This is a genomic window from Streptomyces sp. NPDC048441, assembly GCF_043200235.1.
In the GTDB taxonomy this organism is placed as follows: domain Bacteria; phylum Actinomycetota; class Actinomycetes; order Streptomycetales; family Streptomycetaceae; genus Streptomyces.
Genome location: NZ_JBICXM010000013.1, coordinates 92,440 through 148,499, shown reverse-complemented (window position 1 = coordinate 148,499; position 56,060 = coordinate 92,440). Strand labels below are relative to the sequence as shown.

At 68.3% G+C, this 56,060-nt stretch carries 53 protein-coding genes and 1 pseudogene (2 of these 54 only partly in view); 29 read left to right on the top strand and 25 right to left on the bottom strand.

The window, feature by feature from the left end; genetic code table 11:
- The 5 genes from ACGFSB_RS28910 to ACGFSB_RS28890 form a co-directional block, all read left to right on the top strand.
- On the top strand, window positions 1-806 hold the 3' portion of the coding sequence (locus tag ACGFSB_RS28910; RefSeq protein ID WP_393405267.1) for a carbohydrate ABC transporter permease. It extends 82 nt beyond the left edge of the window; the window shows 806 of its 888 coding nt (coding positions 83-888); the start codon falls outside the window, past its left edge; its stop codon occupies window positions 804-806.
- Between the two features lie 57 nt (window positions 807-863).
- Window positions 864-2,156, top strand: coding sequence for an alpha-L-fucosidase (locus ACGFSB_RS28905; RefSeq protein ID WP_393405264.1), 1,293 nt, complete (start codon window positions 864-866; stop codon window positions 2,154-2,156).
- A 60-nt stretch (window positions 2,157-2,216) separates the two neighbouring features.
- Window positions 2,217-3,653: a chondroitinase-B domain-containing protein gene (locus ACGFSB_RS28900; RefSeq protein WP_393405261.1), complete on the top strand. Its 1,437-nt coding sequence runs from the start codon at window positions 2,217-2,219 to the stop codon at window positions 3,651-3,653.
- Window positions 3,650-4,414 (top strand): sugar phosphate isomerase/epimerase family protein, encoded by a 765-nt coding sequence (locus tag ACGFSB_RS28895; RefSeq protein ID WP_393405258.1) that lies wholly within the window; start codon window positions 3,650-3,652, stop codon window positions 4,412-4,414. The genes ACGFSB_RS28900 and ACGFSB_RS28895 overlap by 4 nt, the downstream gene beginning before the upstream one ends.
- Before the next feature lie 70 nt (window positions 4,415-4,484).
- Window positions 4,485-5,147, top strand: a complete 663-nt coding sequence (locus ACGFSB_RS28890; protein ID WP_393405255.1) for an SGNH/GDSL hydrolase family protein — start codon at window positions 4,485-4,487, stop codon at window positions 5,145-5,147.
- Between the two features lie 7 nt (window positions 5,148-5,154).
- Here the strand turns inward: ACGFSB_RS28890 and ACGFSB_RS28885 are convergent, their stop codons facing one another.
- Together ACGFSB_RS28885 and ACGFSB_RS28880 are read right to left on the bottom strand one after the other, a co-directional pair.
- A complete protein-coding gene (locus ACGFSB_RS28885; protein ID WP_393405252.1) occupies window positions 5,155-6,222 on the bottom strand; it encodes a S1 family peptidase in 1,068 nt (355 codons plus the stop codon).
- 184 nt (window positions 6,223-6,406) lie between these two features.
- Window positions 6,407-7,009 (bottom strand): TetR/AcrR family transcriptional regulator, encoded by a 603-nt coding sequence (locus tag ACGFSB_RS28880; RefSeq protein ID WP_393405249.1) that lies wholly within the window; start codon window positions 7,007-7,009, stop codon window positions 6,407-6,409.
- Between the two features lie 74 nt (window positions 7,010-7,083).
- Here ACGFSB_RS28880 and ACGFSB_RS28875 point away from each other — a divergent pair, with 74 nt between their 5' ends.
- Window positions 7,084-7,923: a class I SAM-dependent methyltransferase gene (locus tag ACGFSB_RS28875; RefSeq protein ID WP_393405246.1), complete on the top strand. Its 840-nt coding sequence runs from the start codon at window positions 7,084-7,086 to the stop codon at window positions 7,921-7,923.
- 18 nt (window positions 7,924-7,941) lie between these two features.
- Here the strand turns inward: ACGFSB_RS28875 and ACGFSB_RS28870 are convergent, their stop codons facing one another.
- The 4 genes from ACGFSB_RS28870 to ACGFSB_RS28855 form a co-directional block, all read right to left on the bottom strand.
- Window positions 7,942-8,625 carry a GNAT family N-acetyltransferase gene (locus ACGFSB_RS28870; RefSeq protein WP_393405244.1) on the bottom strand — a complete coding sequence of 228 codons (684 nt, stop codon included), beginning with the start codon at window positions 8,623-8,625 and terminating at the stop codon, window positions 7,942-7,944.
- Window positions 8,622-9,485, bottom strand: coding sequence for a class I SAM-dependent methyltransferase (locus tag ACGFSB_RS28865; protein ID WP_393405242.1), 864 nt, complete (start codon window positions 9,483-9,485; stop codon window positions 8,622-8,624). The genes ACGFSB_RS28870 and ACGFSB_RS28865 overlap by 4 nt, the downstream gene beginning before the upstream one ends.
- A gap of 62 nt (window positions 9,486-9,547) precedes the next feature.
- Complete coding sequence (locus ACGFSB_RS28860) at window positions 9,548-10,849, bottom strand: MFS transporter (RefSeq protein ID WP_393405240.1); 1,302 nt, start codon at window positions 10,847-10,849, stop codon at window positions 9,548-9,550.
- A 45-nt stretch (window positions 10,850-10,894) separates the two neighbouring features.
- Window positions 10,895-11,563: a haloacid dehalogenase type II gene (locus ACGFSB_RS28855; RefSeq protein ID WP_393405237.1), complete on the bottom strand. Its 669-nt coding sequence runs from the start codon at window positions 11,561-11,563 to the stop codon at window positions 10,895-10,897.
- A 266-nt stretch (window positions 11,564-11,829) separates the two neighbouring features.
- On the opposite strand from ACGFSB_RS28855, the gene ACGFSB_RS28850 reads away from it, so the two are divergent.
- Window positions 11,830-13,326: a carotenoid oxygenase family protein gene (locus ACGFSB_RS28850; RefSeq protein ID WP_393405234.1), complete on the top strand. Its 1,497-nt coding sequence runs from the start codon at window positions 11,830-11,832 to the stop codon at window positions 13,324-13,326.
- 26 nt (window positions 13,327-13,352) lie between these two features.
- On the opposite strand, the gene ACGFSB_RS28845 is transcribed toward ACGFSB_RS28850, so the two are convergent.
- Both ACGFSB_RS28845 and ACGFSB_RS28840 read right to left on the bottom strand, forming a co-directional pair.
- Window positions 13,353-14,489 (bottom strand): LCP family protein, encoded by a 1,137-nt coding sequence (locus ACGFSB_RS28845; RefSeq protein ID WP_393405231.1) that lies wholly within the window; start codon window positions 14,487-14,489, stop codon window positions 13,353-13,355.
- Between the two features lie 29 nt (window positions 14,490-14,518).
- Complete coding sequence (locus ACGFSB_RS28840; RefSeq protein WP_393405228.1) at window positions 14,519-15,037, bottom strand: transglycosylase SLT domain-containing protein; 519 nt, start codon at window positions 15,035-15,037, stop codon at window positions 14,519-14,521.
- A gap of 405 nt (window positions 15,038-15,442) precedes the next feature.
- On the opposite strand from ACGFSB_RS28840, the gene thpR reads away from it, so the two are divergent.
- Complete coding sequence (thpR, locus tag ACGFSB_RS28835; RefSeq protein ID WP_393405225.1) at window positions 15,443-16,027, top strand: RNA 2',3'-cyclic phosphodiesterase; 585 nt, start codon at window positions 15,443-15,445, stop codon at window positions 16,025-16,027.
- 14 nt (window positions 16,028-16,041) lie between these two features.
- Here thpR and ACGFSB_RS28830 read toward each other — a convergent pair whose 3' ends face one another.
- From ACGFSB_RS28830 to ACGFSB_RS28810, 5 genes and pseudogenes are all read right to left on the bottom strand, one after another.
- A complete protein-coding gene (locus tag ACGFSB_RS28830) occupies window positions 16,042-16,230 on the bottom strand; it encodes a hypothetical protein (RefSeq protein WP_393405222.1) in 189 nt (62 codons plus the stop codon).
- 86 nt (window positions 16,231-16,316) lie between these two features.
- Entirely contained in the window at window positions 16,317-16,973 is a 657-nt protein-coding gene (locus ACGFSB_RS28825) for a maleylpyruvate isomerase N-terminal domain-containing protein (RefSeq protein ID WP_393405219.1), read from the bottom strand.
- Between the two features lie 59 nt (window positions 16,974-17,032).
- Window positions 17,033-17,635: a dihydrofolate reductase family protein gene (locus ACGFSB_RS28820; RefSeq protein WP_393405216.1), complete on the bottom strand. Its 603-nt coding sequence runs from the start codon at window positions 17,633-17,635 to the stop codon at window positions 17,033-17,035.
- Window positions 17,632-18,485 (bottom strand): annotated as a pseudogene (locus tag ACGFSB_RS28815) (metalloregulator ArsR/SmtB family transcription factor). Before ACGFSB_RS28815 ends, ACGFSB_RS28820 begins: the two are co-directional and overlap by 4 nt.
- A 129-nt stretch (window positions 18,486-18,614) precedes the next feature.
- On the bottom strand, window positions 18,615-20,369 hold the full coding sequence (locus ACGFSB_RS28810) for an alpha-L-fucosidase (protein ID WP_393405213.1): 1,755 nt from the start codon (window positions 20,367-20,369) through the stop codon (window positions 18,615-18,617).
- A gap of 224 nt (window positions 20,370-20,593) precedes the next feature.
- Here ACGFSB_RS28810 and ACGFSB_RS28805 point away from each other — a divergent pair, with 224 nt between their 5' ends.
- From ACGFSB_RS28805 to ACGFSB_RS28790, 4 genes are all read left to right on the top strand, one after another.
- Window positions 20,594-22,954, top strand: a complete 2,361-nt coding sequence (locus ACGFSB_RS28805; RefSeq protein WP_393405211.1) for an ATP-binding protein — start codon at window positions 20,594-20,596, stop codon at window positions 22,952-22,954.
- 101 nt (window positions 22,955-23,055) lie between these two features.
- On the top strand, window positions 23,056-23,658 hold the full coding sequence (locus ACGFSB_RS28800) for a HutD family protein (RefSeq protein ID WP_393405208.1): 603 nt from the start codon (window positions 23,056-23,058) through the stop codon (window positions 23,656-23,658).
- A 219-nt stretch (window positions 23,659-23,877) separates the two neighbouring features.
- The gene (locus tag ACGFSB_RS28795) at window positions 23,878-25,293 is read left to right on the top strand and encodes an MFS transporter (RefSeq protein WP_393405205.1); all 1,416 of its coding nucleotides are present in this window, start codon (window positions 23,878-23,880) and stop codon (window positions 25,291-25,293) included.
- On the top strand, window positions 25,290-26,513 hold the full coding sequence (locus tag ACGFSB_RS28790) for an FAD-dependent monooxygenase (RefSeq protein ID WP_393405203.1): 1,224 nt from the start codon (window positions 25,290-25,292) through the stop codon (window positions 26,511-26,513). The genes ACGFSB_RS28795 and ACGFSB_RS28790 overlap by 4 nt, the downstream gene beginning before the upstream one ends.
- A gap of 18 nt (window positions 26,514-26,531) precedes the next feature.
- On the opposite strand, the gene ACGFSB_RS28785 is transcribed toward ACGFSB_RS28790, so the two are convergent.
- Genes ACGFSB_RS28785 through ACGFSB_RS28775 form a run of 3 tightly spaced genes read right to left on the bottom strand, consistent with a single transcriptional unit; the run spans window position 26,532 to window position 30,705 of the window.
- A complete protein-coding gene (locus ACGFSB_RS28785) occupies window positions 26,532-27,197 on the bottom strand; it encodes a response regulator (RefSeq protein ID WP_393405200.1) in 666 nt (221 codons plus the stop codon).
- Entirely contained in the window at window positions 27,194-28,426 is a 1,233-nt protein-coding gene (locus ACGFSB_RS28780) for a sensor histidine kinase (RefSeq protein WP_393405197.1), read from the bottom strand. The genes ACGFSB_RS28785 and ACGFSB_RS28780 overlap by 4 nt, the downstream gene beginning before the upstream one ends.
- A complete protein-coding gene (locus ACGFSB_RS28775) occupies window positions 28,423-30,705 on the bottom strand; it encodes an MMPL family transporter (protein WP_393405194.1) in 2,283 nt (760 codons plus the stop codon). Before ACGFSB_RS28775 ends, ACGFSB_RS28780 begins: the two co-directional genes overlap by 4 nt.
- 328 nt (window positions 30,706-31,033) lie before the next feature.
- On the opposite strand from ACGFSB_RS28775, the gene ACGFSB_RS28770 reads away from it, so the two are divergent.
- From ACGFSB_RS28770 to ACGFSB_RS28740, 7 genes are all read left to right on the top strand, one after another.
- The gene (locus ACGFSB_RS28770) at window positions 31,034-32,533 is read left to right on the top strand and encodes a helix-turn-helix domain-containing protein (RefSeq protein ID WP_393405192.1); all 1,500 of its coding nucleotides are present in this window, start codon (window positions 31,034-31,036) and stop codon (window positions 32,531-32,533) included.
- 273 nt (window positions 32,534-32,806) lie between these two features.
- A complete protein-coding gene (locus ACGFSB_RS28765; RefSeq protein WP_393405190.1) occupies window positions 32,807-33,697 on the top strand; it encodes an ArsR/SmtB family transcription factor in 891 nt (296 codons plus the stop codon).
- A gap of 120 nt (window positions 33,698-33,817) precedes the next feature.
- Window positions 33,818-34,354: a hypothetical protein gene (locus ACGFSB_RS28760; protein ID WP_393405187.1), complete on the top strand. Its 537-nt coding sequence runs from the start codon at window positions 33,818-33,820 to the stop codon at window positions 34,352-34,354.
- A gap of 109 nt (window positions 34,355-34,463) precedes the next feature.
- A complete protein-coding gene (locus tag ACGFSB_RS28755) occupies window positions 34,464-35,522 on the top strand; it encodes a VWA domain-containing protein (RefSeq protein WP_393405185.1) in 1,059 nt (352 codons plus the stop codon).
- 88 nt (window positions 35,523-35,610) lie between these two features.
- Complete coding sequence (locus tag ACGFSB_RS28750; RefSeq protein ID WP_393405182.1) at window positions 35,611-36,921, top strand: low temperature requirement protein A; 1,311 nt, start codon at window positions 35,611-35,613, stop codon at window positions 36,919-36,921.
- A gap of 103 nt (window positions 36,922-37,024) precedes the next feature.
- The gene (locus ACGFSB_RS28745) at window positions 37,025-37,432 is read left to right on the top strand and encodes a hypothetical protein (RefSeq protein WP_393405179.1); all 408 of its coding nucleotides are present in this window, start codon (window positions 37,025-37,027) and stop codon (window positions 37,430-37,432) included.
- Window positions 37,433-37,547: 115 nt separating this feature from the next.
- The gene (locus tag ACGFSB_RS28740; RefSeq protein WP_393405176.1) at window positions 37,548-38,072 is read left to right on the top strand and encodes a hypothetical protein; all 525 of its coding nucleotides are present in this window, start codon (window positions 37,548-37,550) and stop codon (window positions 38,070-38,072) included.
- Window positions 38,073-38,161: 89 nt separating this feature from the next.
- Here ACGFSB_RS28740 and ACGFSB_RS28735 read toward each other — a convergent pair whose 3' ends face one another.
- Both ACGFSB_RS28735 and ACGFSB_RS28730 read right to left on the bottom strand, forming a co-directional pair.
- A complete protein-coding gene (locus tag ACGFSB_RS28735) occupies window positions 38,162-39,466 on the bottom strand; it encodes an MFS transporter (RefSeq protein WP_393405174.1) in 1,305 nt (434 codons plus the stop codon).
- Window positions 39,467-39,727: 261 nt separating this feature from the next.
- A complete protein-coding gene (locus ACGFSB_RS28730) occupies window positions 39,728-40,114 on the bottom strand; it encodes a winged helix-turn-helix transcriptional regulator (RefSeq protein ID WP_393405170.1) in 387 nt (128 codons plus the stop codon).
- 135 nt (window positions 40,115-40,249) lie between these two features.
- Between ACGFSB_RS28730 and ACGFSB_RS28725 the strand changes: the two genes are divergently transcribed.
- The 4 genes from ACGFSB_RS28725 (at window position 40,250) to ACGFSB_RS28710 (ending at window position 45,795) form a co-directional block, all read left to right on the top strand.
- Window positions 40,250-41,245, top strand: a complete 996-nt coding sequence (locus tag ACGFSB_RS28725; RefSeq protein ID WP_393405167.1) for an NAD(P)H-dependent flavin oxidoreductase — start codon at window positions 40,250-40,252, stop codon at window positions 41,243-41,245.
- A 65-nt stretch (window positions 41,246-41,310) separates the two neighbouring features.
- The gene (locus tag ACGFSB_RS28720) at window positions 41,311-41,733 is read left to right on the top strand and encodes an SgcJ/EcaC family oxidoreductase (RefSeq protein ID WP_393405164.1); all 423 of its coding nucleotides are present in this window, start codon (window positions 41,311-41,313) and stop codon (window positions 41,731-41,733) included.
- Between the two features lie 304 nt (window positions 41,734-42,037).
- Window positions 42,038-45,046, top strand: a complete 3,009-nt coding sequence (locus ACGFSB_RS28715; RefSeq protein WP_393405436.1) for a family 16 glycoside hydrolase — start codon at window positions 42,038-42,040, stop codon at window positions 45,044-45,046.
- Between the two features lie 122 nt (window positions 45,047-45,168).
- The gene (locus ACGFSB_RS28710; protein WP_393405162.1) at window positions 45,169-45,795 is read left to right on the top strand and encodes a maleylpyruvate isomerase family mycothiol-dependent enzyme; all 627 of its coding nucleotides are present in this window, start codon (window positions 45,169-45,171) and stop codon (window positions 45,793-45,795) included.
- A 174-nt stretch (window positions 45,796-45,969) separates the two neighbouring features.
- On the opposite strand, the gene ACGFSB_RS28705 is transcribed toward ACGFSB_RS28710, so the two are convergent.
- Window positions 45,970-46,323, bottom strand: a complete 354-nt coding sequence (locus tag ACGFSB_RS28705; protein ID WP_393405160.1) for a MerR family transcriptional regulator — start codon at window positions 46,321-46,323, stop codon at window positions 45,970-45,972.
- A gap of 70 nt (window positions 46,324-46,393) precedes the next feature.
- Here ACGFSB_RS28705 and ACGFSB_RS28700 point away from each other — a divergent pair, with 70 nt between their 5' ends.
- Window positions 46,394-47,308: an SDR family oxidoreductase gene (locus ACGFSB_RS28700; RefSeq protein ID WP_393405158.1), complete on the top strand. Its 915-nt coding sequence runs from the start codon at window positions 46,394-46,396 to the stop codon at window positions 47,306-47,308.
- 98 nt (window positions 47,309-47,406) lie between these two features.
- Here the strand turns inward: ACGFSB_RS28700 and ACGFSB_RS28695 are convergent, their stop codons facing one another.
- Window positions 47,407-48,300 (bottom strand): NADP-dependent oxidoreductase, encoded by an 894-nt coding sequence (locus ACGFSB_RS28695; protein ID WP_393405156.1) that lies wholly within the window; start codon window positions 48,298-48,300, stop codon window positions 47,407-47,409.
- Window positions 48,301-48,370: 70 nt separating this feature from the next.
- Here ACGFSB_RS28695 and ACGFSB_RS28690 point away from each other — a divergent pair, with 70 nt between their 5' ends.
- Window positions 48,371-48,949, top strand: coding sequence for a TetR/AcrR family transcriptional regulator (locus ACGFSB_RS28690; RefSeq protein WP_393405154.1), 579 nt, complete (start codon window positions 48,371-48,373; stop codon window positions 48,947-48,949).
- Between the two features lie 44 nt (window positions 48,950-48,993).
- On the opposite strand, the gene ACGFSB_RS28685 is transcribed toward ACGFSB_RS28690, so the two are convergent.
- The 3 genes from ACGFSB_RS28685 to ACGFSB_RS28675 form a co-directional block, all read right to left on the bottom strand.
- Complete coding sequence (locus ACGFSB_RS28685; RefSeq protein ID WP_393405152.1) at window positions 48,994-49,662, bottom strand: methyltransferase domain-containing protein; 669 nt, start codon at window positions 49,660-49,662, stop codon at window positions 48,994-48,996.
- A 117-nt stretch (window positions 49,663-49,779) separates the two neighbouring features.
- A complete protein-coding gene (locus ACGFSB_RS28680) occupies window positions 49,780-50,586 on the bottom strand; it encodes an alpha/beta fold hydrolase (protein ID WP_393405150.1) in 807 nt (268 codons plus the stop codon).
- A gap of 234 nt (window positions 50,587-50,820) precedes the next feature.
- The gene (locus ACGFSB_RS28675; protein ID WP_393405147.1) at window positions 50,821-51,174 is read right to left on the bottom strand and encodes a nuclear transport factor 2 family protein; all 354 of its coding nucleotides are present in this window, start codon (window positions 51,172-51,174) and stop codon (window positions 50,821-50,823) included.
- A gap of 60 nt (window positions 51,175-51,234) precedes the next feature.
- Here ACGFSB_RS28675 and ACGFSB_RS28670 point away from each other — a divergent pair, with 60 nt between their 5' ends.
- From ACGFSB_RS28670 to ACGFSB_RS28660, 3 genes are all read left to right on the top strand, one after another.
- Window positions 51,235-51,648: a MerR family transcriptional regulator gene (locus ACGFSB_RS28670; RefSeq protein ID WP_393405144.1), complete on the top strand. Its 414-nt coding sequence runs from the start codon at window positions 51,235-51,237 to the stop codon at window positions 51,646-51,648.
- 53 nt (window positions 51,649-51,701) lie between these two features.
- Window positions 51,702-52,580 carry an alpha/beta fold hydrolase gene (locus ACGFSB_RS28665; protein WP_393405142.1) on the top strand — a complete coding sequence of 293 codons (879 nt, stop codon included), beginning with the start codon at window positions 51,702-51,704 and terminating at the stop codon, window positions 52,578-52,580.
- An 83-nt stretch (window positions 52,581-52,663) separates the two neighbouring features.
- On the top strand, window positions 52,664-53,479 hold the full coding sequence (locus ACGFSB_RS28660) for a methyltransferase domain-containing protein (RefSeq protein WP_393405139.1): 816 nt from the start codon (window positions 52,664-52,666) through the stop codon (window positions 53,477-53,479).
- Between the two features lie 37 nt (window positions 53,480-53,516).
- Here the strand turns inward: ACGFSB_RS28660 and ACGFSB_RS28655 are convergent, their stop codons facing one another.
- The gene (locus ACGFSB_RS28655; RefSeq protein WP_393405136.1) at window positions 53,517-55,157 is read right to left on the bottom strand and encodes an MDR family MFS transporter; all 1,641 of its coding nucleotides are present in this window, start codon (window positions 55,155-55,157) and stop codon (window positions 53,517-53,519) included.
- Between the two features lie 116 nt (window positions 55,158-55,273).
- Window positions 55,274-55,909, bottom strand: coding sequence for a TetR/AcrR family transcriptional regulator (locus ACGFSB_RS28650; protein ID WP_393405434.1), 636 nt, complete (start codon window positions 55,907-55,909; stop codon window positions 55,274-55,276).
- Window positions 55,910-56,054: 145 nt separating this feature from the next.
- Between ACGFSB_RS28650 and ACGFSB_RS28645 the strand changes: the two genes are divergently transcribed.
- On the top strand, window positions 56,055-56,060 hold the start of the coding sequence (locus tag ACGFSB_RS28645; protein ID WP_393405134.1) for a DUF2470 domain-containing protein. It continues 714 nt past the right edge of the window; 6 of the gene's 720 nt are visible here — the first part of the coding sequence; it begins with the start codon at window positions 56,055-56,057; its stop codon lies beyond the right edge, outside the window.

The window sequence follows — 56,060 nt, the reverse complement described above, 5'->3', positions numbered from 1 at the left end:
TCCTCAAGGCCGTCACGTACCTCATCGTCCTGATCGTCTTCGCAGGGCCGCTGCTCGCCCTCCTCGTCAGCGCCTTCGGCAAGGTCAAGGATCCGACACAACTGAGCCCCATCCCCTCGGGCGCCACCCTGGACAACTTCAGGATCGCCTTCGACCAGGGCGTGTTGGGGTATCTGCTGAACTCGTTCTTCGTCGTCGGCTTCGGCCTGCTGCTCCAGGTTGCCGTCTCCGTCCTGGCCGGATACGCGCTGGCCCGGAAGGTCTTTCCCGGGATGACGCTGGTCCTCGTGGCGATCCTGGCCACGCTGATGCTGCCCGAGGAGATCCTGGCCCTGCCGCTGTCCCTGATCCTGGCCGATCTGCCGGTCGTCCACTTCAACCTCATCGGCACCCTCGCGGGAATGATCGTGCCGCTGGGCGCCTGGGGGTTCTCCATCCTGGTGATGACCGAGTTCATGAAGGACGTACCCAAGGAGCTCGAAGAGGCCGCCCGCATCGACGGCGCCGGTGATCTGCGCATCTTCGCCCAGATCATCCTGCCGATGTGCAAGCCGGCGCTCGGGGTCATCGGAGTCTTCGGCTTCACGATGATCTGGGATCAGTACCTGCTGCCCCTGCTCGTCGCCACCGACTCCTCCTCCTACACGCTCCCGCTGGCGCTGCGCACCCTGCGCATCGACCCCGCCGTCACTCCCGGAGTGGTCCTCGCGGCCGCTCTCCTCGCTCTGCTCCCCTCCGTGATCGTCTTCCTGTTCTTCCAGCGCTCCTTCGTGCACGGTCTTTCCTCCGGCGCGTTGAAGGGCTGACCCGCCGAATCACCGCCCGGCCCCCACCATCCCACCGACCGCAAGGAGCGACCCCCTTTGACCCCGACCGCCGCCCCGGACACGACCTGGTTCACCACCGACCGGTTCGGCATGTTCGTCCACTGGGGCCTGTACTCCCTTGCCGCCCGGCACGAGTGGGTCAAGAACCGGGAGAAGCAGTCCGACGAGCAGTACCAGGTCTACTTCGACCACTTCGACCCCGACCGCTATGACCCGGTCCAGTGGGCCAGGACGGCCAAAGCGGCCGGAATGCGGTACGTCGTCCTCACCACCAAGCACCACGACGGCTTCTGCCTGTGGGACAGCGCCCTCACCGACTACAAGGCCACCAAGACTCCGTACGGCCGTGACCTCGTCGAGCCGTTCGTCGAGGCCTGTCGCGCCGAAGGACTCAAGGTCGGCTTCTACTACTCGCTGATCGACTGGCACCACCCGTCCTTCCCCGTGGACGGCACCCATCCGCAGCGCGACGACGAGGAGTTCAAGGCAGCCACCGCGGACCGCGACATCCGCGACTACCAGCGCTATCTGCACGGCCAGGTCCGCGAGTTGCTGACGCACTTCGGACGGATCGACTACCTCTTCTTCGACTTCTCGTACGCGGGCCGCCACTGGTGGGGCGGCAAGGGTCCCGACGACTGGGACTCACCGGGGCTGCTCGAGATGATCCGCGAGCTCCAGCCGCACATCCTGGTCAACGACCGCACCGGCCTTCCCGGCGACTTCGTCACGCCCGAGCAGTACCAGCCCGCGGGGCCGATGACCAAGGACGGGCGGCCCGTGGTCTGGGAGGCCTGCCAGACGCTCAACGGCAGTTGGGGCTACGACCGCGACAACCTCGACCACAAGAGTGCCGACCTGCTGATCCGGATGCTCGTCGACGGCGTGTCCAAGGGCGGCAACCTGCTGCTCAACGTCGGCCCCACCGGCCGCGGCGACCTCGACCCGCGCGCGGTCGACGCCCTCGGCGACCTCGGCCGATGGACGGATCTGCACGAGCGGTCGGTCCGCGGCTGCGGCCCCTCCCCGTACACCGCCCCCTCAGACTGCCGCTACACCCAGCGCGGCGACCGGCTCTACGTGCACCTGTTCTCCTGGCCCCTGCGCCATCTGCACCTGCCGGGACTCGCAGGCCGGGTGCGCTACGCCCAACTCCTCAACGACGCTTCCGAGATCACCCGGATCGAGATCGCCCCCGGGCAGCCCGCGCTCAACACCGAGGTGGGCGGGCAGCCCGCCGGAACGCTCACCCTCCAACTCCCGGTCCAGCGGCCCGACACACCCGTACCCGTCATCGAGCTGTTCCTGGACACACCGGCCGGCGCCTGACGCCGTAACCGGCCCCTGGCCCCTCCATCCACTCCATCAGCAACCCCCCACGGAGACACCATGAAACGCCGTACTTTCCTCACCGGCACCGCATTGGGAGCGGCTCTCACCGCCGTGCCCATCGTCGCCCTGCGCACGGCAGGAGCGGCCGAGACCGAGGCCTCCGCCACGGTCAGTTCCCTGAAGGACCTGCAGAAGGCGATCGACAGCGCGGAGCCCGGTGCCCGGATCGTCCTGGCCGACGGCACCTACACCGTCCCCTCGGGCAGCTCCATCAGCGTCGCGGGCAAGAAGGGCACACAGGACGCACCCATCACCATCTCCTCCGCGTCCCGCGGCGGCGCAGTGCTCCGAGGCGAGCGCGGCTTCGCCTTCAGCAAGTCCAGCAACATCACGGTCAGCGGCTTCGCTTTCCGCCAGAGCACCACCCTGGAGATACCGGCGGACTGCTCGCGCATCCGGCTGACCCGCAACGACTTCCAGCATGCCGACGTCGAGGGCGTGCACTGGGTGATGGTGCGCGCCGACAACACCACGGTCGACCGCAACCACTTCCACGGCAAGAGCACGCTCGGCGTCTACCTCGGCATCGAAGGCTCGGGCGACACCGCCATGGCCCAGCACGTGCACATCCACAGAAACCACTTCTCCGACCACAGCTTCGCCGGTGCCAACGGAGGAGAGCCGATCCGCCTCGGCGTCAGCCCCCGAGCCCTGTCCGGTGCCCAGGCCGTCGTGGAGTACAACCTGTTCGAGCGATGCGACGGAGACCCCGAGGCCATCTCGGTGAAGTCCTCGGACAACACCGTCCGGTACAACACGATCCGCGACAGCCTGGGCGGCATCGTCCTGCGCCACGGCAACCGCACCCGAGTGGAGAGCAACTACCTGCTCGGCGGCAAGGAAGGAGTGCGCCTGTACGGCAACGACCATCTGATCGTCAACAACTTCCTGGCGGGCCTGTCCGGACGGGCGTTGGTGGTCGGCAGCGGCAGCACCCGCGACCACAACTCCGATGAGACGCCCGAGGAGCGGCGGGGCAATGACGCGTGCGACCGCGCGGTGATCGTGCACAACACCCTCTACGGCAACGCCGAATCGCTCGGGGGCGAGACCCGGGACTTCGAGCCCACGAAGGTGGTCATCGCCGACAACCTCCTGGTGGGCGAGTCCGGCAGCCTGGTCACGATGGGGAAGACCACCGGCTTCACCTGGCAGAGCAACATCCTGTGGGGCGGGGCATCCGACGGCAACATCCCCTCGGGCGGCTTCAAGCGGGTCGACCCGCTCCTGCGGAAGGAGTCCGACGGGGTGTACCGGCTTTCGGCGGGGAGCCCGGCGATCGGCAAGGCGACGCTGGGCAGCCCTGCCGTGGCCGACGACATCGACGGCCACCCGCGTGGCAGCACACGGGACATCGGTGCCGACGAGTACGCGACGGCGGCACCGCAGCGCCGTCCCCTCACGGCGGCGGACGTGGGCCCGAACGCGTCATGAGCGAGCCAAGGCTCGGGCTGTGCTCCGTGACCTTCCGGCAGCTGCCCGCCGCCGAGGTCGCGCGCCGCGCCTCGGCTGCGGGGCTCGAAGTCGTCGAGTGGGGTGCGGACGTACACGCGCCTCCTCAGGAGTTGGACACGGTCCGCGCGGTCCGTGACGCCTCTGACCGATACGGGCTCGCGTGCTGCTCGTACGGTTCGTACTTCCGCGCCGGTGCGGGCGAGTCGGCCGGTTTCCCTGCCCTCGCCCGCGCCGCGGTGCTCCTCGGGGCGCCGCGGATGCGGGTCTGGGCAGGCGGAGTCGGATCGCGTGCGGCCACGCCGTCCGAGCGTCACGGGACGGCGGTCCGGCTGCGGGAGGCTTCCCTCGCCGCGGCCGACCACGGCCTCGAACTCGCCCTGGAGTTCCATGCGGGGACCCTGACGGACACCGTCGCATCGACCCTCCGGCTGCTTGACGAGGTGGGTGCGCCCAATCTGCGCACGTACTGGCAGCCACCGCTCGACGCTCCTGACGCGGCGGCCCTTGCCGGGCTCGCCGAACTCGGCGACCGGGTCAGCGCGGTGCACGTCTTCTCGTGGTGGCCGGGCAACCGCAGATTGCCGCTGACAGATCGCCGAGACCTGTGGGCGGGCGTCTTCGACCTCCTCGACGAACAACACATGTGCCCCGACGCGCTCTTGGAGTTCGTGCCCGGCGACGACCCGGCACTACTGGCACGCGAGGCCGACACCCTGCGGCGTGCCGTGCCGTCCTGCTGAAAGGACCACAGACATGTCCACCGGACGTACGCACCGGACATGACATACGCACCAAGGAGACACTCAGGGCATGCACATCACGGCAGACGACAGACTCCTGTTCATCGGTGACTCCATCACCGACGCGGGCCGCGACCGCACGGATTCCGCCTCGCTCGGCAACGGGTACGTTCGTGAGATCGCGCAGACCCTGCGCCATCTCACGAACGTAGCGGGCGGCGCCTGTCCCGCGCCCGCTGTCATCAACAAGGGCGTCAACGGCCATCGCGTATACGACCTCGAATCACGCTGGACCACCGACGTCATCGCCCAGCGGCCCACCGTGGTCACGGTCAAGATCGGCATCAATGACACCTGGCGGCTCTACGACCGGGGACTGCCCAGCCCGGTCGCCGAGTTCGAGTCATGCCTCGACCGCATCCTCACCCACACCAGGCAGCATTCGTCCGCCGCCCGGCTGGTCGTCATCACCCCCTTCCTGCTCCCGGTCACCTCGGAGCAGGAAGGGTGGTACGAGGACTTGGTCCCCCGCACCGAAGCCGTTCTGCGCGCGGCGCGCGCCAACGGGGCTCAGTTGGTGCGCACGGACCTGCTCCTGCCCCGCGCCGCCGAGGAGAGCGGGGCAGTGGCGCTGGCCCCGGACGGGGTCCATCCGAGTCCGCGCGGCCACAAGCTGATCGCCGACGCCTGGCTCACCGCGGTCAACGGTGAGGAGCTCGGCGAGGAGCTCTAGGAGTACGTCAGTTGCCGTCGGCGCCGATTTCGGCGCCGACCGCCGCCAGTGCGGTGGTCACGGGCTGGAAGAACGTCTCACCGCCGGCGGTGCAGTCGCCGCTGCCGCCCGAAGTGAGGCCGATCGCGCTCCCGTCAGTGGTGAACAGCGAGCCCCCGCTGTCGCCCGGTTCGGCACAGACATCGGTCTGGATGAGCCCGGTGACGGTGCCTTCCGCGTAGTTCACCGTGGCGTTGAGCCCGGTGACCACGCCGTCCTGGAGGCCGGTGGTGCTGCCCATGCGGGACACTTCGAGCCCGACCGCCGCGTCGGCGGCCTGCGTGATCTCCGTCGTCTGGCCGTCACCCGTGTTGACCGCGCTCGGAGCGTCAGCGGCCGGATCGTCGTAGGTGACCAGTGCGAAGTCGCCGTCCCCCGGGAACGTCGCGGCCTTGACGGTGGCGATGGGCGTGCCGTTCTGCTCGGCCGACCAGTTCTCGGCGGCGACCCCGCAGTGCCCCGCGGTGAGGAAGCCGGGGCTTCCGTCCTCGGTCGTCACGTTGAAGCCGAGTGAGCAGCGTGCGCCGCCTCCGAAGATAGCGTCACCGCCTGCGGCGAAGGGTTTGAACTCTCCCGCGGACTTCTGGATGCGGGCCATTCCCGCGCCGAGTGATGTGACGGTCGCCTCGAGCTTGTCCCAGCGTTCGCCGGTGACGGTACGGTCGGCCGTGACCACGATCTGATTGGTCTTGGGGTCCGTGGCCCACGCGGTTCCTGCCACGGTGGCCCGACTGGCCAGCGTCTTCGCGGCGGCCCCCAGTTCACCGGCGCTGTTGTCGACGCTCCGCGCCACCGCTCCAGCTCTGTTCACCTGGGCGTTCACCGCGTTGTCGCTGTCCACGACGTTGACGACGAGCTGCTGCTTCTTCTCGTCGTAGAACGCCCCGCCGTAGGCGTCGCCGAGCTGCGAGGCCAACGGCTCGACAAGCTTCGTCGCCGATGCCGCGCTGATCCTCTTGGCAGCGGACCCTGAGGCGGTCTCCGTCCCGGACTGCGAAGCGTTGGCCTGTTGCAGCAGGACGGCCGTTGCGACCATGCCCAATGCCGCGGCTCCTGCCAGAACGGCCTTTCGCTTGGGTATTCGCTTGTGCCTCAACTCGTCGCCTCCTGTGGGGATGCCGAATTCGATCACCGGCCGAAGCCGGGAACTTGTCCGGCCCTAGATACGGGTGAGGCGAGAGTTGTGTTCATCGACACGAGCTGTCGACGCTCAGGGGTCGCTAAGCCGGTCGTCGTTGCACGGCGTCCGCGATGGCCGCCGCCACGAGCCTGTTGACGACTGCCTCGGTCGGCGGGCCGGGGTCGCGGTCCGCGAACAGGAGGTGCCCGCCACCGACCAGAGAGAGGGTGAGTGAGTCGATGTCGGCGTCGGCCGCGATGCGGCCGAGGTCACGCTCGTCGGCGAGATAGGCGGAGATCGCGGTCGTGCCCTGGGCGAGGATCGCGATGCCGCCTCCGGGTGTGGCTTGCCGCAGCCGTGCGCGCAGTTCGTCCCGGAAGGTGATGAGCGGAATGATCGCCATCTGAATCGGTCCGAACAGGGTGGTCAGCGCGCCGGTGAGGTTGTCGGCCACGGTGCCGCTGCCGGCGGACTCGCGCAGCGCACTCGCCTGTGTCTCGAGCTGCGCGGCCCGGTCGAGCACGAGGTCGGTGAGGAAAGCGTCGAAGTCGGCGAAGTGCCGGTGCAGGACGCCTTTGGCACAGCCCGCCTCGTCGGTGACGGCCCGGCTTGTCAGCCCGTTCGGCCCGTCGCTCAGAAGCACGCGTTCGGCAGCCTCGAACAACTGCTGCCGCGCGTCGCGAAGGTGCACCCCAGTTGGCACGTGCAGATCCTCTTCTCGTGCATTGGGCCGCTGCCATCTGTCGCCAGTGGGCATGTGCCCACTAGAGTGGGCACATGCCCATACTACCGGGAGAACAACCAGAACCATCCCCGACGGAGCCACACACGGCCCGGCGGATGGCCGAGTCGTTCGGCGTGCACGCGCAACGCTACGACCAGGCCCGGCCCGGCTATCCCGACGCATTGGTGACACGGGTCGCCGCCGGGAGCCCCGGGCCTGACGTGCTCGACGTCGGCTGCGGCACGGGCATCGCAGCCCGCCAGTTCCAGGCCGCCGGCTGCACCGTGCTCGGCGTCGAGCCCGATGCGCGGATGGCCGACTTCGCGCGGGCGCGTGGCCTGGAGGTCGAGGTGGCGGCCTTCGAGGCCTGGCAGCCGGTCGGCAGGACGTACGACGCGGTCATCGCCGCCCAGTCGTGGCACTGGGTGGATCCGGTCAGCGGCGCCGTGAAGGCGGCACAAGTACTGCGTCCAGGGGGACGGCTGGCGATCTTCGGGCACGCGTACGAGCCGCCTGCCGAGGTGGCCGAACCATTCGCCGCCGCCTACCGGCGGACGGCGCCCGACTCTCCGCTCAACGGCCTGGCGGCCCGACGCCCGCTCGATCTCTACCAGGCGGCATACGCGAAGTTCGCTGAACAGATCCGCGGGACCGGACAGTTCGACGATCCCGAACAGTGGCGATTCGACTGGGAGCAGTCCTACACGCGCGACGAGTGGCTGGACCTGCTCCCCACCACCGGCGGCCTCACCCAGCTCCGTCCCGATCAACTGGCCGAGATACTGGACGCGGTCGGGGGCGCCATCGATTCCCTGGGCGGACGCTTCACGATGAAATACACCACCCTGGCCACGACCGCCGTACGCGCCGACACCTCGATTACGTGTGAGTGAAGGGATCGCCTCGCTTGCTCAGTGGCCGCGCAGTGCCTTCCAGTCGTCCTCAAGGATGGAGTACTGGACGATGTCATGCCACACACCGTCCACGTGGCCGTAGTGCCGCAACCGTCCCTCCCGGACCATGCCTGCCTTCTCGATGGCCCGCTGCGCGGCGATGTTGGACGGCATGAATCCCGACCAGACGCGGTGCAGTCCGAGCCGGTCGAAGCCCAGAATGCCCAGCAGGAAGCCGATTTCGACGCTGTGGCCCACGCTGACCCGGTCGGCGCGCAGAGCCAGACCCACCTCTGCGCTGCGGTAGCCGACGCGGACCATCCCGCCCTCGGCCGACTGGTCCTCGACGATCAGCTTCGCCGAGCCGATCAGCTCCCCCGTGGCGATCTCGCTGACGCCGAGGCGGTAGTGCGAGCGAGGAGTCCGACGGGCACCGGCCCTGGCCTGCTCGACCAGGGCCGCGGCCTCGGGGCGGCGAAAGGGAGGCATACCGAACTCACGGGTCGTGCGGGGGTCGCCGAAGATGCCGAGTACGCCCTCGACATCGCTGGGCAGGAACTCCCGCAGTCGCAGCGTGGTGCCTTCGATGAGAACGGAACGGTGCTCCGACATCCGCGGCCGTTCATCGGCCCGCGCCTGGCGCGATTCTCGCGGGGCCCACAGGTGGGTCTGCTCCCGCTCGGCTTCCAGGCGATCCGTCATCGGTTGGCTCCTTGGTGATGTTCTGTCAGACCGAACGACACGCGCGTGACCCAGAGTGGTTTTCGCGCACGGATCGCAGGAAGGAAGTTGGCGAACGGCAGGACCCATCCGCAGAGGAAGCCCCGTCCCCGTGGTTCACGCACCGCTCGCACGGCGGCGATGTTCGGGTGCACCTCGCGCAGCTTCCGCTGTTCCGCCGGTGTCATCCCCCAGAGCATCGGCGGCGGCCGGTATCCGGCGGGGTACTTCCACCGGCCCTGTGCGGTGCGGGCGGCCATCCAGGCAGGCGGGGTGTCGAAGACCAGCTCCGCTCCGGGAAAGCGGGCAGCGCATTCCTCGATGAGCCGGTGAACCACATCCAGCGGGAGGTACATCAGCATTCCCTGGGCGAGGATCAGTACCCCGCGCGAGGCGTCGACCTCGTCCATCCACCGCGCGTCGGTGGCCGAGCAGGACAGGGTGCGGTGGCGTGGCACGTCCGGCAGCAGCCGCTGCCGCAGCGCGGCGACCTCGGGCAGGTCGACGCCGAGCCAGTGCACCCTTCCGTTGTCCACCCGCCAGAACTGCGTCTCCAAGCCCTCGCCGAGCGAGACGACCGTGCCGTCCGGATGGTCCTTGAGGAAACGGTGCACCTCTCGGTCGTAACAGCGTGCCCGTACTGCCATCCCTTGTGCCAAGCCCCAGTTGCCGGTGCCGAACCGTCGTTCAAAGGGGTAGTCGACAGCGTCGATAACCTCGATCGCTTTCGGGTCGAGCAGTGCCGAGCCAGGGTCCTTCGCGGCCAGAGCGCGGTGGTGCAACGTCCATAGCGTCGTCTCGGCGACGCCGTCCAGCTGAGCCTTCCGCTTCTGTCCGTTCATCCGGCGATGGTCACAACCCTGCGGCGGCCCAGCAAGGAGCGTCACTCGTGCGAGCGCATAGATCACTCATTCAGTTGGGATTTCCTCCGTGGAGGCCCCTTTTCGATCACCCTGCCTCCGGAGTCGTCGCCGGGCTCCGTGCGTGGTCCCCGTCCGGCTCGCCAGGCGAACCAGCCGCAAGCGGCCATCAGCGCGGCCGCCACGACGAACGTCGGCCGCGGTCCGGCCCATCCGACCAAGGCTCCGCCCGCGACGGAGCCGACGGCGTTGGCGAGATAGGAGCCGCTGGCGACGACGCCCATGAGCATGCCGATCGACCCCTTGGCCTTGGTCCCCTGGAGCAGCGTGGTGCCGGTCACCGCCTCGAGTCCGTTGCCGTAACCGGTGAACAGCGCGGCAGCCACAAGGACGGCGAGAACGGGGGCGAGCCCCATCACGAGGTGTCCTCCGGCCTGCATCAGGACACCGGCGATGAACACGGCAGCGGATACGTCGAGCCAGCGCACCCGCCCCACCGTCGCGGTGCCGATCAGCGCCCCGAACCCCACCGCGCCCAGGGCCAGTCCGTAGCCGATCCCTGACGAGCCGAGGTCGTCCTGGGCAAGGGCCACCAATGCCGTCCGGTCCAGTGCGGCGCCGAAGGTCACTCCCACCATGCCCACGGTGACGAGGAGTACCTGTAGGTCGTGCCGCAGTTCACGCAGGCCGTTGCGTACGGACTCCGCCATGGACGGCTCATGCTCGCCCTTCCCGTCGGAGGCCGGCGGCGGCATGGGCGGGACGCCGAGCACCATGGCCGCAGAGAGCAGGAACGTGGCGGAGTTGGCGAGCAGCGCGTACTCGTAGCCCCACATCCCCGCGGTGAGACTGCCCGCTGCCGAGCCGACCGCGAAACTGACCGTCAGGATCGCCATCATCACGCCGTTCGCCCGTCCACGCGCCTCGGGTGGCGCGACGCGGGCGACGACGGTCTCAGCGGCCGGCGAAGCCACCGTCGCCGCCGACTCCGCGACGAGGACCATCAGGAGCAGTCCGATGTAATGCAGTCCCGCCGACGCGATCGCGAAGAAGATCAAGCAGGAGATGACATCACAGACCACCATGACCCGGCGGAGATCCACGCGGTCGCTGACAGCCCCCGCGAACATGCCCACAAGGCGGGGTACGACGCGGGCGGCGAACAACCCGCTGACGGCGAGACCCGATTCGGTCTCCGCGTAGATGTGCACCGTCAGGGCGGTGGTGGCAGCCATGTCTCCGGTGAGAGACAGGGCCCTGGAGGCGGCGAAGAGGGGAAAGCGGCTGCGGCGCCACCAGAGATCGTGCGGTGCGCTCTCGTCCATCCGTCCATTGGAGTCGTCCATGCGGTCGTCCATCACCCTGTTCGCGCTGGGAAGAACGGGCCTCCGTCAGATTCCCAGAATATCCAGCACCCCCGCGAGGGAAGTGACCTCGTAGGTGTGAAAAGCCGGTGCTGACGGCTCGTAACCTCTGTTGAGATACACCGTGTTCTGCACGCCGAGGTCGGTTGCTGACTGTAGGTCATAGCGCGGGCTGGACGATACGTGCATCGTCTCCTCCGGTCGGCAGCCCAGCTGTTCGTACATGAACTCGAACGCGCGCAGCCTTGGCTTGTAGGCCCCCGACATCTCCGCCGTGTACACCGCGTGGAACGACGCGCCGAGCTTCGCAACGTTCTGATCGGCGTGTTTGTCCGCGGCATTGGAGACGATGGCGAGAGGGAAATGCTCGGCGAGATTCGCGAGAGGCTCCGGGACATCCGGATGGGGTCCCCATTCAGGGATCGCCGCGAAGATCTTGGCGGGATCGCTCGGCCGGAACTCGACTCCGGTGCTCTTGCAAGCCCGCTCGAAGGCTCGAGTAATGACCTCCTCGTAAGGCCGCCAATCCCCCATCGCTTCATCGAGTTGGTAGCAGCTGAACCGGTGGAGAAAGGCGTCCAGAATCCCGGACGGGGCCACGTCCTCGATCGCGTCTCTGGCAGCGGATCCGATGGCGAAGTCGGTCAGAGTTCCGTACATGTCGAAGGTGATGAACCTGGGGGCAAGGACGCTCAACGGACTCTCCCTGTAGAAGATGACGCTTCATCAGCCGCTACGGCATACCGGAGCAGCCTTGTTCACGGGCCAACCGATACGGCTGACCGGAGATTCCCGTTCCCACGCGCGCACAGCCACGCCGGGAGACCGGGGTGGTGCTGGTGACACCCCAGGTCCGGGTTCCAGGCCTCCTGCCCTGCCGCCTCTACCGGAGCAGGATTTCGTCCTGTCACCGACAACGGACGACCGACACCGGACAACCGACATCAGACAGGGGCGAGACAATGAGCAGTCATACGCGACGGAGGGTCCTGCAAGGCGCGGCGCTCGCGGCGGCGGGCAGTGTGGTCGGCGGGTTCGGGGCCGGTCACTACGCGGCCGCCGCCGCGCGGCCCACGACCGGCGGCAAGGGTTCGCTCCCCTTCCTGGAAGGCGCCTTCGCCCCGGTCACCGAGGAGTTGACGGAGTTCGACCTGTCGGTGACCGGACGGGTCCCGCGCGACCTCGACGGCCGCTATCTGCGCAACGGCCCCAACGCGCTGGGCCTTGAGGACCCGCGGGCGCACCACTGGATGCTGGGCGACGGCATGGTGCACGGCGTCCGGCTGAGGGACGGGCGCGCCGAGTGGTATCGCAACCGGTGGGTGCGCTCCTCGCGGGTGGCGAAGAAGCTGGGTGAGCCCTACCAGGGCGAGGTGCCGCCCGACGACTTCGCGTGCAACACGCACGTGATCCCGTACAAGGGACGCGTCCTGGCGCTGCAGGAGAGCGGACCGCTGCCCTACGAGCTGGACGCCGAGCTGAACACCATGCGCCCCTACGACTTCCGCTCCACGCTCACCGGCGCGTTCACCGCGCACACCAAGTACGACGCGGCGGCCGACGAACTGCACGCGGTGGCGTACTACCCGGCCTGGGACCACGTACGGCACATCATGATCGACCGGACCGGCCGGGTCGCCGCGACCCATCGGATCCCGGTGGCGGACGCGCCGATGATGCACGACTTCGGACTCACCGAGAAGTACGTGGTGATCGTGGACGTCCCCATCACCTTCGACGCGGACGCTGCCGAGTCCGGCGCCGTGGTGCCGTACATCTGGAACGACCGCCATCCGATGCGGATCGGGGTCATGCCACGGGCCGGGGGCACTACCCGCTGGTTCGAGATCGACCCGGTCTACTACTCACACACCCTCAACGCCTACGACCACGGTGACACCGTAGTCCTGGAGTACACCTCCCTGCCCGCCCCGTTCTACGCGGCAGGACGGGGCAACGGCGGCCCCTCCTCGACAGGCACGCCGACCCTCGACCGCTGGGTCATCGACCTGCGCGCCGGCCGCGTGACGAGCACCCGGGTGGACGACCTCCCCCAGGAGTTCCCCCGCATCAACGAATCCCTGGTCTCCCGCCGGCACCGCTACGGGTACGCGGCGAGCGCGGCCGAGATGTGGCGTGCGTACGAGATGGTGGACGGGGTGCCGCCGGACCAGAAGTTCACCAACTGCCTTGTCAAACATGACATGTTGCGTGGCAACAGGCAGGTGCACCGCTTCCCGCGGGGCGCGGCGGCGAGCGAGCCGGTGTTCGTGCCGCGGCGCGGCGCCCGGGACGAGGACGACGGCTACGTCCTGTCCTACGTCCACAACCCCGACCGCGGCGCGTCCGACCTGGTGATCCTCTCCGCGCAGGACTTCACCGGCCGCCCGCTGGCCCGCGTACATCTGCCCGGCCGGGTGCCGCTCGGCTTCCACGGCAGCTGGGTCGCGGACGCGTAGAGAAGCCAGGAGCGGTTGGTGTCCGGTCAGGTGCCCGCCGACACCGGCGAGTCGGTCCTGTCACCCACCGAATCCCGGGTCGCGGACTTCGGGATGGGCTGGTCGTGGCGCAGAGCGCTCCAGACCCGGTGCGACGCCTTGTCGAGCGGCAGGACCCGTCCCGAGTCCTGGGCGTCGTAGGTGACCGGCATCGTCACCATGTTCGTGCGGTCGGGGCTTATGCCCTTCAGGTCCTTGGCCAGACCGAGGAGCTTGTCCGCGGACGCCAGGCCGGAGTCGGCGCTGATGGTCTTGGTCGCGGTGTCCGCCAAGCTGTAGGACTTGGCCGGGCTGCTGAGCGGATCGACGGTGTCCGCGCGGTGGATCAGCGCCTTGATGAACGCCTGCTGGAGCTGGATGCGACCGAGGTCGCTCCCGTCACCCACGCCGTGCCTGGTGCGGACGAGCTCCAGTGCCTGCTTGCCCTTCAGCGTGTGCTTCCCGGCGTTCAGGGAGAGTCCGCTGTTGGCGTCGTTGATGGCCTTGTGGGTGGTGATGTCCACGCCGCCGAGCTCGTCGATGAGCTTCTGGAATCCCTTGAAGTCGACTTCGAGGTAGTGGTCCATGCGGACGCCCGACATCTTCTCGACCGTCTTCACGGTGCATGCGGGTCCGCCCACTTGGTAGGACGAGTTGAACATCGCCTGCTGCGCGCCGGCCGCCGTGCCGCCGTGCGGCTTCGCGCACTGGGGCCGCTCGACCATGGTGTCGCGCGGAATGCTGACGACGGAAGCCTTCTTGTGTGTCTTGTCGACGTGCAGCACCATCGCCGTGTCGGCGCGGGCTCCGCTGATGCCACTGCCGTACTGACCGTGGGTTCCCGCTCGGGAGTCCGATCCGAGCAGGAGGATGTTCATCGAGCCGTTCTGCTGCTCGCCGGGGCGGTCGTGCCCGAGGACGGCGTTCATGTCCGTGCCCTGGATGTTGCCGTTGAGGTGCTGCCAGGCATAGGCCGCTCCCCCACCGCCGATCAGGACAAGCCCCAGGGCGCCCAATGCGGCGTACCGCAGGGTCTTCTTGCGTGGCTTGCGCCGGGAGCCTCGTACCCGCGCGGGCCCGTAGTCGGGCGCTGCGGGGCCGGCGGCCAGGTGCGGCTGCTGCTCGTTCCCGCTCTCGTGCGGCATGTGCTGCCCTTCTTCGTTGACCGGGTTGCTCAGTAGGCGGAGTCGACGTTGTCGATGGAGCCGTACTTGTCGGCGGCGTAGTTGGCAGCCGCGGTGATGTTGGCGACCGGGTCGGTCAGGTTATGGGGGGTGCCGGCCACGTGGTAGGCGTCGAAGGTCGGCTGGATGACCTGGAGCAGCCCCTTGGAGGGGGTGCCGGCCTGCGCGTTGACGTCCCAGCCGTTCTGGGCGTTCGGGTTACCGGCGGACTCGCGCATGATGTTGCGGTGCAGCCCCTCGTAGCTACCGGGGATGCCCTTGTCCTTCATGATGTCGAGGGACTGCTTGATCCAGCCGTCGAGGTTGTCGGAGTACTTCTTGTCGGCCGCGGCGGCGGTCTTGGCCGCCGGGGCGCTCGCCGCGGCAGGCTCGGCGGCGTGGGCGGTCGAGGGCACCAGCGTGAGGGCCGCGGCGGCGGCACCGGCGGTGGCCAGACCGGCGATGGAGATCTTGCGGATCCGGGCGGTGCGTCCGGTGCGGGTCTGGGGCTGCGTCTGCGTAATGGCCATGCGGGGCTGTTCTCCCATGCGATACGAGGTGTGTGTGGGGGGGGCTGGCGCGAATCGGGCGAATCCGCCCGGTTCGGTGTCCGGCTCCCCGGAACTTCAGCAAGGGTTAGCGGTGCATGGAGAGGGACGCAAAGGTGTGACGTACTACCCGGGTACGCAGACGCCCTGGTCAGGCGGCCTCTAAGAGGGCCCCCAAGAGACGCACAGCCCTCAGCGGGCGCCCCGGTGGCACTACTACCGTCGTTAGCATGTGACATGGCTCCTATGGGTGGGCTCACAGTCACAGCGGGGTTTGGCGGGTGCGGGGCACGAGTGAAGAGCACGCGGGAATAGAGCGCGGAGGGAGTGCCGTCAGGTACGGGGCTGACGTCTTTCGCATCATCTGGATGAGGTACGAAGTCTTCTGTGAACGAACAGATTCAGCCCGTGACCGTTCGTGTATTCATCGCTGTCGCCCCGCCCGACGACGCCAAGCAAGAACTGGCGCGGGAGCTTCACCCCGCCTACCAGGCACATCCGCGTATGCGCTGGAACCGCATCGAGGACTGGCACATCACCCTGGCGTTCCTCGGCGAGGTCCCCATCACGGTGATTCCGCTCCTGCGTCCACCGCTCGCGGACCTCGCGGCCGCCGACCGGCCCCTCACGCTGGCGCTGCGCGGTGGTGGGCATTTCGACGAGCGTGTGCTGTGGAGCGGGATCGACGGGGACCTCGAGGAGTTGCGGCTGCTCGCCACCGAGGTGCGTTCCGTGGTCAGGGAGTGCGGTGTCCCGCTCGCGGACCGGCCGTGGCGGCCGCATCTGACACTGGCCCGCGCCCGCCGGGACACCCCCTCATGCGCGGCGGAAGCCGCTGCCGGACTCGCCGGGTTCACCGGTCGCCCGTGGCAGGCCGAGCGTCTGCACCTGGTCGCCAGCAACATCGGCCGCGGTCCGGGGCCGATCCGCTATCGCGACATCGCGTCCTGGCCCTTCGGTTTTCGACGCTGACGAAGGTTTTGGCGCTAACGAAGGACCGCGTACAAGGCCCAGCCGACGAAGAGGGCCAGCACGAGTCCGGCCAGTACTACGGCCCCGACACTGGTCGTCGCGGAACGTTCCTGCTCCGCCTGCTTCTCTTGAAGGAAAGCCTTGGCGTCGGCATCCGTGCGGGTTCGCACCCACTGGCCGTTCTGGCCACCCTGTCCAATCATCGTGTCCCCTCCTCGAAGATCTTCGGGCTTTTGCCCGAAGACGGATGTTCGAAACATCGCGCAGCCGCGCTTCGAGCGATCAGCAATCAGCCGATGACGAACGGGAGTTGCGCCGCCAACTCGCCCAGCTCCGCATTCTCCGCGTCCGTCGGCGCACGCCGTCCGGTCCCGACCAACAACACGTCCTTGTCGGAGAACGACGCGGGGAACGCGACCTGGGCGATCTTCTCCAGCATCTCGCGGGACCGGACGAGCCCCTCCGTGGGCGGCTGTGGAGCGTTCGGGAGGTGGGCGACCAGGTCGAGGTGGTGCAGCGTCCATTCAAGGACGTACGCGGAAAGGAAGTCGCCCGCGGTGAGGACCATGTCCTGGGTGGCGACCGGGAGGCCCGGATCGGCAAGTCCGGCGGCACGGCCGGCGGCGGAACCGACATCGTCCAGGTGGAATGTGAGCAGCCACGTCTCCTCGTACGCGGCTGCCAGCCTCACGGTCAGCGCGTCGAGCGGATCGTCGCCGGTCGGCGGTGTTTCGGCGACGTCCCAGTAGGTGATCGCGTCGTGGGTCGGCGGTGTTTCGGTGGGGGTCACGAGGGTGATCAGGACGTCCTGAGCGTCGACGATCAGATGACACACCAGGTCCCGCACGAGCCAGCCGGCACAACCGGACGGCCGTGCGAAGTCCTCGTCCGAGAGCTCGGCGACCGCCGTGCGCAACGCCGTCCAGGAGCGGGAGAAGAGATCCACGTCGGCAACGCTAGTGCGGTGCCGACGTGGCGGGCAAGCGCATTTGGGGGTGGCGGGGCTCAGCGGATGCGGTCGTAGACAAGAGCCAACGTGCCGTGCTCGCCCGCGGCCTGGCTGACGAGCGCCCACTTCCCCGCGGGCAGGCCGTCGTCGAAGAGGCGCGGTCCGCCGCCGAGGAAGACCGGGAAGATCGTGATCGCCAGACGGTCGACCGCGTCGGCCGCCAGCAGTGCCTTGATGACGCTCGCGCTGGAGAGCACGAGAATGTCTCCGCCCTCGGTCGCCTTGAGGTCAGCGACCACCTCTGCGGTCGGCTTGTCGACGATCGTCGACCGCTCCCACGGCGCCTCACCGAGCGTGGAGGAGAGAACCACCTTGTCGGTGTCGACGAGCCACTTCGCGAAGGCCTCGTCGCGCGGGTCGGCACCCTCCATGCCGATCACGGTGGGCCAGAAGCCGAGAAACCCCTCGGCGTTGACGCGCCCGAGCAGGGCCGTCGTCGCCGGCTCCCAGAGGCCGGCCAGGTGATCGCGGACCACGTCGGTGTGGGCGTACGGCATCACCCAACTCATGTCCTGAGGGTCGCGCGGTCCTGCGTAGTGACCGTCGAGGGAGAGGCTCATGTTGGTGACGACCTTGCGGCCACCGGTCCGCTCTGTCATTTCGTGCTCCTCGTGTCGGTGCTGTCGGTGTCATGCGCCTTCGCCGCGAGGGCCGCCGCGAGCTTGTCGAGGCTCTGACCGAAGCCGATCTCGATGCCTGCGATGAAGTCCGCGGAGTCGACCGTGCTGTCGGTGATCCGCCAGTGGACATCGAGGTCCGTGCCGGTGTCCGTGGGCCGGAGGCCGAGGTCCACGTGGGCGGTGAAAGCGAGGCTGCCGTCGGGAAGCAGCGGGGAGAGCCGGTAGGTGAGGTGCTCACCCGGGCGTACGTCGTCGACGACCCCCTCCGCACGCCCTGCGACCAGGTCGGATCCGTCGGCGTCATCGGCATCGCGGTACTCATGGACGATCCGCCCGCCCGGTCGCGCCTCGAAGAGGAGCTCCGAGACGCGGAGGTCGTCGGGCGTCCACCACCGGGCGAGCAGAGAAGCCTGGGTCAGGTGACTCCAGACCAGCCCTGGGCGCCCCTTCAGCGCCCGGAGGAATCGGAACGAGCGGCCGTCGGCCCACCCCGGCTCCTCGGCGGCGAGCCGCTCGGCCTGGAGGTGAGCCCATAGTGGTCGAAGGTCGCGCGCGGGCCATCGGTGTGGTCCGCGGTGTCCGCGAGCAGGCTGAGCGCGGCCGCCACGTCCCGCAGGGGGGCGGGCCGCAGAGCGTAGACGCGACGCTGGCCGGTGCGCTGGGAGATGACGATGCCTGCGCGCTCAAGGGTCTGCAGGTGCTTGGTCGTCTGCGGCTGGCGCGCATCGGCGAGCTGGGCGAGTACGCCGACCGAGCGGGGCCGCTCGGCCAGCAGGCTCACGAGCCGCCATCGGGCCGGGTCGGCCAGCGCTGCGAGGAGTGCGTCCATGGGGACACGTATTCGTGGTGGCGAATATTCGCGTCAAGGAATATCACGCTACGAATCCATGGACCCACGGATCCATGGATTCGCGGATCCATGGATTCATCGGCCCGACTACGGACTGCGTACTCACGGTCAGTCGCTGCCGACAGGCACGATCAGCAACGAGTCGATACGCAGGCCGAGCTCCTCACCCGCGTGCTCCGGCGCCGCGAGCTTGATGGTCACAGGGGTCACCTGCCTGCCCCGTACGGAGAACGGGCCGATGTCACCGCGGGTCAGGTCCGCGCCCCTTACCAGCCGGGAGTGCCGCCCGACCTGAAGCCGGTAGAGCGCGTCGGGGCGGGCTTCACCTCGTACCGTCATCGACACCCTCTCCGCGCGGTCGGCCGTGATGTAGGCGCTGTGCCGCACCGTGGTCCGGTGGGTGCTGTAGTAGCTGCCACTGTCGGCGTAGCTGTAGCCGTGCTCGAAGTCGGTGGATTCCAGGACGGTCGCCTTGCCGTCGTCACCGAGAGGGACTGTCTTCGCCGGGATGATCCGGAGCTTTCCTCCGAGCTCGGCCTTCACCACGGGAACCACCTTGTCGCGCGGCCGGTCGGGCAGGGTGACGACGAGGTCGTCCCCGTCCCGGTGCCAGGCGAGCCGGTCCGCCGAGCCGTCCTCCCGAACGTCCCGCACGGATGTGGCCAGGCCGGGAAGGCGGAGCTCACCGGACTTGGGCCACCGGGTGACGTGCAGGAACAGGTCGCGGTCGTTGACGGTGACCTCGCCCCACGGCAGGCCGCCGAACCGGGTGGCCGATGCGCCGAGTACGGCGTCGGGATGGCGGCCGAGCCAGTCGCCGATGCCACGCAGGACATCGGCCTCGAACCCCACGACCGAACCGTCGCCCCGCGGGCCGATGTTGAGCAGGTAGTTGCCGCCGCGGGCGCGCACGCCGGTCAGCCCGCCGACGAGGTCCCTGATCTTGCCGGGCAGGTCGTCGCGCTTCTGCCAGCTGCGGTAGCCCCAGGTCTCGTGGTAGATCGACGCGGGTGTCTGCCAGGCGCCGTCGAGTGCCACCGAGGGAATCTCGTTGTCGCCGAGTGTGCGGAAGTCGCCCTTGTTGTTCCACACCCGGCTGTTGATCGCCGCCTTCGGCTGATGCTCGTGGACGATGTCGGCGAACTTCTCGCTCTGAGCGGCGGTGGGCGACGACATGTCGAACCACACCTCGGAGATGTCCCCGTAACGAGTCATCAGCTCACGGAGCTGCTCTTCGATCACCGGTTCCATCGATGCGGGGATCGGATTGTTGTTGTTGCCGTCGAAGTCATGGCCCTGGTGCCAGTCGACGAGTGAGAAGTAGAAGCCGAACTTCAGCCCCTGGCTGCGGCATTCGTCCGCCAGCGCCTTCAACGGATCCTTGCCGTACGGGGTCGCGTCGACGACGTCGTAGCCGGTCGTGGCGGTGTCGAACATGGAGAAGCCGTCGTGATGCTTGCTGGTGATGACGACGTAACGCATCCCCGCCCGCTTCGCGAGCGAACAGATCTCGGCTGGGTCGAACCGGTCGGGCCGGAAGCGCTCGGCCACCTCGAGATACTCCCGCTCGGAGATGTCGGCCCACATCTGAATCTGCTCGCTGTACCCCTTGGTGACCGGCTTGCCCTTCCACACGCCTCCGAGTTCGGAGAAAAGACCCCAGTGGATGAACATCCCGAACTGGAGCTTCTGCCAGGCCGCGAGATCCTTGTCGCCGCTTGGCTCGATCTCACCGGGAATGCCTTGTGTTCGTGGGCCGGTCGTGCGGTCCGCCTGGGTGGCGACCGCTGCGGGAGGGTTTGCCACCCCTACCGCTCCGGCGGCGAGCAGTAGCGCGAGCATGACACCGAGCACCTTGCGCATCACGAATCTCCTCCGCGAATACCGTTGCCGATACATCCGACCTTCCGAGCGCAATCAGACGCCCTACGGGTCACAAGGGAGCCATGAGGGCGGGCTCATCGGATGTTAGATGGCTAACAGCTTCGCGTCACTACCGCGTCATCACCCCAGCACAGTCCATCGTTGAGGCACATCCGCCCCCGCCAGAGCGCTACTCTCGGATGCGTTGCGCGCACGGACCGTAAATGCGGGGGATATATATGGAGTTGGGTTCCTCATGGCGGCGACCCGGGCAGCTACCGGCCGAACTGACCAGCTTTGTCGGGCGCGTCGGTGAACTGGCCGAGGTGCAGCGGCTGTTGGGGCAGGCCCGACTGCTGACGCTTGTCGGCCCTGGCGGCGTCGGCAAGAGCCGGCTCGCGTTGCGGGCCGCCGGCGAAGCCGCTGCGGAGTTCCCCGATGGCGTGCGGTTGGCCGAGCTCTCCGGACTGAAGGGCCCCGAGCTGCTGCCGGGCGTGGTCGCAGAAGCGCTGGGGCTGCCTGCCCAGGCCGGTAAGTCACGGATCGACGAGGTCATCGAGTACGTAGCCGACCGTGAGCTGCTGATCATCCTGGACACCTGCGAACATCTCGTCGATGCCTGCGCCTTGCTGGCCAATCTGCTGCTGTCGCAGGCGCCGCGACTGAAGATCCTGGCCACCAGCAGGCAGGCCCTCGACGTCCCGGGTGAGTACGTGCTGCCCGTGGCGCCCCTGGGGCTGCCTGAAGAGGGCGAGGGGGGTGACGCACTCGAATTGTTCGAGCAGCGTGCGGCGGTGGCGGTTCCCGGCCTCGAACTCACCGACAGCGAGCGCGAGATCGCCTCCGCCCTGTGCCGCCGCCTGGACGGCATTCCGCTGGCCATCGAGCTGACCGCCGTACGACTACGTGCGCTGCCGCTCGAGCAACTGGCCGCCCGGCTCACCGAGAGCTTCGCCCTGCTCGACGGCGGGCGGAAGGCAGTGCTGCTGCGGCATCAGACACTGCGTAACACCATCGGGTGGAGCCATGAACTGTGCTCGCCCGCCGAGCGGTTGCTGTGGGCCCGGCTGTCGGTCTTCGCGGGCATCTTCGATCTCGCGGCGGTGGAGGCCGTATGCACGGACCTTCAACTGCCTACCGGAACAGTGGTCGACCCGCTGATCGGCCTGGTCGACAAGTCGGTGGTGCTCCGGCACGGCAACAGCTATCAGCTTCTGGACACGATCCGCGAGTTCGGTGCCGAATGGCTGGACAGGGTCGAGGAGACCGCCGCCGTCAAGCACCGCATGATCGCGTACTACCGGAGTCGGCTGCAGCACTTTCAGGAACGGTTCTTCAGCTCCGACCAGGCGCCCCTGCACAAGGCACTGCTGCCCGAACGCGAAAATCTGCGCGCGGCTCTGGAGTACGCCCACGCCGACGGTGAACTCCTTCCGGTGGCCGCCGCCATGTGGCCGTACTGGCTGTGCAGCGGGCAGCCCGCCGAGGCATGTCACTGGTTGGACCTGGCACTGGTCCAGCAGCCGGAGGTGTCCACGGAGCGCGTAAGGGCCTTGCAGTGGGCCTCGATGTTCACCGCTCTGCAGGGCGACCAGTCCACCGCGAAACGGCTGGCGGGCGAGATGCGGGAGCAGGCCGAGCAAGTCGCCGATCAGCGATTGATCGCCCTCGCCCAGATGTGTTCCGGTCAGGCGTCGGGGTTTCTCGGCGAGTGCGACGAAGCGGTGGCGGAGCTGGCCCCGGCCTTGGACGAACTGCGCAGGGTCGGCACGGACTTGGACGTCGCTCTGGCGACCATGCGTCTTGGCATGGTGCATGCGCTCGACGGCCGGGCGGATGCGGGCATCGCCATCCTGAGCGACGTGATGCGGCTGGCAGGTGAGAACGACAAGGAGGACAAGGAGGACAACAGCAACGAGGAGAACAGCGAGGAGAGTTACATCCAGGGTTGTGCCTACGGCTATATGACGGTCGCCCATCTGGTCGCCGGGGACATCGACGCGGCCGAGCAGACCGGTCGCCGGTCCGTGGAGCTGCACGACCTCCGCGATGGCGTGCTCAACCTGGGTATCACGCTGGACGCCGTCGCCTGGACGGCCGTCGCCCAAGGACTCCACCACCGCGCCGCCCTGATCTTCGGTGGCGTGGACGCGCCGTTCGACCTGCTCGACCGGCGGCGGGCGCTGGGCAATCCGATGCTGACGCGACTGCACGCGCAGGCACTCGGGGCCGCCGAGGAGGCGCTGGGCAGCGAGGGGCTGGAGCGGCTGCGCCGACAGGGCGCCCGGCTGCCGCGCGAACAACTGGTGGCCTTCGCCCTGTCGCACAGTGACACGCTGCCCGGCATCCCCGCGCAACCCGAGTCCTGCGGAACAAGTGATCTCACCCAGCGGGAACGTGAAGTCGCCGAGCTCGTCGCCAGGGGCATGACGAACAAGGCGATCGCCGAGCAGCTGGTGATCTCCAAAAGGACAGCGGACGCGCACGTGGAGCACATCTTGGCGAAGCTGGGATTCTCCTCCCGGTCGCAGATCGTGGCCTTGGTTTCGGCGGAGAGCCGGCAGGACGCGAACCGGGCCGGATAGTCACCCACCAGCCCTCTCCGCGCCTGGTGGGCGCGTAGGCTGGCTCCGGTCTCGGTGATCATGTGCCTGGGGTGGACGACGGAAGAAGAAGGTGGCGCCAGGTGAGCGGAGACGTTCTGCGCTGGAGTGAATACCGGAACATGCCGTGGAAGAACGGCGGCGGTATGACCAGGGAGGTCGCGTCTGGCGCCGTGCAGGCACCCCTGGCTTCGGGGGAGCCCTCGGACGGCTTCGACTGGCGGGTGAGTATCGCGGACGTGGGCGCGGGAGGCGCCTTCTCCGCCTTTCCCGGGATCGACCGCGTGATCACCCTGGTCGAGGGCGAGGGCATGGTGCTGACCGTGGACGGGATCGCACAGCCGGTCGCGCCGTTGAGCCCCTTCGCCTTCTCCGGCGACGCGGCGACGGACTGCCGCCTTGAGGCGGGCGCGGTGCGCGACATGAATGTGATGACCCGCCGGGGCCGGGCGACGGCACACGTACGGATCGTCGCCGTCACCGCCGCACGGGAGGCGGAGCTGGCGTGCGCCGCGGGCGAGACCCTCCTCGTCCTGGCCGCCACCGAGGGAATCACCGTCAGCGGACCGGACGGGCGGGAGACCGCGCTCGGCCGTCTCGACTGCGCACATCACGAAGGCCCGGGGGCACTGACCCTGCGGGGCGAGGGCACGGTGGCCGGGATCAGGATCGCCGCGGCACGCTGACGGTGCTCGTTCTTGGACGGACCAGCTTGAACGGTTGACGAGGCCCAAGCCGCCCTAGTGCGTGGGCACCAGGACACATCAGTGGCTGGTCCGGGTTCACCAGGGGAAGACGGCGGCGGGGAACGATGCCCGGCGGGGCGCCGGAGGGAAGTGTGGGAGGCGCGCGGATCTCGCGCATTCCCCTTGCCTCGCGGCGTCTGGAGCGATCAACAAGTGGCTATGTCCGAAGCTGTGGTTTCCCCGGTCCGCATCAGGAGACTGGGAATCGGTGCCCTCGGCATCTTGGCACTCGCCCTCGGAGCCCTTCAGTCAGTGGTGGAGCCTGCGCTGCCGCTGCTGCAACGTGAGTTGGGGGTCAGCCCGGCCGAAGGGGCGCTGATCGGCAATACCTTGCTCATCACCGGCGCGGTCGTGACGCCCGTCGCGGGCAAACTCGGCGACCGCTACGGCGGAAAGCGGGTGCTTGTCCGGCTGATGGCTGTGGTCTCGGCCGGTGGTCTGTTGGCCTGCCTGGCGCCGAACCTGCCGGTGTTGTTGGTCGGTCAGGTCTTGCAGGGCGTCATGGTGGGTGCGCTGCCCCTCTCCTTCATCCTGGTGCGCAAACACCTCCCGGCGGGAGAGTCGCAGGTGGCGATCGGGGTGGTCGTCGCGTTGTTCACGGGCGGCAGCATGGTGGGCATGTTGTTTGCCGGGCCGGTCGCGGAAGGACTGTCCTGGCATTGGATGTTCGCGCTGCCGACGATCGCGATCATCGCGATGACATTGGTCGTGACGCGGCTGATGCCGCATGATCCGCCGATCCAAGCGGACAACAGGATCGACTGGCCCGGCGTGGTTCTGCTGAGCGGCACCTTGCTCGCGTTCATGCTCGGGCTAGTGACGGTGACGAGGGACGGCGGTCTGCCGCCACTCGCGATCGGTGCCTTCGCGGTGGTCGTGGCCGCCCTCGCGACCGGATGGGTTGTCGTCGAGCGCCGGGCAGCATCGCCGATGGTCGACTTGCGGATGCTGGCAAAGCCCGCGATGTGGCATTCGTGCGCGCTCACTTTCATCATCACCACCAGCTCCGGGATGGTGCTCTTCCTGCTCCCGCAGCTGTTCGCGACACCGGCCGACGGATACGGCTTCGGAGCAAGCACCACCGACATCGGACTGTTCCTGCTTCCCGGCGCCATAGCCGGGGCGGTGAGCGATTCGGTCGGCGGGATCGCGGCACGGCGTTTCGGTCCGCGTGCCATGGTCATCGTGGGCGGCGTCGTCACGGCGGCCACGATGATCGCCCTGGCATCGCTGCACAGCGCGGAGTGGCAGCTCGCCCTCGCGAAGGTGCTGACCGCGTTCGCCGCGGGCGTCGGTACCACGGCGTTGCTCACCAGCACCGCCACCAGCATCGAGACCAAGGACACCGGCATCGCCACCAGCCTGCTCGTGGTGACACGCGTGATCGGCGTCGCCCTGGGCGCCCAGGCAGCCGGCGCGATCCTCGACGCCGGGGCCGACCCGCTGACGGGCCTGGCGACCGAATCGGCCTTCGCCACAGGTTTCGCCGTCGCCGGCCTCGTCGCCGCGCTGTCACTGCTCGTTGTCCGTATCACCAAAAGCACCAGCATCACCAAAGAAGGAGCCCAGGCATGACGCATAACGGTCTGTCGATCGAAGTGAGTAATACCGCGGAGCGCAAAGTCCTGATCTCCGGGGCCAGCATCTCCGGGCCCGCGCTGGCGTACTGGCTGCACCGGTCGGGATTCGCGGTCACAGTGGTGGAGAAGGCAGGCGCACTGCGCGCCGGTGGATATCCGATCGACATCCGCGGTACCGCGATTGAGGTGGTCCGGCGGATGGGGATACTGACGCGACTGCAGGACGCGCACATCAACTCGCGACGCTGTACTTTCCTCAATGCCGATGGCAGTGAAGTGGCCTCGGTCGACGCGCACGCCGTTGCCGGCAGTGTCGAGGGGCAGGACCTGGAAGTACGTCGTGGGGATCTGGCCGCGGCGCTCTACGCGACAGTTCGCGACGACGTGGAATTCCTGTTCGGCGACTCCATCGACACCCTCTACCAGTCCGAACAGGGGGTCGACGTCACTTTCCACAGTGGGAAACAGCGCACGTACGACCTGGTGGTCGGCGCCGACGGTATGCACTCACATACCCGGGAGTCCCTGTTCGGCCCCGAGGAACAGTTCCACCGCCACCTCGGCTACGGTTTCGCCATATTCACCATGCCGAACACCTTCGCGCTCTCCCACGAGCTCATGATGTGGAACACCCCGGGAAAAGCGGCGGCTCTCTACGCCGTCGGGGACAGCGACGAACTGCACGCCTTCCTGACCTTTCACCAACCGGAACCGCCGTCCGCCGCCCTGCGGAACCCCGACGCCCAGCGGGACCTGGTCGCCACGGCCTTCGCAGGCGCGGGCTGGGAGGTCCCTGGCATGGTCGACGCCATGCGCGACGCGGATGACCTGTTCTTCGACACGGCCGGTCAGATCCGTATGCCCCACTGGTCCAGCGGCCGCGTCGCGCTCGTCGGGGACGCCGCGTACGCGCCCTCGTTCCTCACCGGACAAGGCTCAAGCCTTGCGCTGGCCGGTGCCTACATGCTCGCCAACGCCCTGGCCACGAACCGGGACCATACTGCTGCCTTCGCCGCCTACGAACGCGATGTTCGCGAGTTCGTGGCCATGAATCAGGCACTGGTCGATAACGGTGCAGCCACTCTCTTCCCCACCACAGTGCGGGCCTTGGAGCAACGCAACGCCATGCTGCGTGGCCTCGTCACCATGCCCTCCGCGCCGGCACGACCGGCGCACTCAGCCCTTACGCTGCCCGCATTCGCCCCGGTGCGGTGAGGACCGGGGGCGGGGCGATCAGGCGTGGGCCAGGCCCGTCCGGTAGGCGATGACGACGAGTTGCGCCCGGTCTCGGGCCTCCAACTTCGTCATGGCACGCTGCACGTGGGCGCGGACGGTGAAGGGGCTGAGGAACATCTTCTCGGCGATCTCCTGGTTGGACAGGCCGGTCGCGACCAGAGCCACCATCTCGCGTTCGCGCGGGGTGAGCACGGCGAGTTGTTCGGGGGCGTGCGGCGGGGCGTCGTCCGGTGCGGCCAGGAAACGGGCGACCAGGGAGCGGGTAGCGGCGGGCGACAGAAGAGTGTCGCCGTCCGCGATCGTACGCACGGCGTTGAGCAGGTCCTCGGCCCCGATGCCCTTGCCGATGAAGCCGCCGGCCCCGGCGCGCAGCGCCTGAGCGACGTACTCGTCGGTCTCGTACGTGGTGAGGATCAGGATACGGCTGGCACGCAGTTCCGGGTCCGCGCAGATCTCCGACGTGGCGGTGAGGCCGTCCACATCGGGCATACGGATGTCCATGATCACCACGTCCGGACGCAGCTCCCGGGTGAGTCTCACCGCCTCCCTGCCGTCGGAGGCCTCGCCGACCACGGTGATGTCGTCGGCGGTCTCGAGAAGTATGCGGAAGGCATCACGCAGCAGCGCCTGATCGTCGGCGAGCAGCACCCGGAGGAGCGTCATGGCGCGTCCCCTGCCTCTCCGTCAGGTTTCCGCGTCGTGTCCTTCTTGGCGGGGCGGAGGGGCAACTCGGCCGAGACGAGGAAGCCGCCCTCCGGGCGCCTGCCCGCGGAGAGGTGTCCCCCGACCGCGGTGGCACGTTCACGCATCCCGATCAGACCGTAACCGGGTGGACGGTCCCGCACCGTGGACGGATTCGGTCCCCCTCCGTCGTCGGCGACAGTGATGGTCACGCGGTCGCCGTCCCAGGCGAGGCGCACCCGGGCGCTACCCGTACCGGCGTGCTTGGTCACGTTGGTCAGTGCCTCCTGGACTACGCGGTAGGCGGTGAGGTCCACGCCCGGCGGCAGCGGCCTGGCCGTGCCCTCCTGGTGCACGGACACCTCCAGGCCCGCGCTGCGGAAGGACTCGAGGAGCGTGGGAAGACGGGAAAGACCGGGCGCCGGTTCGGCGGGCCCGGCCGCGTCCCCGGACTGACGCAACAGACCGACCGTGGCCCGCAGTTCGTCGAGCGCGTGGCCGGTGGTCTCGACGAGCTCCTTCAGGCTCTTGCGGGTCTGCTCCGGGCGGGCGTCGAAGAGGTGGGCGGCGACCGTGGCCTGTGCGTTGGCCAGGGTGATCTGATGGGCCACGAGGTCGTGCAGTTCCCGGGCGATGCGCACCCGTTCCTCGGCCACTCTCCGGCGCGCCTCGCTGTCCCTGTTCTTCTCGGCCCGCCGGGCGCGCTCCTCCACGGCCGCGAGGTAGGCCCGTCGGTTCTGCGCCGAGTTGCCGAGCACGCCGGCCACCAGCGGGAACGCCGCCACCGCCGCCATCCTGCTCGCGTCCTTCCATGAGAGGGCCCCGAAGAAGGGGGTGGAGGCGACAAGCAGCGCCGCGGAGATGAGCAACACCACGCTCGCCGCGCGCCGTTCGGTGCGCACGGCGAGCGAGTAGGCGGTGATCACGGCGGGGGCCACGATGAGCGGGGTCAGCAGGAGGCCCAAGGGCGGTGCGAGCAGGCCGGCCACGGTCGTGGCCGCCATGGCCGCCATGGGCGCCCTGTGCCGCACCGGCAGCACGGCACAGGACACCACGGCGATGAAGTAGGCCGTCGCGGGCGGCGCTGACAGCGTGTCGTCGACCTGCATCACGCCGCCGAGCAGACAGAGCGCGAATGCCGTCGCGATGATCGCTGCCTCCCGCCACCACATGATGCGTGGTCGCGGGCCACCGCCGCCCGTGGTCGTCATGGCCGGTGCCGGCCGACGGGGATCCGCGGCACCACCGCGTCCGACCCGGTCGCGGAGGCCGGGACATGCCTGCTCAGTGCCTCACCCTCGATATCCACATTCGGCAGCACACGGTTCAGGGTACGGGGCAGCCACCAGGCCCGGTGGCCGAGCAGTGCCAGGACCGCGGGTGCGATCGCCATCCGGACCACGAAAGCGTCGAAGGCGACGGCGGAGGCCAGGCCGACGCCCATCGTCTGGATGGTCGGGCTGCTCATCCCGATGAAACCGGCGAACACGCTGATCATGATGATCGCCGCCGCGGCCACCACGCGTCCGCTGTGCCGGAAACCGTTGACGATCGCCTCGCCGGGGGACGCGCCATGGACGTACGCCTCTCGCATCCTTGTGAGGAGGAAGACCTCGTAGTCCATGGCGAGGCCGAACACTATGCCGATGATGAGGATCGGCATCAGCGACATGACCGGTCCGGTCTGCTCGATGCCGACCAGGTCGGCAGCCCAGCCCCATTGGAAGACGGCGACGAGGACACCGAAGGCGGCACCCACCGACAGCAGGAAGCCGAGCGCGGCCTTGACCGGGACCAGGAGCGAGCGGAAGACCACCATCAGCAGGAGCAACGCCAGGCCGATGACCACGGTCAGATAGGGGATGAGGGCGTCGGACATGGCTTCGGAGATGTCGATGTTCAGCGCGGTGGTGCCGGTCACCGCGATGCCGGCGCCCGTGTCGGCCTCGACGCCGGAGAGCGTGTCCCGGATCGTGTGCACCAGGTCCTTGGTCTCGCCGCTGTTCGGAGCGGTCCGCGGTACGGCGGTGAGGACGGCCGTGTCCTTGGTCCGGCTGAGAACCGGATCGCCGACCGACGCGACCCCGTCCACTCCCCGTACGGTCTTGGCGACCAGGTCCGTTGTGTCCCGGGTGTCCGCGGACCCCGAGGACCCCGAGGACCCCGACGTGTCCACGACCACGGTCAACGGGCCGTTGAAGCCGGGGCCGAAGCCTTCTGACAGCAGGTCGTAGGCCCGGCGCTGGGTGGTCTCCACCGGCTTGGACTCGTCTCCGGGCAGCCCGAGTTCGAGGCTCAGCGCAGGGAGGGCGACGGTGCCGAGGCCGAGTACGGCGATCATCAGCACGGCCCGCGGCCGGCGCAGCACGAACCGCGCCCAGCGGGTGCAGAGCCCCGGCCGGCCGCCCGCCGTGGACACCGGGTGCGAGCGCCCGCTCTTTCCCGCCCGGGTTGCCTTGCGGGCGGCGCGGGACAGTACACGCCGGCCGAAGAAGCCGAACAGCGCGGGGACCAGGGTCAGTGCGACGAGTACGGCAAGGGCCACGGCGCCCGCGCCGCCCATGCCCATCTTGGTGAGTTCGGGGATTCCGACGACCCCGAGACCGACCAGGGCGATGAAGACGGTCGCGCCTGCGAAGACGACGGCGGATCCGGCCGTGCCCACCGCCCGGCCCGCGGCCTCCTCCGGCTCGCTGCCCTGGGCGCGCTCGTCGCGGAAGCGGGAGGTGATGAAGAGTGCGTAGTCGATGCCGACCGCGAGGCCCAGCATCAGCGCCAGGATGGCGACGGTGGACGTCAGGCCCAGCGGAACGGCCAGCGCGGAGACCAGGCCGAAGGCGATGGCCACGCCCAAGAAGGCGGTCAGCAGCGACAGTCCGGCCGCGACCAGCGACCCGAGGGTGAGGACGAGCACCACTGCCGCCACCACCACGCCGATGATCTCCGTCGTACCGCCCGGCGATTCTTCCGATTCCAGGGCCGAGCCGCCGATCTCCACGGTCAGCCCCGTGTCCCGGGCCTGGCCCGCGGCGTCCTCGAGGGCGCTCTTCGTCTGCTCGGTCAGGTCGACGGCGTCCGCGGTGTAGGTGATCGTGGAGTAGGCGATGGTGCCGTCCTCGCTGACAGCGCCGGTCTCATAGGGGTCGGTGGCCGACGCGACCTGATCGCCCCCGTCATCACCGCCGTCCAGCGAGCCGAGCGTGTCCTCGACGGCTGCCTTGTTCTCCGTGGCCGTCACACGTTGCCCGTCGGGGGCCTGGAACACCAAACGGGCCTCGGCACCCTGGGAGTTGCTCTGGGGGAAGCGCTCGTCCAGCAGGTCGAAGGCCTTCTGCGACTCGGTGCCGGGCATGGAGAGGTCCTCTTCCTCCCCGGCAGGAGCCACGGCGGCGGCGACCCCTGCCAGCACCAGGGCAGCCAGCCACAGACCAGTCACGAGCCGGCGCCGCCGGAAGGCCCACCGTCCGATCCGGTAGAGAAATGTCGCCACTTGTTGATCACTCCAGACACCGCTAGGAAAGGGGAATGCGCGAGATTCGCGCGCCACCCACACTTCCCTCCGGCGCCCCGCCGGGCATCGTCCCCCGCCGCCGTCTTCTCCTGGTGCGCCCGGACCACCGGCTCATGTGCCCTGGTGCCTACGCACTAGACCGACTTGGGCCCTCTGTTCCCACATCCGGGCCGGTTTCCACGCTCCCGGGGCTCACCAGCCGATGAGAAGCTGTGAACGTCTCCTGGGGAGGGCTCGCAGCCCTTGGGCGGCTGGGTCGTTGAGCACCGCGCGGAGAAGAACAAGATGCCGGCAGAGAGACGGGGCCGTGGAGGACCACGAGGAGCACGGGCGGGAAGCCCAACTGGCCGGACTGCTGCGTGAGGTGAGACGTCAGGCATCGTGCGAGACCGGGCCGGGCGTCGGCAAGATACTCGATTGGCTGCACCAGCAGACGGGCGTCGACGCGGCGGTGATCGCGGAGGATGCGGACACAGTCGAGTCGTCCACGCCAGGCTTCCCCCGAAAGGTGCTGGTTCCGCTCGCCGAGCTGCTCGCGCGCCTGTCCGGTGGGCATCTGGCCGCGGCCGCGACACAGGCCGAGGCACTGCACGTGCGCTGTGAAGCCCTCGGGCCACACAGCCCTCGCCCGGTACTGGTGGTGGTCTCCCGGTCGGAGCCGACCTCGCAGACCGTTGCGCTGACCTCGCACACGGGCAGCGTGCTGGCCTTGCTGCGCCACGCCGAGGCCGGTGCCCGGACTCGGCGCAGCTACGACGACAAGGCACAGCAGCTGCGATTCGCCGTGCTGCACGGGCTGTTGGCAGGGGGGCCGATGCTGGCCCGCCGGATGACGACCGGGTCCGTGCCCCCGCTGCTCGACGCCGATCGGCTGCGCATCCATCTGCTGCGCTGCCCCTCGGCCGACCGCGATCGGATCGCCCAGCGCCACCAGGACTCGTCCGGCTACCAGGGCTCTGCCCTGATGGTGCACTGCCCCGTGTTCAAGGAGCACTTGATCTGCCTCATCGCCGCGGACGACGGCGGCAGGGACCTCAGCGGCGGCAGCGGCCCGGCGCGCGGTCTGGGTGAGGTGCTGCGCCGTCTTGTCCACGACAACCCGCGCTATTCACTGGGCGTCAGCGACGTGCAGCCACTGCACGCGACAGCCGAGGCCTACACCCAGGCCACTCACGCGTTGGCCTCCGCCCGCACCTCTGCCAGCCGTGTGGCCTTCCATCAGGGGCAGACGGCTCTGACGGGCATCCTTCTCCCCCAGCCCGCCCTGGCCTGGGCCCGCGCGTTTCTGCGGCCGCTGGACACGGCCCCCAGGACCAGCGCCGACATCACCCGCCTGGCCATAACCATGCCCCGCTCCGGCGTGGCCCGTCTCCTTGGCCTCAGCCGCAACACCGTCACCGCGCATCTCAGGCGAGCACAACAGGCTCTCGGGCAGGACCTCGCCGACGTCCGCTCCCGCGCCGAAGTCCACTTGGCACTCACGCTCACGGGTTCCGGCCCGAGCCTCGATCCCGAACCTCAACTGCCGCCCGTCCTTGACGACTTGCTGAGCACCGAGGCCGCCGCCGCCTGGGCCCAGACGATCCTGCGCCCTCTGCAGGCCCGCCATCGCCACACGCTCCAGGCGTGGATCGACGCCAACGCCGATGCCCAGCAAACCGCTCACCGTATGCACATCAGCCGCAACACGGTCCGCGCTCACCTGCGTACCGCCGAGGCGGCCCTGGGCCTCGACCTGCTCACCACCAGCACCGGCACCCACGACGTCGTCCACGCCCTGCGCATCGCCGCGGCCCGAGCCGGCTGAGCAACGTGCACAACCAGGGCCCGGAATTGAGCACTGTGCACATTGGCCCCAGGGCGCGGCGACTTCTAGCGTAAGAGTGACCGCCCGCGCACGAGACACCGCCGAGCCCTGACCAGGCCCGCCGGAACCGAACGCAGAGCTCCTGCGCGGGCAAGACAACGCCGTAGCGGACCATCGGGGGAAACCGTGCTGCGTATGCATTTCAGTGGGGGAGATCTGTCACGGACCAGGGTCGCCGATGAGCCGGACCCTCTGTGGGAGATCGTCCTGAGCATGCACCAACTCCGCGAAGGGCGGAGGAACACCCAGGCCGGTCGCGCTGAACAGACATGTCCGGACCGGCGGCAGATGATGCGCACGCTGACCCCGCTGATGCCGACCCGCGGCTACTTTCCGGATTTCCTCACTCCCGCGGCAGCGTCTGGAGGGCTTGAGAGCGGGATTGATGCCGTGCTCTCCACCCCGAAATGCCGACTGCACGACGAACTTTCCCTGCTTGCGCAGCACAACCCGCTGCCCGCCTGGACCCGACGCCTCGCCGACGGCGAAGTGGACACGCTGCACTGGCTGGGCCGGGCCCTGCGCCGGTACCACACCGACGTCCTGGGGCCCCGTTGGCCGCGCATCGCCGCCCGCGTCGAGGCCGACCGCCGGCACCGCATCGGAGTTCAGTACCGCGCCGGGACCGAGGCGATGCTGCACACCTTCGGGCCCACGCTGAGCTGGCAGTCCTCTGTGCTCTCCGCCGAGTACCCCGTCGACAGGGACATCCACCTGGACGGGCGCGGGCTGCTTCTCGTCCCTTCGTACTTCTGCCGCCGTACGCCGGTCGCCCTCCTGGACGAACAGTTGCTGCCCATTCTGGTCTATCCCGCCTCCCCACCTGCCCCGGAGCAGGCGAGCACGCCGCACTCCAGGCTGGCGCCGCTGCTGGGGCACACCCGGGCCGCGGTGCTGGAGACACTCCAAGGCCCCCGCACCACCTCCGAGCTGGCGGAGCACGCCGGCGTCTCCCTGTCTTCGGCCAGTGAACATGCGACGGTGCTGCGCAACGCCGGCCTGGTGGTCAGCGTGCGAGAGCGCCAGCACGTCCGGCACACCCTCACGCAGTTGGGCGCCGATCTGCTCAATGGCGGTATGCCACTTTCCCGGCAGTATCCGTAGCGACCGGGGAGGGAAGCAGAGGCCTTCGTCTTCGCCACTGTTCGTCAGACCCCGCCTCACCGGCCGTCTACCGTATGGACACGCCGCGCTGCTCATCGCGGCCATCTGAGGAGGAATCCTGTGTCATCGCCCTACGACCCCGAGCACGCACCCGTCGGCGATGTGGGCACAGCGCTGATGATGATCGACTCTCAGCTCAAAAGCATCCACGACGGCAGGACCGAGGCCGACCCCGAACAGCAGGCCCTGACGCAGCAGTTCGCCGCATCTCTGGGCCGAGAGGGACTAGATGACGTGCTGGACGGCGCGTGCACACTCATCTACATGTTCATGACGTGGCTGCGGGAGGCCCACGAGGACCACGACAAGGACGTCATCGAGTACGTGGTGCCCAACCTCGTGGCCACCATGCGCATGATGCCCAAGAGCGTCCGCCCCGAGGCCATCCCCACCATGGCCGGCCTGGTCATCGCCGCGGGCACCGGCCTGAGCCCCAACCTGTGGCGCAGACAGTACGGAGACTGGACCGAGGAGGAGCTGAATCCCCTGGAGGCCACCGCCTTCCTGCTCGCGGAGCACATCAACCGCATCACCGACGACCCCGACTTCGCCATCCGCATGATCACTGAAGCTCTGTCCCGTTCGGACGAGGACTGACCTGACCCAACGGCAGGTGACGCTGTGCCAGATGCCGCGTCAAAGGCCGTTGTCAGTGCCTCCCCATAGAGTGAAATCACTCGGGAAGCCTCGGAGAAGGAGCAGAGACATGTCCGCCAACAGGATCCAGCACAAGGTGAATCACGTCGCGCTGGTAGTGGACTGTTCGGGTTCCATGCGTCCACACCAGAGTCAACTCGTCCGCGTTGTGGACGAGTTCGTGGCGGGGTTGAAGTCGGAGTCGGACAGTCTCGGCCACGAGACCAGGATCAGCCTGTACTCCTTCGACCACAGGGTGGAGAACCTGGTGTGGGACATGGACGTGAAGCATCTGCCGTCCATGCAGGGTCTCTACCAGGTCAACAACGGCGCCACGGCCCTCATTGAGGCCTCACTGAAGTCCCTGGACGACCTGGGACACATATGGGAGGAGTACGGCGAGCACAGCTTCCTCCAGATCGTGGTGACGGACGGCGAGGAGAACGCCTCCGGCGGCGACAAGCGGCACAACGGCGACATGACCATTCTCGGCCCTTGGCTCGACAAGATCGCGGCGAAGATGGGCGGGCTTCCGGGCCATTGGACTTCCGCCATCCTCGTGCCGAACTCCCTGGCCAAGCGAACCGCCCAGAACTACGGCTTCCCGGCCGGGAACATCGCCATCTGGGATGCGGATTCCCAGGAGGGCGTCGAGGAGGCCATAGGTACCGTGCGCGCCGCCGCCACCAGCTTCCTCCGGGCCCGCGAGCAGGGCGTACGCGGCACGAAGAACCTGTTCGCCGTCGGTCAGGACATATCGGTCGACGAGGTGCGGGCGAATCTCGAACCGGTTCCGGCCGACAGGTACCGGCTCCTGAAGGTCGACAAGGAGATCGAGATCCGCCCCTTCGTCGATTCACATCCGGGCGTGAAGTACGAACGTGGCGCGTGTTACTACCAGTTGGGAGCCCGGGTTCAGGTCCAGCCGGACAAGGAAGTCATCGTGGTCGAGAAGGACACCGACCGCGCCTACACGGGCGATGCGGCGCGGAGCCTGCTGTTCGGCTCGGGTGTCCAGGGGACCGTCTCGGTGAAGGCGGGCAACAATCCCCAGCTGGAAGTCTATGTACAGAGTCGTTCGGTGAACAGGAAACTCAAGCCGAGTACGCGTCTCCTCATCATGCTCTGACGCTCCCCCGGCCGCCGCGCCGACTCGTACCGGCTCGCGCCGTGCGGCGCGGGCCGGTAAGCGGACGACGTCAGAAATGATGCTGCGCATGGATGATCCCCAACACCACAGCAACGCCGACCCCAGCAACACCGGCCACGACGGCAAGGCCGCTCCGCCACGCCGGCTGATCCCGATGACCGGCCGTGACCCGGGCGAACAAGGACGGGTCTCCACACCTCTTGAGCTCCTGTTCGACCTCACCTTCGTGGTCGCCGTCGGCACCGCCTCATCCCGCTTCGCCGAGATGGTCGCCGAAGGGCACGCCGCGCAGGCAACCACCGCGTTCGTGCTTGCGATGTTCGCGATCAGCGTCGCCTGGATCAGCTTCAGCTGGTTCGCCTCCGCGTTCGGCACCGACGACTGGCTCTATCGCGCCCTGACGATGGTGCAGATGATCGGCGTCGTCGTGTTCTCCCTCGGCCTGCCCGCGATGTTCCACTCCGTTGAGGAGGGCGGGCACCTCGAACTGCGCGTCATGGTGATGGGTTACGTCGTGATGCGCGTCGCCATGGTGCTCCAGTGGTGGCGCGCCGCCCATGACTCCCCCACCTTCCACGACGTCGGCATGGCCAACATCCGCTGGACCGTGATCGTCCAACTCGCCTGGATCGTGGTCGCCTTCACTCACCTGCCGCTGGCCGCGGTGTTCACCGCCTTCGCCGTCCTCGGAGCGCTGGAACTGGCACTGCCGCTGCTCACCCAGGGGGGCGCGGGCGATACGCCCTGGCACCCCCACCACGTCGCCGAGCGCTACGGCCTGTTCGCCATCATCGTGCTCGGCGAGGGCGTCGTCGGCACCGTCGCCTCCTCCGGCGGCCTCCTCGGCGGCGCGGACGGCACGCACTGGAGCGGCAACGCGATCGCCGTCGTCATCGCCGGCGTCGGACTGACCTTCGGCATGTGGTGGGTCTACTTCGCCACGCCGTTCGGGGACGTCCTCGTACACCGTCGCAGCCGCGGCTACCTCTTCGGCTACGGGCACATCCCCCTGTTCATCGGCATCGCAGGCGCAGGCGCAGGACTGCACGTGGCCGGACTACAACTGGAACACCACTCCGAACTCGGCGACGCCGCCGTAGTCCTGTCGCTGGCACTCCCAGTCGGCCTCTACCTGCTGATGGTCTATCTGCTGCACACCCTGCTGCTTTCCGCGGCGGACCGATTCCATCTGCTCCTGATCTCCCTCACCCTCGCCGTACTGCTCGCGGCCGTCCTCCTGGCCGCCGCCGGCGTCGCGATCGCGGTCTGTCTCCTCGTCGTCATGCTCGCCCCCTTCGTGACCGTGATCGGCTACGAAACGATCGGCCACCGCCACCAGCAGCAGATGCTGCAAAGCCTCGCTACCGAAGGCCTCTGACTCCCATGGTGCCACTTGAGGCGCCATAACGGCTTCACAGTGGTGCCATTCATGTGTCATGATGACACCACGGAAACGGCGCGATCAAAAGGAGCTACCAACCATGTCCATCACCCTTGCCGACCAGGACAAGCACACCCTGCGGACCGCCGCGTACGGCGCCGTCTCGCTGCTGGCCGCCGCTGATGCCGCAGGCTCGCCCCACAAGGCCGCCACCCACGGCAGCATCGCGCTGGCCTCGGCGACCGGCCCGGTCGGGCACGTGCTCGCCGAGAAGAGCAGGGGCGTACAGCTGAACGGCAAGTCCGTGGCCGAACTCGCCGACCACGTGCTGCCCGCCCTGACTGCCGCCGTGAGCCTGCTCAAGAAGCAGGAGCCGGCCGAGGCCGACAACTTCCGCGGCACCGTCATCGTCGCCATCGAAGCAGCCGCCCGGAGCCGTCGGGGTCAGCCCAGCCCCACCATGACGGAGATGAGCCGCAAGATCACCGAAGCGCTCGACGCCGCTTGATTGCTGAGGGCCGGGGCTACTCGGCCGGATCGCACGCTCACCGGTCGCACCCCTTGGCCTGGCAGGCCAAGGGGTGCGCGTTTCACCAACTGAGTCATCACAGGGGGGTCGGATCATGGAGACAGCACGGAGTCAGGAGCACGCGGCGCCCGGCGCCTTCACCGCCTTCGCCCGCTTCGTGCTCTGCGGCGGCGGGGTGGGGCTCGCCTCCAGCTTCGCCGTAGCGGCCCTCGCCTCCCGGATTCCCTGGGTCCTGGCCAACGCTTTGATCACCGTGCTCTCCACGGTCATCGCCACCGAGCTGCACGCCCGCTTCACCTTCGGCGCGGGCGGGCGCGCGACCTGGCGCCAGCACGCGCAATCGGCCGGGTCCGCCGCGGCCGCGTACGCGGTGACCTGCGTGGCGATGCTGGTCTTGCAGCAGTTGGTGGCAGCGCCCGGTGCGGTGCTCGAGCAGGTCGTCTACCTGTCCGCCTCCGCACTCGCCGGTGTCGCACGGTTCGCAGTGCTGCGCCTCGTCGTCTTCGCGCGGCACCACGCACAGGCCGCGGCCACGGGCCGCTCCACTCGTCCCACATACCCGACCGTGACCCGCGCCGCGGCCCCGGTGGGCCCCGCGGAGCACTGCCAAGCCGCCTGACCGTTCCGCCGGGCGGCGCGCCGGCCGCGTACTACGTCGTGAGCGAGGCCTTGATGGCGCGGCGTTCGTCCGATTCCATACCCAGGCTGTCACTGCGAGGCCCCAAGGCTCCGTTCCAGGCGGGCGAGTGGCGACAGAGCCATCACCGCCGGGGAGAGCATCATGCCGGCGGCCGTCACCAGGAGGCTGGTCCGCAGCCCCCACTCCTGCGCGAGGAGCCCGCCGAACAGCGAGCCGAGCGGGGTCAGACCCATGCCGGCGAACGTGATCGTCGCTGCCGCGCGGCCCTGCATCCCGTCCGGGGTGAGGGCCTGACGGACGGCCATGACCGTGACCGTCACCAGCTGACTGCCCGTCCCGAAGACGAAGCCGACCGCGAGGAGCACGGGAAACGTGAGCGGATAAGAGCCGTGCAGCGCGGGCGGAACCAGAAACACACCGTCGCCCAGGACCGCCGCACACACGAGCACCGTGCCATGGCCGAACCGGCCGGGCAGACGGGCCGCCAACACCGAGCCCAGGAGCGCGCCCGGCCCCACCGCCGCGAGGACAAGGCCGACAGCGGTGCCCGACAGGTGCAGTTCCCGCGGCAGGAAGAGCAGGTAGACGGTCATCATGGCCGCGAAGGCGAACTGGAAGGCGGCCGAGGCAAGGCACACCGTACGCAGGGAGGTATCACTGAGGACGAAACGCAGGCCCTCATGGATCCGCCGCCCTACCCATGGGGGACGCCCCCTGCGCCCCGAGAGTCGCGTGCGCCCCGGGATCGATTCGGTCCGGCGGATCCCTCGGATCGACAGGAACGACAGCGCGAAGAACAGCATGCTGGAGGCGGCAGCGACCGGCGCCGACAGCAGGGACACCAACGCACCACCAAGGGCGGGACCGCCGATCTGCGCCGCGGACCGGCTTCCCTCGAGCGCGCTGTTGCCCCGCACCAGCTGATCGCGCTTCACCAGCCGTACGAGAGAGGCCTGGTAGGCAACGTCGAAGAACACCGACAGGGCCCCGACGGCGAAGGCGACCGCGAACAGCACGGGCAGACCCAGCCAACCCAACAGGGCGGCTACGGCCGCGGCGCCCAGTGTGAGCGTCCGGCCCGCGTCTGTCAGCATCATCACCGTGCGGGTCCGCCACCCGTCCACCCACGCACCGACGAAGAGCGAGAGCAACAGGATCGGCGCCTGCCCCACCGCACGCAGGACACCCAGCTGCCCGGCACCAGCGTTCAGCGTCAGGACTGCGAAGAGCGGCAATACCACCAGACTTGCGTGTTCACCGAGCTGGGAGGCCGTCTGCCCCACCCAGAGTCTGCGGAAGTCACGGTCCCGCCACAGGCTCGAAGGAACAGAGGGAATAGAGGGAACAGAAGAAGCACGGGAAGCGGACGGCACAAGGACCCCTTGGGATACCGGGAACGATGCCCCGCCACCGGCGCTGGCGCGCGCAAGGCGCACCTACGGTTCGGCGGGGAAGGCTCGCTGTGCCACGCGACAATGGCAGCACGCGATGACAGGCCGATCACGGCCTACGACGTCAACGCGCGCTCGGACGACCGGGCATGTCTTAGCTCCTCGTAAGTCACTCGCTGCACCGGGACACTAGCCGCCGACGGACCCCGCACAAAAGGCAATTCTCTCCTTGGGCCACGAGCCTCAGGGGACGTCCGGGGCATCAGTGGTAGCCGTAGCGGTGTCGTCGTCCGAGGAGTGCTCGGCCAGTTCGGCGGCCCAGGCGGCGGACCAGTCGACGAGAGGGCTGAGTGCTGCGTGGGCTTGCCGCCCGAGCGCGGTGAGGGCGTAGTGGTCGTCGGAGGTCTGGTGCACCAGATGTGCCTCCATCAGTTCGACGAGGCGTTGGCGCAGAACGCTGGAGGACATGTCGTCGCAGCGTCGGCGCAGGGCACGGAACCCCAGGGCGCCTTCGCGCAGTTCCCACACCACGCGCAGGCTCCATCGCCGGCCGAACAGATCGAGCGCGGCCATGAGCGGGCGTCCGGTGGTCGAGCCACGCACCGGCCGTCCTGGTGTCGGTGTGCCCATCGCGCTCCTCCTGCGTTCCTGACTCCTGCGGCCCCACGCCCATGGCGTTTCGGATTCCGAAACATTAGCATCGCAGGCCGATCCGATTCGGAAACCGAATCGTCTCACACGAGGAGACAGCATGAGGAGCACAGCATGACGACGTTGACCACGCCTCTGTGCCGGCAACTGGGCATCGAGGTACCCGTGGTGCAGGCGCCCATCGGGTCCGCGGCCACGACAGAGATGGTGGCCGCGGTGGCCGACGCGGGAGGACTCGGCACCCTTGCCCTGACCTGGGTCACCGCCGAGGAGGCAGTGCGCCGGATCCGGCGGGTTCGGCGGATGACACCGAGGCCCTTCGCCGCGAACCTTGTGCTCGACTTCCCGGTCGACGAGCTCCTCGACGCCTGTCTGGCGGAGAACGTGCCGGTCATCTCGACGTTCTGGGGTGATCCCTCGGCCGTCGCCGAGCGCACCCGCTCAGCCGATGCTCTGCACGTCCACACGGTCGGTTCCGTCACCGAGGCCGAACGCGCCGTCGCCGCGGGCGTCGACGTGATCGTGGCCCAAGGGTGTGAAGCAGGCGGCCACGTCCGCGGGGAGGTCACCACGATGGCACTCGTGCCCGCAGTCGTGGACGCCGTGCACCCGGTGCCCGTCATCGCGGCCGGTGGCATCGCCGACGGGCGTGGGCTCGCGGCCGCACTCGCTCTCGGAGCCCAGGCCGGATGGCTGGGAACCCGATTCCTGACGGCGTCCGAGGCTGCCACCCACGAGGTCTACCGTCAGGCCGTGATCCAGGCGGCGCCGCAGGATGCGGTGCACACGCGGTGCTTCGACGGCGGCTGGCCCGACGCCCCGCATCGCGCGCTGCGCAACTCCACACTCCGCACCTGGGAGGATGCCGGCCGTCCAGCCGTGCCGAACCGCCCCGGCGAAGGCACCGTGGTGGCCCGGAGCGCCGACGGCCACGCCTGGTCGCGTTACGACGACATGGTCCCGGTCCCCGGCATGTCGGGCGACCTGGAGGCGCTGGCCCTCTACGCGGGCCAGAGCGCAGGGCTCGTGCATGATGTCGCCCCGGCAGGCCGCATCGTGACGGACATCGCCGCGGATGCCGCGGCCCTCATGGGGCGTACGCGGACATGACCTGTCCGGGCCATCTCAACAATGACCTTGACCTCAACCTCGCTTGAGGTCACAACGTGTCCCGTATGAACACCGAAACCACAGACATCGAAACCGCAGTCACCGAAACCGCAGACATCAAGGCCATCGAACAGATCGTGGCCACCGTCGAACGCGCCCAGCGCGACAAGGACGTTGAGGGATTCCTCGCGCTCTTCCACCCCGACGCCCTCTGGACGACCGGCCACGGCAAGGTCCTGATCGGGTTCGAGGCGATCGCCGAATTCACCCGCGCCGTGCTGCCCAATGCCAGTTGGGACGGCGATGTCACGTACGAGGCAATTCACACGCAGTTCCTGCGGCCCGACGTGGCGGCCGTCAAGGTCCGGCAGGTCTACCACTCCGCGGACGGTGACACAGAGGGCGCCCCGCTCTACATCATGACCAGACAGGATGACGGAACCTGGCTGTTGCACGCCTGCCAGAACACCGAAGTCCACGCCGGTTAGGGCTTCTCAAGGCCATCGGCCCCGCTGTCGATCTCCTCTGGGACGGCAGGCTCCGCCACGTCAACTCCTCATCTCTTTCTCCTTGTTGTGGACAAAGTATGGACGCTGCGAGGCAGCCTTCGTACGCTGGGCGTCGCTCTCGTACGGAAGTCTGCGCAAGGCGCGGCCGATGCCGCGGCCCGCACCACCGCTATGTGCACGAACTCCACTCCGCGGACGCGGGCCGATGCGGCCCGGGGCCGCCTCGCAGCGCCCAGCAGGAGACAGAGTGACGCCACACGAGCACCCCAAGCGCCCATCCAGCATCCGCCGACGCACACGCCTGAGACCGCGCAGAGGCACCGGCATCCTCCTCGGGCTGCTGCTTGCGGGCGCGCTCACCGCGCCCGCCGCCGGAGCCGACGAGAAGCCCTTCGCCGACCTGCCGCCACAGGAACCCGGCGTCACACTGCGGGTGTTCGACATCCAGTCCCCGCTCAGCAAGCTCTGCGATCTCAAGCCCGCCCAGACCCCCAACGTCGACAAGCTGATCCCCACCGTCGACTGGTCCTCGACCGAGGGCTTCGGGTTCAGCGACAATTTCGTGTCGCAGATCATCGGCAACATCAACGTCCCCGACAACGGCGCGTACACCTTCCGTCTGATCAGTGACGACGGCTCCCGCCTGTTCATCGGCGACAAGTTGGTCATCGACCACGATGGACTCCACGGGGCCGAGCCCAAGGACGGGGAGATCACGCTCGACCCGGGCCATCACCCCTTGCGCATCGACCACTTCGACCGCAGCAATGACCAGCAGGTCACCCTGCAGTGGAAGCCGCCCGGCACCGATACCTTCACCCTCGTACCCAACTCCGTGCTCAGCACGGACGCCGACGTCGTGCGGGTCACCGCGCCGGGCCGCAAGGAGTGCGAGGGCAGCTACGACACTCCCGGCGACGGCCTCCCGCTGACCTCGGTCAACCCCGGCTACGACTTGACCGACCTGCGCCCCAAGGGATTTGAACCGCAAGTCTCCGCGATGGACTGGCTGCCCGACGGCAGACTCGCGGTGACCACCTGGGGCGGCAGCCAGGAGACCAAGGGCCAGGTGTACGTCCTGGACAACGTCACCGGCGACACCGGCCCTGACAAAGTCACGTACAAGAAGATCGCCGACGGGCTCAAGGAGCCGATGGGCATCAAGTACGTGGACGGGAAGCTGTATGTCTCTCAGAAGCACCAGCTGACCGAACTCGCCGACATCGACGGCGACAACGACGCGAGCGAGACGCGGAAGATCGCCGAGTGGCCGTACGGCGGGAACTTCCACGAGTTCGCGTTCGGGCTGCTCTACGAGAAGGGCGACTTCTATCTGAACCTGTCCGTCGCCATCAACTACGGCGGCGCGACGACCGATCCGCAGCCCGCCGCCAACCGCGGCACCACCATCAAGGTGAACAGGGCGAGTGGGAAGGTCAGTTACCTGGCCGGTGGGCTGCGTACCCCCAATGGCATCGGCCGGGGCCCGGACAATGAGCTGTTCGTCACCGACAACCAGGGCGGCTGGCTGCCCGCATCCAAACTGGTGCACGTCAAGCAGGACCGCTTCTTCAACCACTACACCAACTCCGAAGGGCCCTTCGACGACAACAGCGTCACCAAGCCAGTGCTGTGGCTGCCGCAGAACGAGATAGCCAACTCCCCCAGCACCCCGATGACGGTCAAGAAGGGGACCTTCGCCGGGCAGTTGCTGTTCGGCGACGTCACCTACGGCGGCCTGCAGCGCGCCGACCTGGAGAAGGTCGACGGCGAGTTCCAGGGCGCGGTGTTCCGGCACACCCAGGGCCTGGAGTCCGGCATCACCCGCATCTCCACCGGCCCCGACGGGGCCATCTACACCGGCGGACTCGGTGCGGACGGCAACTGGGGCCAGGAGGGCAAGCTCCGCTTCGGCCTCCAGAAGCTCACCCCGAACGGCAAGACCGCCTTCGACATCAAGACCATGCGCGCCACCGGCGACGGCTTCAAACTCACCTACACCAAGCCGCTGTCGGACAAGACCGTCGAGAAGCTGACCAGCGGCAGCGGCGCCTACTCCGTCGAGCAGTGGCGCTACGCCCCCACCCCCGCCTACGGCGGCCCCAAGGTCGACGAGGAAACCCTGCCCGTCACCGAGGCCGGTGTCTCCGACGACCGCCGTACCGTCCGCCTGACCATCCCCGGGCTCAAGAGCGACCGGGTGGTGCACGTGCGCTCGCCGCGCCCGTTCTCCTCGGCCGACGACGAGCAACTGTGGTCCACCGAGGCCTGGTACACGCTCAACGCGCGCCCCGGCCACGACGAGCCGGTCACGTCGTACGACGCCGAGTCGGCGCGTCTTTCAGGTGGCGCGGGCATCGACACCGAGCACACCGGCTACACCGGCGGCGGCTTCGTCGACAGCTTCAGTGAGCCGGGCGCCACCGCCACCTTCGACGTCCAGGCCCCCGCCAAAGGGACGTACGCCGTGGGCCTGCGGTACTCCAACGGCCCCCATCCCTCCGCGGGCACCAAAGCCCTCGGCGTCAGTGTGAACGGCGGGTCCGCGCGGCAGACCCGCCTGCCCTCGACCGAGACGTGGAAGCGCTGGTCGACCAAGACCGAGCAACTCGCCCTGCGCAAAGGCCGCAACACCATCACCTACGCCTACCGGCCCGAGGACACCGGGCACGTCAATCTCGACATGATCGAGGTACGCCGACCGGGCAGCCGCATCGACCTGTTCTCCGGCGGCAGCACCTCCACCGCCTGGCAGCACACCGACGGCCGAAGCGTCCAATGGCCGCACACGGCCGAGAAGTCGATCGAGGTGTGCTGCGGGGACATCCGCACCAAGCAGGCCTTCGGAGACTTCAAGCTGCATGCCGAATTCCGCGTGCCGAAGCTGCCGGACGACGTCACCGGGCAGGATCGCGGCAACAGTGGGATCTACCTCCAGGAGCGGTACGAGGTCCAGATACTGGACTCGTACGGAGTGGAGAAGCTCGCCGCGAACGAAGCCGGCTCCATCTACACCAAGAAGGCCGCGGATCTGAATGCCTCGACCGCGCCGGAGACGTGGCAGACGTACGACATCGTCTTCCGCGCCGCCCGCTTCGACGCGGACGGGAAGAAGACCGCGGACGCCAGGATCAGCGTGGTGTGGAACGGCAAGAAGGTCCACGACGACGTGGCGGTCGATGGCCCCACCGGGGCAGGCGATCCCGAATCCGCGGCGGCGGGCGCGGTCCGGCTACAGGACCACGGCAACAAGGTCCGCTTCCGCAACGTCTGGATCCAGCCCGTCGACTGAACCCGCATGAACCCGCACTCTCCGGGCCGTCGGAAGGCGGCCCGGAGAGTGCACGGGCGGTGAGTTTCCCGCGGCGCGCGAGTCTGCCCTGACAGACACTGGGGTTGAGCAAAGGAATCGCCGTGAAAAATGATGTCTGGTCGCTGGTCCATGCGGAGCGTGCCGCGCTGATCGAGGATCTCACGCACCTCGACGACAAGCAGTGGGATCACGCGTCACTGTGTGAGGGATGGACCGTGCAAGATGTGGTCGCCCATCTGGTCGATACGGCTCGCACCACCCGCCTCGGATTCGTGAGCGCCATGGTCCGGGCGCGTTTCGACTTCGACCGTCAGAACTCACGCGGTGTGGAGCGCGAGCGCGGTGCCTCACCGCGGGAGACATTGGAGCGGCTGCGTCAGGTGGCTTCACGGACGTCGACGCCTCCGGCGCCCCTCGACACGCGGCTCGTCGAGGAGGTCGTCCACGGTGAGGACATCCGCCGCCCCTTGGGAATCACCCACTCCTATCTGCCAGAAGCTGTTGTCAGGGCGCTCCGCCTACAGGCTCGTACATCGGCGTCCTTCGGCGGAGCCAAGGAGAAGGTGTCCGGCATCCAACTGACCCCGGCAGATGCTGACTTGACGATCGGAGCCGGCCCCCACGTGCGCGGAACCGCGCTCTCCCTGCTGCTGGCCGTCTCCGGGCGGCGGGAAGCGCTGGACGAGCTGGACGGACCGGGAGTCGCCGCGCTGCGGGAAGTCGCCTGACGATCGGCGGTGCCGTATCGATCCTTCAGGTGTTGGCCGCGCAGGGACCGTCCCAGGACGAGCTTTCGCTCGGCTTGACGATCTTGGACCAGGCGAGCGGCGACACCTCCGCCGCGCTCTGAGGCTGGATGGCTGGATGGCTGGGTTTGGTAAGCGGTTTGGCTTGCGGTTCGGCTAAGAGGTTCGTGCGAACTGGGCGCACTCGGGGCAGTCGTCGAGGTACCGGTGGCGGCATTCGACTGTGTGCTGCAAGAAGGTGATGGCTTGTCGGGTCGTCGCCATCTCGTCTTCCAGCGCAGCGATCTTCGCTTTCACGACCGCCTGTGCCGCGTCCTTCGTCGGCGCCATGGCAGCGGCCACCTCGGCGAGTGAGAGCCCGACGCGACGCAGCTTCTGGATGGTGCGCGCACCCTCCACAGCGGCGGCGTCGTAGAGCCGGTATCCATTGCTGTCGCGGGCCGGCGCGAGCACTCCGACCTGCTCCCAGTGACGCAGTACGTGGGCTTCGATTCCCAGCTCAGCGGCCACCTGACCGATCGTACTCACCATGGGTCCGCGCCTTGCCTTCATGTCGACGTCAAGGTCTAGCTTCCCAAGCATGCCTGATCTTGATCCAACAACTGACGCGCTGACTTCACAGCTGACCCTTGTCACCGGTTCCTCCGGCAACCTCGGTCGTGAACTGATCGAGCGCCTCCATGCCCGTGGTGTCCCGATCCGGTCCCTGAGCCGCCGTCCCCTCGAAGCGCGTCCCGGCGTGGAGCCGGTCGTCGGCGACTTCACCGACCCCGCGGTGATGCGCGAAGCACTTCACGGCGTCGACACCGTCTTCCTCATCTGGCCCTTCCTCGACACATCCCGCGCCACGCCTCTGATCGACGAACTGACGCGCACCGGACCGCGTGTCGTCTATCTCTCCTCCACCGCCATCAACGACTCCCTGACCGAACAGTCCGACCCGATCGTGCAGGTCCACGCCGATATGGAAGCCCTGCTCCATAGCGCGGACCTGCGACCTGTGATCCTTCGAAGCGACACGCTGGCGTCCAACGTCCGCGGCTGGGCGGCACAACTCCTCGCCGGTGACGTCGTCACCGGCCCCGACATGGCCCCGACCGCCGTGGTCGACGAACGCGATGTCGCCGAAGCGGCGGCCGCCGTTCTCAGCGCAACTGACGACGGGACCCACGACCGCAACCACAACCACAACGACAACCACGAACCCAATCTGCATCTGCTCACCGGGCCTCATGTGCTCAGCCGTGCCGATCTGGTGACCCGACTGGGAGTCGCGCTCGGCCGCGATCTGTCCTTCCAGCCGGTGCCGGCCGACCTCGCGGGATCACACATGCTGGCCGACGGCCGCCCCGCGGCACTCGTACATGCATTGGTCGCGGCCTCGACCCATCGACCGGTGTCCCGTCTGGTCACCGACACCGTGCGACAGCTGTGCGGGCACCCGGCGCGTACCTTCGCGCGGTGGGCCGCTGACCATGGCGATGAGTTCCGCTGACAGGGACGTACGTCCGAGCCGCGACCGCCAGTCGCCCGGACGATGAGCCGGGCGACTGGCGGTCGGCTCATCGGCCGGGCGACTGCGCGGGAACCAACTCAGACGACGATGACCCGGCGCCCGCGCGTGTGACCGGCTTGGCTGTCGATGTGCGCCGCCGCGGCCTCGGCGAGCGTGTACGACTTCTCGACCGGGATGTGGAGCTTCCCCCGCGAGATGAGGGCGGCGGCCTCGGCGAGCGCTTCCGGCACGCTCCCGGCCACCCCGGAGAAACGGACACCCAACTCCGGCGCGCCTAGATCGGCGATGGAGATCACCTTCTGCGGATCCCCGGTCAGTTGGACGAGTTCGCGGATCACGCCCGAGCCGGCCAGGTCGAGAGCCGCGTCGGCACCGCCGAGCTGCCGCACCCGCTCGACCCAGCCCTCTCCGTACGTCGTGGCGACGGCACCCAGGCTGCGCAGGTACTCCTGGTTCGCGGACCCTGCCGTGCCGATCACCGTGATGCCGCGGTCGCGGGCGATCTGCAGCACCGCCGATCCGACTCCCCCGGACGCACCGCTGACCAGCAGCGTCTGCCCCGGCCGCACACCGACCTCGCGGATGACGCGCAACGCGGTCTCCACCACGGAGGGATACCCGGCAGCCTCTTCGAACGTCAGCCCTTCAGGCATACGCGCCCAGGCCGCCAGCACGGCGAACTCGGCATAGGTACTGGTCCCTTCGCCGAACACAGCGTCGCCGACCTCGACCCCTTCGACGCCCGTGCCGACCTCGTCCACGACTCCGGCGGCGTCAAGGCCCACCCCGGCGGGCAGCTCGAGCGGATGGGCCGTCAGTTTCTGACCTTCACGGACCCGCCAGTCGACGGGGTTCACGCCCGCCGCACGCACGGCGATGCGTATCTGGCCGGGGCCCGCGTGGGGTTCCTCGGCGGCTACGAGTTGCAGGACATCCGGACCGCCGAACTCGGCGAAGCTCACTCTCTTCATGCCGTTGAACATAACCCTAACGGTTAGCGTTTAACAACAGCTACAGCTTCGTAACTGATAGCATCCAGGAATGACAGAGCCGCTCGGCCGCCGTGAGCGCAAGAAGGCCGCGACCCGCCAGAAGATCGCCGACACCGCCCTGCGGCTCTTCCTGGAACGCGGGTACGACGCGGTGGGCATCCGAGATGTGGCCACCGAGGCCGATGTGGCCGTCACCACGCTCTTCTCCCACTTCGCCTCGAAAGAGGCCCTGGTGTTCGAGCAGGACGAAGACTTCGAGCAACGCCTCACGCAGGCGGTCACGAGCCGGGCGCCGGACGAACCACTCATCCCTGCACTGCGCCGCGAGACCCAGACCCTCGTGCGACATTGCACCGCGGACAGCGCCGCCCCGATCTGGCGCATGATCGACGGATCCCCTGCCTTGCGGGAGTACGAGGAGTCGATGAGACTGCGCCACGCGGAGTCGCTGGCAGCAGCCATCGCCGCCGCCCCCGACCTGTCACAGGGCACAACAGCCAGCCGGGCGATCGCGAGGTTCGTGATCGACGCCTATTCGGTGGCCCGCGAGGCAGTCGATCCCGAGGCGGCGGTGGATGAGATCTTCCAGATGATCGAGGCGGCCTGGCGGGTCACCTGCCGGGCATGATCCTGGTGGACTCGCGTATTCAACTCTCCAGCGGGTTCTCGTGTTCAGGCGGGGCGCTCCGCCATGATGACCAGACCCGGCCCGCTCTGTTCAGCTGCGGGGAGCCGGAGTTCGGCGACGGGGCGCAGTCCAGCCTGCTCGATCAGATTCACGAGCTGTTCAGGTCGCCATTTGTGCGTGGTCCAACGAACGGGCACTCCTCCGTACGCCTCGGTGCGCACCGCGTCTTCGTCGCCGACGTGTGTCGCGGTGATGAAGTGGCCGCCCGGCTTCAGGGCGCGCGCGAACAGGGCAAGAACCTGAGGAAGGACGTCGCGGGGCAGATTGAACAGCGACCACCACCCGAGCACGCCGCCAAGGGACGCTTCTCCAAGGTCGAGGTCGGTGGCAGAGCCGACGCTGAAGCGGCATTGCGGATGAAGCCGGCGCGCGTTTTCGATCATGCGGGGTGAGAGGTCGACTCCGGACACGTCGAGTCCGCGTTCGGCGAGGTAGGCGGTCACCGTTCCGGGTCCGCAGCCGACGTCGAGGACAGGTCCGAGCCCGCTCACCGTGTCGGCGAAGGCGTCGATTGATGCTTTGAGCCATGGATGGCGACGGATGTCCCCGACCCCCGTGGTGACCACCATGTGGGCGTAGTTGTCAGCCACTTGGTCATAGGACTCACGGACCATGTCGAGATCTGCCGGGCGGTCGATGTGGTGTGCGCGCATCGGCCGATCGTAGGAGCAACTGCCAGCCTAGGAGGCGAGCTTGGCCGTGGACGTTGTCGATGAAGAACGAGACGGCGTAGATGGCGTCCCAGTCTCCGGTGGCGGCTAGCTGCTATCTCAGAGGTGAAAAACCTGTTCTGCCGTCTCCCGGATCGCCCCGGCCAGTATGCCGGGAGCGGTGAGTTGGGCGAAGTGCCCCTGGCCGGGGAGCGTGACGATCCGTGCGTCCGGCAGTGTTGCCGCCAAGTCGGCCAGGCGTTCGCGCAGGTGAGCGGGGCTGAGGTCGCCCTCAATCAGGGTCGTCGGCGATGCGAGCGTCGCGAAGCGGCCGATGCCCACGCCGAGCGCGTCGACCGCCTCGGTGTCGGCGACCGCCGCCGCCGCGACCGCGCCGAACGCCGCCCGCACGTGCTCCTTGGCGAACATCTCGACGACCGTGCTCTCCGGCAACCGGACGATGTGACGCAGGTGGGTCCGCATGGCCTCGACCGGGTCGCCCGCGTCGAGTTCGGCGCGGATCCGTACTCCCGCCGCTCCGGCGATCAACTCCCGGGTGGAGACGGCTGGTTCGTAGAGGAAGAGCCCGGCGAATGCCGACGGCGCGAGCAGGGCGGCTTCCAGGGCGGCGACGGCGCCCGAGGAATGACCCACGAGGAGCACGGGGGGCTTGAGGAGCTCCGTGACGGCGAGGATGTCGGCCACCTCGACCCTCATCGAGTGGGGCAGCACAATGTCCGCTCCGGGGGCGTAGATCCGCCGGTGGATCCTGACGACGCGGAAGTCATCGATCAGGTGGCGAGTGACGCCGTCCCAGGTTGTCGCGTCGCCGCCGCCCGGGTGGACGACCAGCAGGGTCGGCCCGCGGCCGTCGTCGAGGGCGGTGATGGGGTGGCCGTCATGTGACAGTGCGCGAAGCTCGGTCATGCTCACAAGGATGCGCTTCTGCACTGCGGGGGCGAGGGCCGGGGCCGGGAAGGATCCCACCAACGGACGCGCTGGTCAGCGTTCTCGGCGAGGACGTCCGTAAGCAGACCATCGTGACGATCGTCGGCGTCCCGGACGGTCGCACGGGAATCGCCGGCGTCATGGCCTGACGTACGGCTGTGGGCCGGGACCGCCGGTTCCGGCCCGCCCAGTTGGACACATGAGTGCCATCAGCTAGTCGAAGAATCCGTAGACCCTGCTGATTCGACCGTTCGCCAGGACCACCGTGTCCCACCCGCGAGCCACTGGCGGCGATCCGGTCGACCGGCCGAAGCCCCATCTGAAGTGCGCGAGGTCGTGGTGGCTACGCACCTCGCCGAAGCTGAACACCATGCCTGGCGACTGCTTCTGCCAACCTTCGATGTAGGCGTCGATGGCCGTACGGCCCTCAGCGGTGGTGTTGGGGTCCACGTACACGACGTCCGGAGTGAGTACGTCGGCGAGGATCGCGCGGCGGGCCTGTTGATCCCGCTCGTTCCAGACCGAGATGTACGCGGCCAGCGCTCGAGAAGTGATGTCGTCGTCCATGGCACGATGATGAAGGTTCATACCGGTGTGAAGGTCAAGTGCGGTGGGTCGGGAGTCTGTATGCGCATTGGTGAGCTGAGTCGCCGTACGGGCGTCGGAACCCATCAGCTGCGTTACTACGAAGCGCAAGGACTGTTGGCCCCGGAGCGGGGCTCCAACGGATATCGCGAATACGCCTCCGACTCCGTGGCGAAGGTCCGGCAGATCAGAAACCTTCTGGGCGCGGGCTTGTCGACCCAGGACATCGCCTCCCTGCTGCCCTGCGTGCTCGGCGAAGCTCCCGACTTCGTCAGTTGCCCGGAGATGCTGACGCTGATGCAGTCACGCCGGCAGCGGTTGGACGCCCGGATCGAGACGCTCACGCACTCCCGCGAGGCCCTGCGGGGCTACATCGACCGGACCGAGAACCACGCGACCACAACTGCGGGCGACCGCCCCTGGGATGGCATCGGGGCACTACAGCCCGGCTTCTGAGGGATCAATAATCATGTGCTCTACGTGCTGTATGCCCCCTACAGTGACGCCCAATGACACTCCTACAAGCTCATGACTACGGGGGCGACGGCCCTCAAATCGTTCTACTGCACGGCTACGGAAGGTCGCTCACCGACTGGGACGCCGCGGCTGCTCTGCTCACCGCCGGGCACCGTGTCCTCGCTCTCGACCTTCCCGGTCACGGCCGCTCTCCCGGCATCTCTCCCTGGACCATCCCCACCGTGGTGCGGGACATCGCGGAAACCCTCGACACACATGGCGTGCCGGAGGCCGTTGTGGCGGGCCATTCACTCGGCGGCATTGTCGCGGTCGAGTACGCCCGGGAGAACCCGGACCGTGCCCGTGCCCGTGCGGCCGTGAATCTCGACGGCTTCTGGTCGGCCCGCGACTATCCGGGTGCTGAACGGGTGAGTGAGGGGCTGCTGGCTTCGGCCGGGGCCATCGCGCCACCCGAGTACATCGAGGAGAAGGTCACCGCCTCCTCCCTGTTCGGGATTCCCGCCGACCGTGCGGAGGCCGCTGCCCGCGCGGCCGCACGTCGGCTGCCCGACGGCAAGTGGCAGACGCTGCCGGAGAGGGCGGAGGCGCTGGAAATCGTCGACGAGCTCTACCGGATCGGCGCGCTCGGTGTCAGCACCTGGCTGAACGGGATCGACTGCCCGCTGCTCGTCGTACAGGCCGGCCGACAGCTGCCGACTGCGCCCGGCCTGGAGTGGTTCGGTGAATTCAACACCCGGTTCGCACAAGGGATCTCCGACGAGCTGGACGCGCTCACCCACACCCAGCGCACCCAGCACACCCAGCCGACGATCAGCGTCGAGCGGATCGATGCCACCCACATCATGAACATGGAGACCCCGGAGGCGGTGGCGACGCTGGTCGCCGGGTTCGTTCGAGGACTGCCCGACTGATTCGAGGACTGCCCGACCAGAGAGTCCCGGATGGCTGAGCTGCCGACGGGCGGGCGCGTCTCGTAGGAAGGGACACTTCCCTCATGACGCACTCCGCACCTGTACCCGGCGATGGCAACGGCTACCTTCTCGACAACGCGCAGTCGGAAGCCGGTACGCGTTTCGGCGCGCTCAGCGAGCTCTTCGATTCGTCCACCTTCCGGCACATCGAGAACCTGGGGATCACCTCGGGATGGAAGTGCTGGGAGGTCGGGGCGGGCGGCTCCTCGGTGGTGACATGGCTGGCCGGTCGGGTCGGGCAGAGCGGCAAAGTTCTTGCGACCGACATCGACACGTCCTGGGCCTCCGGGGCATCGGGTGGCGTCATCGAGGTGCTGCGCCACGACGTGGGCCAGGATGCTCCGCCGGGTGACGGCTTCGACTTCGTACACGCCCGGTTGGTGCTGGTGCATGTGCCCGACCGCGATCGGGCGCTGCGCGCGATGGCCGGCGCGTTGCGGCCGGGCGGGTGGCTCCTGGTGGAAGACGCCGATCCGGCATCGCAGCCGCTGATCTGCCTGGACGAGTACGGGCCGGAGCAAGTACTGGCCAACAGGCTGCGGGCCGGGTTCCGTTCACTGCTTGCGGCCCGCGGCGCGGAGCTCGCCTACGGACGTACACTCCCCCGCCTTCTACGGGAGGTGGGCCTGGCGGATGTCAGCGCGGATGCCTACTTCCCCATCGCATCGCCTGCGTGCGATGTCCTGGAGGCGGCCACGGTCCGTCAGGTGCGCGACAGGTTGGTGGCAGCGGGGCTCGCCACTGATGAGGACATCGACCGGCACCTGGCGAACGTCACTTCGGGCCGTCTCGACCTCGCCACTTCCCCCATGGTCTCCGCCTGGGGCCGGCGACCATAGAGGCCGCCGGCCCGTCCCTCGCGGTCCGGAGCCCTCCTCAGCCGACCGGGGTCGGCGAAGCGCTCTCGCTGTCTCCGTCCGGCTGCGCGCCGTTCTCCTCCGCGAGCCGTTCCATGCCGCTCGTCGTCTTCAGCGGCTTCTCCTTGATGAAGATCACCGCGACCAGCGCAAGCGCCGCGAACGGGGCCGCCATCAGGAAAAGGTCAGCAGTCGCCAGGCCGTACGCGTTCTCCACGATCTCCCGCATCGGCGCGGGCAGTTTCGTCATGTCGGGTACGGCCCCCTCGCCCCCACCGGAGCCACCACCTGAGCCACCGGCGGCCGAACCGCCCGCCTCGCTCACGCTCTTGGAGATCTCCGAAGCCACGCGGTTCGCCAGGACAGCGCCGAGGACGCTGGTGCCGATCGTGCCGCCCATGCTGCGGAAGAAGGACAGGACCGATGTCGCCGCACCCAGCTCGGCGGCCGGTACGTCGTTCTGCGCGGCGAGGACCAGGTTCTGCATCAACATGCCGACACCGATGCCGAGCACGGCCATGTACAGGCTGAGCAGCCCGAAGCCGGTGTTCGCGTCGATGGTGGCAAGCAGCCCCAGACCGGCGGTCATGATGACCGCACCCGAGACCAGGTAGGCCTTCCACTTGCCGGTCCTGCTGATGAACTGGCCCGCGACGGTGGAGGAAACAAGCAGACCCAGGATCATCGGCAGACTCATCAGGCCTGCCGCGGTCGGCGACTTGCCCAGTGCGATCTGGAAGTACTGCGAGAGGAAAACGGTGCCGCCGAACATGGCCACACCCACCAGCAGGCTCGCGACGGTCGTCAGCGTGACGGTCCGGTTGCGGAAGATGGCCAGCGGAATGATCGGCTCCGGCACCCGTGCCTCGACGAACACCGCCACCACGAGGAGGAGCACACCGGTGGAGGTGAGCGCCGCCGTCTGCCAGGACGCCCAGTCGAACTGCTGACCCGCGAGCGAGGTCCAGATCAGCAGCGCGCAGACGCCCGCCACGATCAGGAAAGCGCCCAGGAAGTCGATCTTCACGTCACGGCGCACGGTCGGCAGCCGCAGCGTGCGCTGCAGGATCAGGATGGCGAGGAGCGCGAACGGCACACCGATGAAGAAGCACCATCGCCAGCCGAGCCAGGAGGTGTCCACCAGGACTCCGCCGACCAACGGACCGGCCACCGTACCCACGGCGAACACGGCGCCGAAGATGCCCGCGTACTTGCCGAGCCTGCGCGGCGGAATGACGGCCGCCATGACGACCTGCGCCAGCGCGGTGAGGCCACCGGCGCCGATGCCCTGCACGACGCGGCTGAAGATGAGCAGTCCGACGCCCTGTGAGAACCCGGCCAGCAGGGAGCCGACGATGAACATGGCGAGGGACAGCTGCAGGAGCAGCTTCTTGTTGTAGAGGTCCGAGAGCTTGCCCCACAGCGGGACGGTCGCCGTCATGGCGAGCAGTTCGGAGGTGACGACCCAGGTGTACGACGACTGACTGGCGCCGAGGTCGGCGATGATGCGCGGGAGGGCGTTGGCCACCACCGTGCCGGCCAGGATGGCGACGAACATGCCGGCCATAAGGCCGGACATGGCCTGGAGTATCTGCTTGTTACTCATCTGCTTGTCACTCATGGAGTTGGGCGCCTGATCGGGCGCCTCTGTTGCGCTCAAGGTGTCCTTCTTTAGAAGTCGATCCGTGGATCGGGCAGGAAAAGGATTCAGAACTCGACTCAGACTCGGCTCAGAACTCGACTCAGACTCGGCTCAGACTCGGCTCAGAACTCGGTTCAGGAATCCGCTGCGGGGCCGACGAGTCCTGCGGCCAGGTGCTCGAAGGTGAGCCGGAAGACATCGACGAAGGCGACATCCGTCGTCCGCCCGCACCAGTCCTCGATGGCGACCCGGATGGCGGTCGTGGAGACGGCGGCGACCAGCCGGGGATAGAGCCCGACCGCCCCGCCCGGCGCTCCCCCCAGCCGTTCGGCGACCGCCCGCGCCAACTCCGACTCCTCCGCCATATGGGCCCCCAGGCCACGGACGAGGAGGTGCGGCGAGCGCTGAAAGACCTTGGCCCGCAGGCTCCAGATCTCGTGGCGCTCTTCGATGTCAAGCAGTTCCCCGGCGAACGCCTCCCGCAGCACATCGAGCACGGGCAGGTCGGCGGGCCCCTCGCGCACCGCACGCCGGATCCGCTCGCCGACCTCCTCGTCGATCATGAGGAACGCGTCGTCATGACTGTCGAAGTAGTTGAAGAACGTGCGCGCCGAGACACCCGCGGCACCGCTGATCGCTTCGACGGTGACGTTCTCCGCCCCGTGCTCGGCGGCCAGCCGCACCGCGGCATCGGCCAACGCGGCCCGTGTAGCCCGCTTCTTGCGCTCACGGAGTCCGGGCGCGCCGTCTTTGCTCGTCACATCTTGCAGACTACGCAAACATGCAGAGCCCGCAAAATTGCGATGCAGCCGCCGCACGCTCACCCTTCTCGTCGGCCGTCTCGTAGGTTAGGTTAGGCATACCTAAGTTCCTTGGTTCTCGACTTGGGCCTCTTCAACGCCATGGAGCATTCGGATGCGC

Excerpts from the sequence above, each read along its gene's own strand:
- ACGFSB_RS28900 (WP_393405261.1), top strand. The coding sequence starts at position 2,217 with ATGAAACGCCGTACTTTCCTCACCGGCACCGCATTGGGAGCGGCTCTC.
- ACGFSB_RS28895 (WP_393405258.1), top strand. The coding sequence starts at position 3,650 with ATGAGCGAGCCAAGGCTCGGGCTGTGCTCCGTGACCTTCCGGCAGCTG.
- ACGFSB_RS28890 (WP_393405255.1), top strand. The coding sequence starts at position 4,485 with ATGCACATCACGGCAGACGACAGACTCCTGTTCATCGGTGACTCCATC.
- ACGFSB_RS28885 (WP_393405252.1), bottom strand. The coding sequence starts at position 6,222 with ATGGTCGCAACGGCCGTCCTGCTGCAACAGGCCAACGCTTCGCAGTCC.
- ACGFSB_RS28875 (WP_393405246.1), top strand. The coding sequence starts at position 7,084 with ATGCCCATACTACCGGGAGAACAACCAGAACCATCCCCGACGGAGCCA.
- ACGFSB_RS28870 (WP_393405244.1), bottom strand. The coding sequence starts at position 8,625 with ATGACGGATCGCCTGGAAGCCGAGCGGGAGCAGACCCACCTGTGGGCC.
- ACGFSB_RS28865 (WP_393405242.1), bottom strand. The coding sequence starts at position 9,485 with ATGAACGGACAGAAGCGGAAGGCTCAGCTGGACGGCGTCGCCGAGACG.
- ACGFSB_RS28860 (WP_393405240.1), bottom strand. The coding sequence starts at position 10,849 with ATGGACGACTCCAATGGACGGATGGACGAGAGCGCACCGCACGATCTC.
- ACGFSB_RS28850 (WP_393405234.1), top strand. The coding sequence starts at position 11,830 with ATGAGCAGTCATACGCGACGGAGGGTCCTGCAAGGCGCGGCGCTCGCG.
- ACGFSB_RS28845 (WP_393405231.1), bottom strand. The coding sequence starts at position 14,489 with ATGCCGCACGAGAGCGGGAACGAGCAGCAGCCGCACCTGGCCGCCGGC.
- ACGFSB_RS28840 (WP_393405228.1), bottom strand. The coding sequence starts at position 15,037 with ATGGCCATTACGCAGACGCAGCCCCAGACCCGCACCGGACGCACCGCC.
- ACGFSB_RS28830 (WP_393405222.1), bottom strand. The coding sequence starts at position 16,230 with ATGATTGGACAGGGTGGCCAGAACGGCCAGTGGGTGCGAACCCGCACG.
- ACGFSB_RS28820 (WP_393405216.1), bottom strand. The coding sequence starts at position 17,635 with ATGACAGAGCGGACCGGTGGCCGCAAGGTCGTCACCAACATGAGCCTC.
- ACGFSB_RS28810 (WP_393405213.1), bottom strand. The coding sequence starts at position 20,369 with ATGCGCAAGGTGCTCGGTGTCATGCTCGCGCTACTGCTCGCCGCCGGA.
- ACGFSB_RS28805 (WP_393405211.1), top strand. The coding sequence starts at position 20,594 with ATGCGGGGGATATATATGGAGTTGGGTTCCTCATGGCGGCGACCCGGG.
- ACGFSB_RS28795 (WP_393405205.1), top strand. The coding sequence starts at position 23,878 with ATGTCCGAAGCTGTGGTTTCCCCGGTCCGCATCAGGAGACTGGGAATC.
- ACGFSB_RS28790 (WP_393405203.1), top strand. The coding sequence starts at position 25,290 with ATGACGCATAACGGTCTGTCGATCGAAGTGAGTAATACCGCGGAGCGC.
- ACGFSB_RS28785 (WP_393405200.1), bottom strand. The coding sequence starts at position 27,197 with ATGACGCTCCTCCGGGTGCTGCTCGCCGACGATCAGGCGCTGCTGCGT.
- ACGFSB_RS28780 (WP_393405197.1), bottom strand. The coding sequence starts at position 28,426 with ATGACGACCACGGGCGGCGGTGGCCCGCGACCACGCATCATGTGGTGG.
- ACGFSB_RS28765 (WP_393405190.1), top strand. The coding sequence starts at position 32,807 with ATGCACCAACTCCGCGAAGGGCGGAGGAACACCCAGGCCGGTCGCGCT.
- ACGFSB_RS28755 (WP_393405185.1), top strand. The coding sequence starts at position 34,464 with ATGTCCGCCAACAGGATCCAGCACAAGGTGAATCACGTCGCGCTGGTA.
- ACGFSB_RS28750 (WP_393405182.1), top strand. The coding sequence starts at position 35,611 with ATGGATGATCCCCAACACCACAGCAACGCCGACCCCAGCAACACCGGC.
- ACGFSB_RS28745 (WP_393405179.1), top strand. The coding sequence starts at position 37,025 with ATGTCCATCACCCTTGCCGACCAGGACAAGCACACCCTGCGGACCGCC.
- ACGFSB_RS28740 (WP_393405176.1), top strand. The coding sequence starts at position 37,548 with ATGGAGACAGCACGGAGTCAGGAGCACGCGGCGCCCGGCGCCTTCACC.
- ACGFSB_RS28730 (WP_393405170.1), bottom strand. The coding sequence starts at position 40,114 with ATGGGCACACCGACACCAGGACGGCCGGTGCGTGGCTCGACCACCGGA.
- ACGFSB_RS28725 (WP_393405167.1), top strand. The coding sequence starts at position 40,250 with ATGACGACGTTGACCACGCCTCTGTGCCGGCAACTGGGCATCGAGGTA.
- ACGFSB_RS28720 (WP_393405164.1), top strand. The coding sequence starts at position 41,311 with ATGAACACCGAAACCACAGACATCGAAACCGCAGTCACCGAAACCGCA.
- ACGFSB_RS28700 (WP_393405158.1), top strand. The coding sequence starts at position 46,394 with ATGCCTGATCTTGATCCAACAACTGACGCGCTGACTTCACAGCTGACC.
- ACGFSB_RS28695 (WP_393405156.1), bottom strand. The coding sequence starts at position 48,300 with ATGAAGAGAGTGAGCTTCGCCGAGTTCGGCGGTCCGGATGTCCTGCAA.
- ACGFSB_RS28690 (WP_393405154.1), top strand. The coding sequence starts at position 48,371 with ATGACAGAGCCGCTCGGCCGCCGTGAGCGCAAGAAGGCCGCGACCCGC.
- ACGFSB_RS28685 (WP_393405152.1), bottom strand. The coding sequence starts at position 49,662 with ATGCGCGCACACCACATCGACCGCCCGGCAGATCTCGACATGGTCCGT.
- ACGFSB_RS28680 (WP_393405150.1), bottom strand. The coding sequence starts at position 50,586 with ATGACCGAGCTTCGCGCACTGTCACATGACGGCCACCCCATCACCGCC.
- ACGFSB_RS28675 (WP_393405147.1), bottom strand. The coding sequence starts at position 51,174 with ATGGACGACGACATCACTTCTCGAGCGCTGGCCGCGTACATCTCGGTC.
- ACGFSB_RS28670 (WP_393405144.1), top strand. The coding sequence starts at position 51,235 with ATGCGCATTGGTGAGCTGAGTCGCCGTACGGGCGTCGGAACCCATCAG.
- ACGFSB_RS28665 (WP_393405142.1), top strand. The coding sequence starts at position 51,702 with ATGACACTCCTACAAGCTCATGACTACGGGGGCGACGGCCCTCAAATC.
- ACGFSB_RS28660 (WP_393405139.1), top strand. The coding sequence starts at position 52,664 with ATGACGCACTCCGCACCTGTACCCGGCGATGGCAACGGCTACCTTCTC.